At 64.6% G+C, this 56,996-nt stretch carries 52 protein-coding genes, 1 tRNA gene and 1 riboswitch; of the genes, 32 read left to right on the plus strand and 21 right to left on the minus strand.

All coding sequences use genetic code 11. The features are described 5' to 3' along the window. Window positions 1-82 precede the first annotated feature (82 nt). Window positions 83-406, minus strand: coding sequence for an AzlD domain-containing protein (locus F6X39_RS09265; RefSeq protein ID WP_018421704.1), 324 nt, complete (start codon window positions 404-406; stop codon window positions 83-85). Then, window positions 403-1,158: an AzlC family ABC transporter permease gene (locus tag F6X39_RS09270; protein ID WP_184066531.1), complete on the minus strand. Its 756-nt coding sequence runs from the start codon at window positions 1,156-1,158 to the stop codon at window positions 403-405. The genes F6X39_RS09265 and F6X39_RS09270 overlap by 4 nt, the downstream gene beginning before the upstream one ends. Before the next feature lie 226 nt (window positions 1,159-1,384). Here F6X39_RS09270 and F6X39_RS09275 point away from each other — a divergent pair, with 226 nt between their 5' ends. The 6 genes from F6X39_RS09275 to F6X39_RS09300 all read left to right on the plus strand — a co-directional run bounded on the left by F6X39_RS09275 (window position 1,385) and on the right by F6X39_RS09300 (window position 6,134). Beyond that, the gene (locus tag F6X39_RS09275) at window positions 1,385-2,308 is read left to right on the plus strand and encodes a branched-chain amino acid transaminase (protein WP_184066533.1); all 924 of its coding nucleotides are present in this window, start codon (window positions 1,385-1,387) and stop codon (window positions 2,306-2,308) included. 74 nt (window positions 2,309-2,382) lie between these two features. Beyond that, window positions 2,383-2,577: a zinc-finger domain-containing protein gene (locus F6X39_RS09280; protein ID WP_008920434.1), complete on the plus strand. Its 195-nt coding sequence runs from the start codon at window positions 2,383-2,385 to the stop codon at window positions 2,575-2,577. A 246-nt stretch (window positions 2,578-2,823) separates the two neighbouring features. Then, window positions 2,824-3,849 carry a lipopolysaccharide heptosyltransferase II gene (gene waaF / locus F6X39_RS09285; protein WP_187616406.1) on the plus strand — a complete coding sequence of 342 codons (1,026 nt, stop codon included), beginning with the start codon at window positions 2,824-2,826 and terminating at the stop codon, window positions 3,847-3,849. 165 nt (window positions 3,850-4,014) lie between these two features. Then, the gene (locus F6X39_RS09290; protein ID WP_184022998.1) at window positions 4,015-4,461 is read left to right on the plus strand and encodes a nuclear transport factor 2 family protein; all 447 of its coding nucleotides are present in this window, start codon (window positions 4,015-4,017) and stop codon (window positions 4,459-4,461) included. A gap of 52 nt (window positions 4,462-4,513) precedes the next feature. Beyond that, window positions 4,514-5,566 carry a hydrolase gene (locus F6X39_RS09295; RefSeq protein ID WP_187616407.1) on the plus strand — a complete coding sequence of 351 codons (1,053 nt, stop codon included), beginning with the start codon at window positions 4,514-4,516 and terminating at the stop codon, window positions 5,564-5,566. After that, window positions 5,559-6,134, plus strand: coding sequence for a DUF2946 family protein (locus F6X39_RS09300; protein ID WP_090801733.1), 576 nt, complete (start codon window positions 5,559-5,561; stop codon window positions 6,132-6,134). The genes F6X39_RS09295 and F6X39_RS09300 overlap by 8 nt, the downstream gene beginning before the upstream one ends. Window positions 6,135-6,164: 30 nt before the next feature. On the opposite strand, the gene F6X39_RS09305 is transcribed toward F6X39_RS09300, so the two are convergent. After that, window positions 6,165-7,898: a M48 family metalloprotease gene (locus F6X39_RS09305; RefSeq protein WP_187616408.1), complete on the minus strand. Its 1,734-nt coding sequence runs from the start codon at window positions 7,896-7,898 to the stop codon at window positions 6,165-6,167. Between the two features lie 187 nt (window positions 7,899-8,085). On the opposite strand from F6X39_RS09305, the gene moaC reads away from it, so the two are divergent. Beyond that, window positions 8,086-8,565: a cyclic pyranopterin monophosphate synthase MoaC gene (moaC, locus tag F6X39_RS09310; protein ID WP_187616409.1), complete on the plus strand. Its 480-nt coding sequence runs from the start codon at window positions 8,086-8,088 to the stop codon at window positions 8,563-8,565. 31 nt (window positions 8,566-8,596) lie between these two features. Beyond that, a complete protein-coding gene (locus tag F6X39_RS09315; RefSeq protein ID WP_090805453.1) occupies window positions 8,597-8,947 on the plus strand; it encodes a nucleotide pyrophosphohydrolase in 351 nt (116 codons plus the stop codon). Between the two features lie 53 nt (window positions 8,948-9,000). Here the strand turns inward: F6X39_RS09315 and F6X39_RS09320 are convergent, their stop codons facing one another. The 8 genes from F6X39_RS09320 to recA all read right to left on the minus strand — a co-directional run bounded on the left by F6X39_RS09320 (window position 9,001) and on the right by recA (window position 17,471). Continuing rightward, window positions 9,001-10,782, minus strand: a complete 1,782-nt coding sequence (locus tag F6X39_RS09320) for a PglL family O-oligosaccharyltransferase (RefSeq protein ID WP_187616410.1) — start codon at window positions 10,780-10,782, stop codon at window positions 9,001-9,003. Between the two features lie 162 nt (window positions 10,783-10,944). Beyond that, on the minus strand, window positions 10,945-11,568 hold the full coding sequence (locus F6X39_RS09325; RefSeq protein WP_187616411.1) for a pilin: 624 nt from the start codon (window positions 11,566-11,568) through the stop codon (window positions 10,945-10,947). 157 nt (window positions 11,569-11,725) lie between these two features. Next, complete coding sequence (locus F6X39_RS09330) at window positions 11,726-12,430, minus strand: TerC family protein (RefSeq protein ID WP_187616450.1); 705 nt, start codon at window positions 12,428-12,430, stop codon at window positions 11,726-11,728. A 165-nt stretch (window positions 12,431-12,595) separates the two neighbouring features. Further along, on the minus strand, window positions 12,596-13,477 hold the full coding sequence (sucD, locus tag F6X39_RS09335) for a succinate--CoA ligase subunit alpha (RefSeq protein ID WP_187616412.1): 882 nt from the start codon (window positions 13,475-13,477) through the stop codon (window positions 12,596-12,598). A gap of 130 nt (window positions 13,478-13,607) precedes the next feature. After that, window positions 13,608-14,777: an ADP-forming succinate--CoA ligase subunit beta gene (gene sucC, locus F6X39_RS09340; RefSeq protein ID WP_013090442.1), complete on the minus strand. Its 1,170-nt coding sequence runs from the start codon at window positions 14,775-14,777 to the stop codon at window positions 13,608-13,610. Between the two features lie 55 nt (window positions 14,778-14,832). Next, window positions 14,833-15,507, minus strand: a complete 675-nt coding sequence (locus tag F6X39_RS09345; protein WP_187616413.1) for a DUF2889 domain-containing protein — start codon at window positions 15,505-15,507, stop codon at window positions 14,833-14,835. A 130-nt stretch (window positions 15,508-15,637) separates the two neighbouring features. Then, window positions 15,638-16,387, minus strand: coding sequence for a recombination regulator RecX (recX, locus tag F6X39_RS09350; protein WP_187616414.1), 750 nt, complete (start codon window positions 16,385-16,387; stop codon window positions 15,638-15,640). Window positions 16,388-16,394: 7 nt separating this feature from the next. Then, entirely contained in the window at window positions 16,395-17,471 is a 1,077-nt protein-coding gene (gene recA, locus F6X39_RS09355) for a recombinase RecA (protein ID WP_018421721.1), read from the minus strand. 254 nt (window positions 17,472-17,725) lie between these two features. Here recA and F6X39_RS09360 point away from each other — a divergent pair, with 254 nt between their 5' ends. The 4 genes from F6X39_RS09360 to F6X39_RS09375 all read left to right on the plus strand — a co-directional run bounded on the left by F6X39_RS09360 (window position 17,726) and on the right by F6X39_RS09375 (window position 22,112). Next, entirely contained in the window at window positions 17,726-18,514 is a 789-nt protein-coding gene (locus F6X39_RS09360) for a response regulator transcription factor (protein ID WP_184022986.1), read from the plus strand. 9 nt (window positions 18,515-18,523) lie between these two features. Next, window positions 18,524-20,083 (plus strand): sensor histidine kinase, encoded by a 1,560-nt coding sequence (locus F6X39_RS09365; RefSeq protein WP_187616415.1) that lies wholly within the window; start codon window positions 18,524-18,526, stop codon window positions 20,081-20,083. A gap of 207 nt (window positions 20,084-20,290) precedes the next feature. Further along, the gene (locus tag F6X39_RS09370; RefSeq protein WP_187616416.1) at window positions 20,291-21,949 is read left to right on the plus strand and encodes an MFS transporter; all 1,659 of its coding nucleotides are present in this window, start codon (window positions 20,291-20,293) and stop codon (window positions 21,947-21,949) included. Between the two features lie 86 nt (window positions 21,950-22,035). After that, window positions 22,036-22,112, plus strand: a tRNA-Met gene (locus F6X39_RS09375). A gap of 182 nt (window positions 22,113-22,294) precedes the next feature. On the opposite strand, the gene F6X39_RS09380 is transcribed toward F6X39_RS09375, so the two are convergent. Further along, on the minus strand, window positions 22,295-23,506 hold the full coding sequence (locus tag F6X39_RS09380) for an MFS transporter (protein WP_187616417.1): 1,212 nt from the start codon (window positions 23,504-23,506) through the stop codon (window positions 22,295-22,297). A 299-nt stretch (window positions 23,507-23,805) separates the two neighbouring features. Next, window positions 23,806-23,905: riboswitch (guanidine-I (ykkC/yxkD leader) on the plus strand. A 57-nt stretch (window positions 23,906-23,962) separates the two neighbouring features. Between F6X39_RS09380 and F6X39_RS09385 the strand changes: the two genes are divergently transcribed. The 8 genes from F6X39_RS09385 (at window position 23,963) to F6X39_RS09420 (ending at window position 34,171) form a co-directional block, all read left to right on the plus strand. Further along, window positions 23,963-25,033 carry a putative urea ABC transporter substrate-binding protein gene (locus F6X39_RS09385; protein WP_187616418.1) on the plus strand — a complete coding sequence of 357 codons (1,071 nt, stop codon included), beginning with the start codon at window positions 23,963-23,965 and terminating at the stop codon, window positions 25,031-25,033. 75 nt (window positions 25,034-25,108) lie between these two features. Further along, the gene (locus F6X39_RS09390) at window positions 25,109-25,921 is read left to right on the plus strand and encodes an ABC transporter permease (protein ID WP_090801751.1); all 813 of its coding nucleotides are present in this window, start codon (window positions 25,109-25,111) and stop codon (window positions 25,919-25,921) included. Beyond that, window positions 25,918-26,709 carry an ABC transporter ATP-binding protein gene (locus F6X39_RS09395; protein WP_187616419.1) on the plus strand — a complete coding sequence of 264 codons (792 nt, stop codon included), beginning with the start codon at window positions 25,918-25,920 and terminating at the stop codon, window positions 26,707-26,709. Before F6X39_RS09390 ends, F6X39_RS09395 begins: the two co-directional genes overlap by 4 nt. A 13-nt stretch (window positions 26,710-26,722) precedes the next feature. Next, window positions 26,723-27,439 carry an urea amidolyase associated protein UAAP1 gene (locus F6X39_RS09400; RefSeq protein ID WP_187616420.1) on the plus strand — a complete coding sequence of 239 codons (717 nt, stop codon included), beginning with the start codon at window positions 26,723-26,725 and terminating at the stop codon, window positions 27,437-27,439. Window positions 27,440-27,454: 15 nt separating this feature from the next. Next, window positions 27,455-28,096, plus strand: coding sequence for an urea amidolyase associated protein UAAP2 (locus F6X39_RS09405; protein WP_187616421.1), 642 nt, complete (start codon window positions 27,455-27,457; stop codon window positions 28,094-28,096). Between the two features lie 172 nt (window positions 28,097-28,268). Beyond that, window positions 28,269-31,868 (plus strand): urea carboxylase, encoded by a 3,600-nt coding sequence (uca, locus tag F6X39_RS09410; RefSeq protein WP_187616422.1) that lies wholly within the window; start codon window positions 28,269-28,271, stop codon window positions 31,866-31,868. A 17-nt stretch (window positions 31,869-31,885) separates the two neighbouring features. Next, window positions 31,886-33,718 (plus strand): allophanate hydrolase, encoded by a 1,833-nt coding sequence (atzF, locus tag F6X39_RS09415; RefSeq protein ID WP_187616423.1) that lies wholly within the window; start codon window positions 31,886-31,888, stop codon window positions 33,716-33,718. Between the two features lie 114 nt (window positions 33,719-33,832). Continuing rightward, entirely contained in the window at window positions 33,833-34,171 is a 339-nt protein-coding gene (locus F6X39_RS09420) for a hypothetical protein (protein WP_187616424.1), read from the plus strand. 76 nt (window positions 34,172-34,247) lie between these two features. Here F6X39_RS09420 and F6X39_RS09425 read toward each other — a convergent pair whose 3' ends face one another. After that, on the minus strand, window positions 34,248-34,691 hold the full coding sequence (locus tag F6X39_RS09425) for a MarR family winged helix-turn-helix transcriptional regulator (RefSeq protein ID WP_184050828.1): 444 nt from the start codon (window positions 34,689-34,691) through the stop codon (window positions 34,248-34,250). Window positions 34,692-34,896: 205 nt separating this feature from the next. Between F6X39_RS09425 and F6X39_RS09430 the strand changes: the two genes are divergently transcribed. Beyond that, entirely contained in the window at window positions 34,897-36,366 is a 1,470-nt protein-coding gene (locus tag F6X39_RS09430; protein WP_260321050.1) for a DHA2 family efflux MFS transporter permease subunit, read from the plus strand. Between the two features lie 11 nt (window positions 36,367-36,377). On the opposite strand, the gene F6X39_RS09435 is transcribed toward F6X39_RS09430, so the two are convergent. Further along, entirely contained in the window at window positions 36,378-37,091 is a 714-nt protein-coding gene (locus tag F6X39_RS09435; protein WP_184022974.1) for a FadR/GntR family transcriptional regulator, read from the minus strand. Window positions 37,092-37,269: 178 nt separating this feature from the next. On the opposite strand from F6X39_RS09435, the gene dgoD reads away from it, so the two are divergent. Together dgoD and F6X39_RS09445 are read left to right on the plus strand one after the other, a co-directional pair. After that, entirely contained in the window at window positions 37,270-38,418 is a 1,149-nt protein-coding gene (gene dgoD, locus F6X39_RS09440) for a galactonate dehydratase (protein WP_090801766.1), read from the plus strand. 247 nt (window positions 38,419-38,665) lie between these two features. Further along, window positions 38,666-38,968: a hypothetical protein gene (locus F6X39_RS09445; protein WP_184006488.1), complete on the plus strand. Its 303-nt coding sequence runs from the start codon at window positions 38,666-38,668 to the stop codon at window positions 38,966-38,968. Between the two features lie 135 nt (window positions 38,969-39,103). On the opposite strand, the gene F6X39_RS09450 is transcribed toward F6X39_RS09445, so the two are convergent. Together F6X39_RS09450 and copC are read right to left on the minus strand one after the other, a co-directional pair. Beyond that, window positions 39,104-40,033, minus strand: a complete 930-nt coding sequence (locus F6X39_RS09450; protein WP_187616425.1) for a CopD family protein — start codon at window positions 40,031-40,033, stop codon at window positions 39,104-39,106. Continuing rightward, on the minus strand, window positions 40,030-40,407 hold the full coding sequence (copC, locus tag F6X39_RS09455; protein WP_187616426.1) for a copper homeostasis periplasmic binding protein CopC: 378 nt from the start codon (window positions 40,405-40,407) through the stop codon (window positions 40,030-40,032). The genes F6X39_RS09450 and copC overlap by 4 nt, the downstream gene beginning before the upstream one ends. 395 nt (window positions 40,408-40,802) lie before the next feature. Between copC and F6X39_RS09460 the strand changes: the two genes are divergently transcribed. From F6X39_RS09460 to F6X39_RS09475, 4 genes are all read left to right on the plus strand, one after another. Further along, window positions 40,803-41,534 (plus strand): c-type cytochrome, encoded by a 732-nt coding sequence (locus F6X39_RS09460; protein ID WP_187616427.1) that lies wholly within the window; start codon window positions 40,803-40,805, stop codon window positions 41,532-41,534. 21 nt (window positions 41,535-41,555) lie between these two features. Continuing rightward, entirely contained in the window at window positions 41,556-42,857 is a 1,302-nt protein-coding gene (locus tag F6X39_RS09465) for a c-type cytochrome (protein ID WP_187616428.1), read from the plus strand. Window positions 42,858-42,989: 132 nt separating this feature from the next. Next, window positions 42,990-43,610, plus strand: coding sequence for a PAQR family membrane homeostasis protein TrhA (gene trhA / locus F6X39_RS09470; protein ID WP_187616429.1), 621 nt, complete (start codon window positions 42,990-42,992; stop codon window positions 43,608-43,610). Window positions 43,611-43,835: 225 nt separating this feature from the next. After that, the gene (locus F6X39_RS09475) at window positions 43,836-45,416 is read left to right on the plus strand and encodes a DEAD/DEAH box helicase (protein WP_187616430.1); all 1,581 of its coding nucleotides are present in this window, start codon (window positions 43,836-43,838) and stop codon (window positions 45,414-45,416) included. Window positions 45,417-45,475: 59 nt separating this feature from the next. Here F6X39_RS09475 and F6X39_RS09480 read toward each other — a convergent pair whose 3' ends face one another. The 4 genes from F6X39_RS09480 to ggt all read right to left on the minus strand — a co-directional run bounded on the left by F6X39_RS09480 (window position 45,476) and on the right by ggt (window position 50,523). Then, window positions 45,476-46,009, minus strand: coding sequence for a hypothetical protein (locus tag F6X39_RS09480; protein ID WP_187616431.1), 534 nt, complete (start codon window positions 46,007-46,009; stop codon window positions 45,476-45,478). Window positions 46,010-46,147: 138 nt separating this feature from the next. Continuing rightward, window positions 46,148-46,975, minus strand: a complete 828-nt coding sequence (locus tag F6X39_RS09485; RefSeq protein WP_187616432.1) for a ferritin-like domain-containing protein — start codon at window positions 46,973-46,975, stop codon at window positions 46,148-46,150. Window positions 46,976-47,338: 363 nt separating this feature from the next. Then, the gene (locus F6X39_RS09490; RefSeq protein ID WP_187616433.1) at window positions 47,339-48,709 is read right to left on the minus strand and encodes an MFS transporter; all 1,371 of its coding nucleotides are present in this window, start codon (window positions 48,707-48,709) and stop codon (window positions 47,339-47,341) included. A gap of 173 nt (window positions 48,710-48,882) precedes the next feature. After that, window positions 48,883-50,523 (minus strand): gamma-glutamyltransferase, encoded by a 1,641-nt coding sequence (gene ggt / locus F6X39_RS09495; RefSeq protein ID WP_187616434.1) that lies wholly within the window; start codon window positions 50,521-50,523, stop codon window positions 48,883-48,885. A 338-nt stretch (window positions 50,524-50,861) separates the two neighbouring features. On the opposite strand from ggt, the gene F6X39_RS09500 reads away from it, so the two are divergent. From F6X39_RS09500 to F6X39_RS09510, 3 genes are all read left to right on the plus strand, one after another. Then, window positions 50,862-51,641, plus strand: a complete 780-nt coding sequence (locus F6X39_RS09500; protein WP_184022964.1) for a DeoR/GlpR family DNA-binding transcription regulator — start codon at window positions 50,862-50,864, stop codon at window positions 51,639-51,641. Window positions 51,642-51,947: 306 nt separating this feature from the next. Continuing rightward, window positions 51,948-52,145, plus strand: coding sequence for a hypothetical protein (locus tag F6X39_RS09505; RefSeq protein ID WP_167368606.1), 198 nt, complete (start codon window positions 51,948-51,950; stop codon window positions 52,143-52,145). A gap of 191 nt (window positions 52,146-52,336) precedes the next feature. Then, the gene (locus F6X39_RS09510; RefSeq protein ID WP_187616435.1) at window positions 52,337-52,990 is read left to right on the plus strand and encodes a TetR/AcrR family transcriptional regulator; all 654 of its coding nucleotides are present in this window, start codon (window positions 52,337-52,339) and stop codon (window positions 52,988-52,990) included. Between the two features lie 28 nt (window positions 52,991-53,018). Here F6X39_RS09510 and F6X39_RS09515 read toward each other — a convergent pair whose 3' ends face one another. Beyond that, complete coding sequence (locus F6X39_RS09515) at window positions 53,019-53,393, minus strand: hypothetical protein (protein ID WP_184050855.1); 375 nt, start codon at window positions 53,391-53,393, stop codon at window positions 53,019-53,021. A 199-nt stretch (window positions 53,394-53,592) separates the two neighbouring features. On the opposite strand from F6X39_RS09515, the gene glpD reads away from it, so the two are divergent. Further along, entirely contained in the window at window positions 53,593-55,122 is a 1,530-nt protein-coding gene (gene glpD / locus F6X39_RS09520; protein ID WP_187616436.1) for a glycerol-3-phosphate dehydrogenase, read from the plus strand. Window positions 55,123-55,379: 257 nt separating this feature from the next. After that, a complete protein-coding gene (gene glpK / locus F6X39_RS09525) occupies window positions 55,380-56,879 on the plus strand; it encodes a glycerol kinase GlpK (protein WP_187616437.1) in 1,500 nt (499 codons plus the stop codon). Window positions 56,880-56,996: the final 117 nt, after the last annotated feature.

Here is a 56,996-nt window from a genome sequence, read left to right on the forward strand (position 1 = left end):
GACACGGCGAATGTCGCGCATTTGATCGCAAGGCCGCAGATGCCGCGGCGTAGCATTCATCGCCGCACCCCGGGCCCGACCCTCACAGGAAGACGCGCATCAGCGTGAACACGACCATTCCGGTCACGATCGTGCCGAGCATGGTGCGCCGCCACAAAAACCAGCCCAGGCCGGCGAGCGTCGCGTAAAGCTCATGGTTGGAAGGCGCGAACGACAGCCCGTCGGGCGTCGTTAGCACGTCGGGCACCACCACCGCGGCGAGCGCGGCGGCCGGCGCGTAGCGCAGCATCTTCTGCACGCGCGCCGGCAGTACCGTGCGCTCGCCGCCGATCAGGAACATCGCGCGGGTGAGCGCGGTGACGAAGGTCATGCCGAAAATGGCGAGCCAGATTTGCGTGGAGGTCATCGGGAGTCTCCGGCGCGATCGTTCACGCCACGAATGCGGCGCAGGTCGGCGCGCTCGATCATCAGGTCGGCCGCACTGCCGGCCGCGATCGCCGCGATCACCGCGAGCGGCAACGCCAGCCGGTACGGCAGATCGAGCGCGAGCAGCGACACGATGCCGGCCACGCTGACCGCGACCAGCGTCGAGCGGGTGGCGATCGCCGACACCATCACCGGCAGCAGCGCGAGCGTGCCGGCCAGCGCGAGCCCCCAGTTGTCCGGAATCAGGCTCGCGAGCAGGATGCCGATGATCGACGACACCTGCCACGACAGCCAGCTCGATACCGCCATGCCCCAGAAGTACGCCTCCTTGCCCGGCACGTAGCCGGTCGGAAAGCTCTTCTTGACGAATAGCAGATAGATCACGTCGCCGTTGAAATAGCCCAGCACGATGCGCCGCCACATCGACAGATACGGGAAGTGCGGCGCGAGGCCGGCGCTGAAGATCACGAAGCGGGTGTTGACCATCGCCGCGGTCAGCAGCACCGTCCACACCGGCAGCTTCGCGGCGAGGAGCGGCAACACCGCCAGCTGCGACGATCCGGCGTAGCACAGCAGCGACATCGTGAGCGCCTGCGGCAGCGTCAGCACGGACTTGCTCATCGCGATGCCGGTCACGAGGCCCCAGGAAAAAATCGCCATCAGCGTGGGGGCATAGGCGCGCGCGCCTTCACGAAAAGCGCGGCGATCGGTGTCGGACAGTCGAGCGAGCATCGGGCGAAGGGTGCGGGCGCAGGAAACGCCGTCAAAAAGGCCAGGTCGGCGCCAGCTTGCGAGACCACCCGCTGGCGCATCCGGATTTGATTTATGCGTGCGCTGGATTATAGCGTCCGGGGTGCGCCCAAATGCCCGTGGTGTGTGCAAAAGACGCTAAAATAGCGCTCCCGGCCATGTCCTGCGCTCATGGCCGCACCTCATAACGCACCTGCTGGAGAACCGTATGTCAATGGCCGACCGCGACGGCAAGATCTGGATGGATGGCAAGCTCATCGAGTGGCGTGATGCCAAAATCCACGTGCTCACCCATACGCTGCACTACGGCATGGGCGTGTTCGAGGGCGTGCGCGCTTACAAGACGGCCGACGGCGCCACCGCGATTTTCCGCCTGCAGGAGCACACCAAGCGCCTTCTGAACTCGGCGAAGATCTTCCAGATGAACGTGCCGTTCGACCATGAAACGCTCGCCGCCGCGCAGCGCGAAGTGGTTCGCGAGAACAAGCTCGATTCGTGCTATCTGCGCCCGATCATCTGGGTCGGCTCGGAAAAGCTCGGCGTGTCGGCCAAGGGCAACACGATTCACGTCGCGATCGCCGCGTGGCCGTGGGGCGCATACCTTGGCGAAGACGGCATCACCAAGGGCATCCGCGTAAAGACGTCGTCGTTCACGCGCCATCACGTGAACGTGTCGATGGTGCGCGCGAAGGCGTCGGGCTGGTACGTGAACTCGATCCTCGCGAACCAGGAAGCGATCGCCGACGGCTACGACGAAGCGCTGTTGCTCGACGTCGACGGCTACGTGTCGGAAGGCTCGGGCGAGAACTTCTTCCTCGTCAACAACGGCAAGCTGTACACGCCTGATCTGTCGTCGTGCCTCGACGGCATCACGCGCGACACCGTCATCACGCTCGCGCGCGACATGGACCTGCAGGTGATCGAAAAGCGCATCACGCGCGACGAAGTCTATACCTGCGACGAAGCGTTCTTCACCGGCACGGCGGCCGAAGTCACGCCGATCCGCGAGCTCGACAACCGCACGATCGGCGCTGGCGCGCGCGGCCCGATCACCGAAAAGCTGCAGTCGGCTTTCTTCGACGTCGTGAACGGCAGGAGCGCGAAATACGCGCACTGGCTCACGAAGATCTGAGCGCCGTTTCGAGATGCCCCGCGCAGCCCAACGGCGGCGCACTGTAAGCACCCCGCATACAACGAGAAAGTCTCATGAGCGAAATCAAGGAAATGCCGCTGGTCGAACTGTCGGCAAAAGATCTGCCGGCGTATTGTCCGAACCCGGCCATGCCGCGCTGGAGCGCGCATCCGCGCGTTTTCATCGACGTGTCGCACGGCGAAGCGCGTTGCCCGTATTGCAGCACGCGTTACAAGCTGCGCGACGGCGAAGTGATCAAGGGCCATTGATCCAACGCATCGAGCGGTTCTGAACCAGCTTGCGCGGCACGAGGCGCGGGTTTTGAATCACGCGCTCGCCGCGCCGCAGGCTCGACCGCACGACCCGTGCGGCCGCACCGCCGCCGCGCCGCCATCGCGGCGCGTGTGGCCAAACGGCATCGCGCCGTGCGGCTTTCCGCTTTCCCCATTTACCTATCCGAGTGCCGCGCGCATCGCGCGCGCGGCGCTTGTTATCGACACCGGACACTCACTCTGATGCGTCGCGCGTTGGTTATCGCACCGAACTGGATCGGTGACGCATTGATGGCGCAGCCGCTGTTTGCGCGCCTCGTGAAATTGCATCCGCGCATCGTCATCGACGCGGTCGCGCCCAGCTGGGTCGCACCCGTGCTCGAACGCATGCCGGAAATCCGCGACGTCTACGCGACCGATCTCGCCCACGGCAAGCTGCAGATGCTGCGCCGCTGGCAGCTGTCGAGCGATCTGCGCGACGTCGGCTACGACGCGGCCTACGTGCTGCCGAATTCGTTCAAGTCGGGGCTGATTCCGTGGCTGGCGGGCATTCCGCTGCGCATCGGCTACACCGGCGAGAGTCGCTACGGCGTGCTGAACGTGCGTCACGCGAATCCGCGCAAGGGCGCCCGCCCGCCGATGGTCGGCCACTACGCCGCCCTCGCCTATGCGCCAGGCGCCAAGGTCCCCGAAGATCTGCCGATGCCGCGCCTCGACACGGACCTGAACGAGGCCTCGCGCGTGTCGGCGCGCTTCAATCTCGATACGCGCGTGCCGCTGCTGGTGTTCTGCCCCGGCGCCGAATACGGTCCCGCGAAGCGCTGGCCGCCCGAGCACTTCGCGTCGCTCGCGCAGATGGTCGGCCAGTCGTTCCCGTACACGCAAATCGTCGCGCTCGGCTCGCCGAAAGACGCGCCGCTCGCGCAGGCGATCGCCGAGAAAGCGCCGAACGTGCGCAACCTGTGCGGCCAGACCGCACTCGGCGAGGCTTGCGCGCTGATCTCGCGGGCCAACGCGGTCGTCACCAACGACTCCGGACTGATGCACGTCGCCGCCGCGCTGCGCCGCCCGCTCGTGGCCGTCTACGGTTCGACCGATCCGCGCCACACCCCGCCCTTGTCCGAGCTCGCGAAGGTACAATGGCTTCATCTCGAATGCAGCCCCTGTTTTGAGCGCGAGTGCCCACTCGGTCATCTGAACTGTCTGAAGCAGCTGAGCGCCGAGCAGGTTTTCGGCGATTTGCGCGGCATGCTGCTCGCGCAGCGCTGAGCCGACTGGTACTTGCACGCAACACCGCACGCCCCGAGCGCGTCGCGTCATGTTCGCGCCTTGCGGCACGGGCAAGCTGACGCCGGGGGCGATGGTCCGGCGCTCTGGACCGTCCCGCTACCGCTGACCCGCAACCGCGCGCCGCGCACAAGAGACTGACGAGCCATGCCACGTTTTGCCCATATCTTCGAAGCCGCCGCCGATACCCTGAACGCCTACTATCAGGCCGTCGCCGAGGTCAATATCGACAGCTTGATGGGCTTGTGGATCGATGAGGAGTTCGTCAGCTGCATCTGCGCGGACGGCTCGCATCTGCACGGCCTCGAGAGCATCCGCAATGGCTTGCAGGTCCAGCTCGAAGCGCTGCCGGTGTCGATCGAGCCGCTCGACATCCGCGTCTACGACAGCCTCGGCACCGTCGTCTATGCGATTGCCGAAGCACATCGTCCGGCCGACCCGACCGCCACGCCCGCGATGGTCTTTACCACCTACGTGCTGGTGCATGAACGCGGCGAATGGCGCATTGCGCATATTCACGCAAGCCCGATGCCGAACGAGACCGCCAGCCAGTTCGCGACGAAGATGCGGCATGGCCAGGGTCCGCTGCACTGACGCGCGGCACCACGACAGATTCAGAATCACGTTTTCTCGCTTTTCCGCCGGTATGAGTTCGACGCCACATAAACCCGCTTCCTCCGGTACGGCCCGCGTCAAGGTGGCGGCCGCCGTCGAGGCGACCGTCGAGCTGCTGTACCGCGCGCCGCTCTGGCTGCCGAACCGGCATGTGCAGACGATCGTCCCGTCGCTGTTCGCGCGCCGCCCCGCGGTATCGTTTCGCCGTGAGCGCTGGGACACCCCGGACGGCGATTTCATCGATCTCGACTGGGTCGCGCACGATACTCCGCCCACCGACACCGCGCCGCTCTTCGTGCTGTTTCACGGCCTGGAAGGCAGTTCGTCGTCGCACTACGCGGTCGCGCTGATGGCCGCCGCGCGCGAATACGGCTGGCACGGCGTGGTGCCGCACTTTCGCAGTTGCAGCGGCCCGCTGAACCGGCTGCCGCGCTTCTACCATCTCGCCGACAGCAACGAGGTCGACTGGATCCTGCGCCGCCTGCGCGCCGCGCATCGCGGGTCGGTGGTCGCGGCGGGCGTGTCGCTCGGCGGCAACGTGCTGCTGCGCTGGCTCGGTGAGCGGCAGGCCGATGCGGCGCGGGTGGTAGCCGCCGCTGCCGCGATTTCGACACCGATCGACGTCCATGCGGGCGGCCGTGCGCTGTCGCAGGGCTTCGGCCTCGTCTACACGCGCAGCTTCCTGAAGACGCTGAAACACAAGGCCAACCAGAAGCTCGAGCAGTTCCCGGGCCTGTTCGATCGCGACGCGATGCTCGCGAGCCGCACGATGTACGAGTTCGACAACGTCGTGACCGCGCCGCTGCACGGCTTTCGCGATACCGACGACTACTGGAGCACCGCAACCACCCGCCCGCTGCTGCCGCACATTCAGGTGCCGACGCTCGTGCTCAACGCGCGCAACGACCCGTTCCTGCCGGCCGAAGCGCTGCCGTCGCGGCACGAGGTGTCGGCGGCGGTCGAGCTTTATCAGCCTGAGCACGGCGGCCACGCGGGCTTCATGACCGGGCCGTTCCCGGGCCGCATCGACTGGCTGTCGCGGCGCGTGTTCGGCTATCTGGAGCGACACGTCGATCATGGATGACATCGTCAAACAGGCGCTCGCCAAATGGCCGAACGTGCCGAGTTGCACCGGCTGGCTGATGCTCGACCGGCGCGGCAACTGGCGCATGCGCGACGAAGCGGCCCAGGCGAGCGGCGCGCCCGGCGTGCCGATCCGGCATGAGGCGCTGCTTGGCTTCATCAACCGGAACTACGAGGCCGATGAGCGCGGGCAGTGGTTTTTTCAGAACGGACCACAGCGCGTGTATGTCGAGCTGGCTTATACGCCGTGGGTGGTCAGATTGTCCGCGCACGCGGATGGAACGCTCGCGCTGCACGACCAGGGCGGCGGCGCGTTCGAGCCGGCGGCGGTGTTCGCGGATGAAGACGGCGGCATTCTGTTTGCCGATCGCTCGCAGCCAGCACGTATCGCGGTGCTGCACGATCACGACCTCGAGATCTTCTCCGATCACGCGACGCTCGCCGACGATGGCTCATTGAGCGGTGCGTTCCACTGGAGTGTTCAGCGCACCTTGCCGCTGCAAAGCGTGCGACGCGATCAGGTGGCCGCGCGCTTTGGCTTCGTTGCGAGCCCGGCGGCTCAGGTCTGACGCGCGCAGCGGCGCGCGTTCACGTCCACCCTACCCTTTCTCGTCGAGCCGCTCCTCCTTGTAGCGGCTCTCCATCTCGTGCAGGCGCGCGTCGACGGTCGCGAGGTCGTAATAGCCGATCGTCTTCAGGTCGCGCGCGTCCTTCAGCTGCCGGATCGCCGATGGCCACGCGCCCTCCAGCGCGAACTTCTCCGCCATCGCGCGATGCTGCGTCAATGCATCGCCACTGCCCGCGCTCGCCTGCGCGAGATAGAGCCACCACGCGGGTTGATCGGGATGCGCCCTGGTCTCCTGCTTCGCGAGCGCCTGCGCGTCGGTGAAGCGATGCAGCGTCAACAGCGTGCGGATATGCATGTCGATCGCCGCGTTCGATTGCGGCCAGCGCTTCTGCGCGAGCTCGGCGAGACGCGCGGCTTCGTCGGCGTGACCGGCACTCCGTGCGATGTCGGTCGCGAGCACGTCGAGGCTCGGCGAATCGCGCTCGGGCTCGCCTTGCGCACGCGAGTCCGAGACGAACGTCGCGCGCGCGTTCGCGAGCGAGGCCGCCGCGTCGTCGTAGCGCTCGAGCAGCATCTGCCCGTAAGCGATGCCGTACCAGTTCGCCGCGACGTTCAGCGCGGTGCGGTCCTCGATTTCCGAGCGCAATCGCGAAATCTCGTCCGCGTATTCGCTGCGCGAACGGTCCTGCAACAGACGCGAGCGCGCCCGCACGAAGCCGTACTCGGGATCCTGATGCGGTTGCCGATACGGCGCGCCGCGCGCGCGGTCCTCCATGTCGGCGATCCGCTCGACGGTCAGCGGATGCGTGCGCGCATAGGCCGGAACGCCGTTTTCGTTCATCGCCGCGCGGTCGAGCCGGTGGAAGAACGTGGGCATCGCGTAGGGATCGTAACCGGCGCCGGCGAGCAGCAGAAAACCGACGCGGTCCGCCTCCTGCTCGGCCGATCGCGAGAAGCGCAGTTGGCTGTCGACCGCATACGCCTCGCTGCCGAGCGCGATCGCGCTGCCGAGGTCGCCGCTATGCGCGAGCACGCCTGCCAGCACGCCGAACAGCACACCGACGAGCGCCGCGTAGCCGCCGCGCTCGCCGTTCGAGATCATCCGCGAGATGTGCCGCTGCAGCACGTGCCCCATCTCGTGACCCAGCACCGACGCGAGCTCGGACTCCGTTTGCGTCGTCACGATCAGCCCCGTGTTCACGCCGATGAAACCGCCCGGCAGCGAAAACGCGTTGATCTGCGCGTCGCGCACCGCGAACAGCTCGAAATCCGGACGATAACCGCCGATGTACAGCGCGCTGGCCGCTGCCGCTAGCTTGGCGGCAACCGAATTAAGATAGTCGCGCACGAGCCAGTCGTCGAGATAGTCGGGGTCGCGGCGTATCTCACGCATCACGCGCTCGCCGAGCTTGCGTTCGGCCTGTGGAGTCAGCGAGCCGGCGCCGCCGCTGCCGAGATCGGGCAACTGCTGAGCGACGATCGGCGCGCGCCAGTCGTTGCTGCCGGTTTTGCCGCCAGTGCCACCGCTACCGCCGCCATTGGAAAAGCGACTCTGCGCGCCGCCGTAGGTGCCGAACACGCCGCGCGCGATGTCGGGCGGCAGGATCGGATCGGCATGCGCGTCGCTCGGGCCGCTCACGAGCGGCGCCTCGGACGATGACGTTCCCGGCACGATGGCCGCCCCGCCCGTCGATTGCGCGAGCGCGCCCGGCGGCATCGCGAGCGCGACGGATAGCAACGCAGCGAGGAATCGTTTTGGATGCATCGCGAAGCCGGCCTGACGAAGTCGAAAAACGCCGCCCGTGGCCCGGACTAAGATAACGGGCAAGGGCGTCGCAGGACGCGTACGAGGCAAAACTCAAAGCACGACACAGCGCAAATGTAATCAGTCGCCGCGACGATTCGAGGCCGCGCCGCACTGCTATGATAGGCGCCCTCTGAAGGAGTCAACCATGCCTGAACTCACTCATTTCGATGCGGCCGGTGACGCGCATATGGTGGACGTCGGCGGCAAGCAGGAGACCAGGCGCATCGCGATCGCGCGTGGCTCGATCCGCATGCTGCCCGACACGTTCGCGCTGATCCGCGACGGCAACGCCAAAAAGGGCGACGTGATCGGCATCGCGCGGATCGCGGCGATCCAGGCCTCGAAGCGCACCGCCGAACTGATTCCGCTGTGTCATCCGCTCGCGCTGACACGCGTGAAGGCCGATTTCGAACTCGACGAGCAGATGCCCGGCGTGCATTGCACGGTCCAGGTCGAGACGTTTGGACGCACGGGCGTCGAAATGGAGGCGCTTACCGCCGTGCAGATCGGGCTGCTGACCGTGTACGACATGTGCAAGGCGGTGGATCGCGGCATGACCATCACCGATGTGAAGGTGATGGAAAAGCATGGCGGGAAATCGGGGGATTGGATCGCACAAGCTTGACGTGCGGTTCGACAACTATCCGGATAGCAACATGACCATCGACGAACTGCTCGAGCAGCTACTGGCGTTTCGCGACGCGCGCGACTGGCGGCAGTTTCACACGCTGCGCAACCTGATCGTCTCCACCGGCATCGAAGCCGGTGAGCTGTTGGAGACGATTCAGTGGAAGACCGATGCGCAGATCGACGCGCTGCTCGGCGATCCCGCGCAATCGACGAACCTCAGGCACGAGTGCGCCGACGTGTTCATGTATCTGCTGCTGGTCGCCCATACCGCCGGCTTCGATCTCGTCGACGCGGCAGCGGAAAAACTGAAGCTGAACGAAGCGCGCTACCCCATCGACAAGGCGAAAGGCACGGCCGCGAAGTATTCCGAGCTTTGAACTTTGAAGGGAGGAAGCCGCGGCGCCAGCACGCCTAAGCTTCCACGGTCCGATCAATCGTCGTCGCTGTCGTCATCCGGCGTCGCATCGGCCGGTGTGCCGTAGCGCTTCACCAACTGCTGCTTGAAGCCCGCGAGCGACTTCTGCTCGTCGACGAGCTGGTAGAGATAACCGAGCTGCGCCGGCCAGTCTTTCAATTCCTCGGCGAAGATCCGCAAGCGTTCGACCGTATCGAGCGCCGCCGCGGTATCGCCGGTCAGCGCCTGCAGCACCGCGTAGCGACGCAGCACCGTCTCGCCCGGCAACAGGGCGATCGCCTGCTTGTGCATCGCGAGCTTGCGCTGCAGGTTCAGCGGATTCATCGGCTGCAGCGTCGCGAGACCGTATTCGCCCCACGCGCCGAACATGAACGACGGATCGGCGCTGTACTGCTCGGCCGGACGCGCGCCGTAGTAGAGCACCTCGGCACGCGCATAGTCGCGATACACCGGATACAGCGCGGCGAGTCCGCCGAACACCACCACCGCGAACGCGCCGAGCGACAGATTCGCCGGCACCGCGCGCAACGGCCGCGTTTCGAGCAGGCCGAACACGAACATCGCGGGCAACAGGAAGAACATGTACTGCTGCGGATACTCGACGAGCGCATGCATCGTCAGCACGCCGATCAGCGCGATGCCGAACACGCGCGCGGCGCTTTGCGGCGCACGCACGACGCGCACGAGCCACGCGACGAGACCCACGAGCACGATCGCGAGACCGATCAGACCGGTTTTCGCGAGCAGGTCGACGAAAATGTCGTGCGAGTTGTTGGCGATTTCGACGCCGCCCAGCTGCTTGACGAGCTCGAACTGATGGCTCGGAAATTCGCCCCAGCCGACGCCGAGCAGCGGATGCTGCTTGAACATCGTCCAGCCGTATTTCCACAGCGCGAGGCGCGGCGCGATCTGGCCGGCATCCTGGAAGCGTTCGGCCGCCGACTGCGCGAGTTCGAGATGAAAGCGCACGTTGGCCCAGCGGATCAGCGCATTGACCACGAAAAACAGCACCGCGAGCGCGATCGGCACCAGCCATTCACGGTTGCTACGGCGCAATTGCGGTTCGTTGCGAGTCTGCGCGAAGGCCATCCAGAAGCCGGCGACGACGATCACGCCCATCTGCAGCCATGGACCCCGCGACACGGTCAGCGCGAGGCCGACCGAGAAAATCGTCGACACGAGCAGCCAGATGGGCACCGCGATGCGGCGCGTCTGCACGAGGTACAGCGCGCCCGCCATCGCGAACGCGATATACGTCGCGAGGTGGTTCGCCTGCGCCATGTTGCCGAACGGCCGGCGCTCGACGGTTATGTTGTACGCGACGACGAGCGGAGCCACGCGCGCCTCGAGGTGAAACAGCTGGATCACCTGACTGAACACCGCGAACAGACCGCCGACGATCAACGCCCCCGCCGCCCAGCGCAACGCGGTCTCGTCGAGCTTCACGCGCGTGAAGCCGTAGCCCACATGCACGGCCATCCACGCAGCGAGCAGGAAGCCCGCGCCGAGCCAGTTCATCGATGGCTCCGCGACCGGCAGCACCAGCGTCTGCACGACCAGCACGAGGCCGAACAGCAAAGGTACGAGCGCGACCGTGGGCGACGCGAAGCTCACGCGCGGCCGGGTGGTCGCGACCAGCAGCACGACGGCCGCCCCGGTCAGCAGAAACAGCGCGAGCGTGGTGAATTCGGCGTAGAAGGTTGGGATCGGATACGTATGGTTGGCAACCGCGTAGGGCAGGATCAACGCAAGAGCCAGCAGTACGAGAGACAGGTAGCGCGCGAAAGGGGTGGGCATCGAATCAACGGTGGGCGTCAGCAACCGGCGCACTATACAAAAATTTCGTGGCACTGTGCGCCGGTCCGGCCGAAATAGGCTGAAAATCAGCCTTTTACGTTGTGGCTTCGACTCATCCAGTCAGCGCTCGGCTGCTGTCTCGTTCACTCACTCATTTGCCCCTTATGAACGGCATTCGGGCGGCGCCAGATTCGCGGCGAGCGTCGGCGCCTCGCCTGGCATCGGCCCCGAACCCGGCGCCGGCAACGACGACGCGCTCTTGCCGCTCGCAAAGCATTCCCACGCCAGCGCGCCGGTCTGCACCGCGTCCTTGCTCAACGCGACTCGCGCGCTCGGCGCATCGACGTTGTCCGGGACCGACGGCACCAGCGTCATGGTGTTTGCGCCGGCCTGCGCGACACGCGTCGAGTACGTAATCGTGATCTGACCAGTGTCGTCGTCGATCTGGATGGACTCGACGTTGCGCGTGGCGGGCGGCGACGCATAACCGCCGCTGAACGCGTTGCCGCTCGCGGCGTTTTCGGCCACCGCGAGCCGCGCCGACGCCGCGAGCGACAAGCCCTCGCCGACCCGGCTGCGCGCCAGATAGTCCTGATACGCGGGAATCGCGTAAGCCGCGATCACGCCGACGATCGCGAGCACGATCATCAACTCGATCAGCGTGAAGCCGACGCCGCAGCGGCGGCAGATGCGCGCGAACCAGCTCGCGCGCCAGCGTGCGCGGCGCGACCTACGCGAGGATTGCGTCGATTGAGAGTATGGGGAATATGGCAGGGTAACGATCATCGGCAGACTCCTGATACGAGAAACGCCTGGCCCGTGGATCGGGAACAGGCGTTTCAATCGTAGCGAGCGAAGCTCGCGCGTCACAGTCAGCCGGATGGCCAGGCTTGCATTCGGACGGCATCTCGAATCAGGCAGCGATGCACTGTCAGCACCATGCTCACACCGCCGCACGTTTCGCGTTACGGCGCTTCAACAGATAACCGACGATCACGACGAACAGCGCGCCCGCGATGCTCATCCCGTATTCGGCGACTGACGTGTCGAGGATCGGCCAGCGGTCGCCGGCCGGGTCGTTGACCATCAGACCACCCGCGATCCAGCCGAGCAGGCCCGCGCCGAACAGTACGATGCCCGGAAAGCGATCGAGCAGCTTCAGAATCAGCTGGCTGCCCCACACGATCAGCGGAATGCTCACGACGAGGCCAAAGATCACCAAAGCCAACCGGTGCTCGTGCTCCGCGGCTTCGGCCGCGCCCGCGATCGCGATCACGTTGTCGACGCTCATCACCGCATCCGCGATGATGATCGTCTTCACCGCCGAGATCAGCTTGTCGGCCGGCGTCACGTTGTCGTGAGCGTCGTGCGCCGGCGCGAGCAGGCGCACGCCGATCCACAGCAGCAGCAAGCCGCCCGCGAACTTCAGGAACGGCACGTCGAGCAGCACGACCGCGAACGCGATCAGCACGACGCGCAGCGCGATCGCGCCGGCGGTCCCCCACACGATGCCACGCACGCGCTGCGACTGCGGCAGGTTGCGGCAGGCGAGCGCAATGACGACCGCGTTATCGCCGCCAAGCAGAACGTCGATGACGATGATCTGAAAGACCGAGCCCCAATGGAGGGTCGTGAAGAATTCGAGCATGGAAAAAAGCATAAGAAAAAATCGACCGCGCGGACAGAACCGCGGCGCAAGCGCGGATAAAAAAAAGCGGGGGAGTCTGCACTCCGCCGCTTTTCGGGACCGCCCGCTCACGAAAGGAGTTCGTAAGCATATCAAAATCGCGCGCCAACGGCACACGAATTCGATTTACAGCATCGCCTTCAGAAGACGCGCCATTTCCGACGGGTTCTTCGTGACCTTGATACCGCACGCGTCCATGATTTCCAGCTTCGCTTCGGCGGTGTCCGCACCGCCCGAGATCAGCGCGCCGGCGTGGCCCATGCGCTTGCCCGGAGGCGCCGTGACGCCAGCGATGAAGCCAACCACCGGCTTCTTCATGTTGTCCTTGATCCAGTGCGCGGCGTTCGCCTCGTCCGGACCGCCGATTTCGCCGATCATGATGACGGCGTCCGTTTCCGGATCGTCGTTGAACATCTTCATCACGTCGATGTGCTTCAGACCATTGATGGGGTCGCCGCCGATGCCGACTGCCGACGACTGGCCGAGGCCGATCGAGGTCAGCTGGCCGACTGCTTCATACGTCAGCGTGCCCGAACGCGACACGACGCCGATGCGGCCCTTGCGATGGATGTGACCCGGCATGATGCCGATCTTCAGCTCGTCCGGCGTGATCGTGCCCGGGCAGTTCGGTCCGAGCAGCAGCGTCTTGCGGTTTTCGCGACGCATACGGTCCTTGATCTCGATCATGTCACGGACGGGAATGCCTTCCGTGATACAGATTGCGAGATCCAGGTCGGCTTCGACTGCTTCCCAGATTGCGGCGGCAGCGCCTGCCGGCGGAACGTAAATCACCGACACGCTCGCGCCCGTCTCAGCCTTGGCTTCAGCGACGCTCGCGTAGATGGGGATGCCTTCGAAATCTTCGCCGGCGCGTTTCGGGTTCACGCCCGCGACGTACGCTTCGCGGCCGTTTGCGTATTCACGGCAAGCACGCGTGTGGAACTGACCGGTCTTGCCGGTGATGCCCTGCGTGATGACCTTGGTGTCTTTGTTGATCAGAATCGACATGTATTGACCTCTGTTCGTTTGGCGTCGCGCGGTAGCGCCACTCGGCGCGATGCTTCACGCCTGTGTCGCTTGCGCGCCGCCACTCGTAAACCTGGCAAATGAGCTGGTAAATGCGCCGTGGACAGCTGGCTTACGCCTTGCCCGAAGCAGCCGCGACGACCTTCTGAGCCGCCTCTTCCATGCTGTCCGCCGAGATGATCGGCAGGCCGGATTCGGCGAGCATCTTCTTGCCCAGGTCTTCGTTCGTGCCCTTCATGCGGACCACGAGCGGCACCTTCAGCGACACGGCCTTCGAGGCCGCGATCACGCCTTCCGCGATCACGTCGCAGCGCATGATGCCACCGAAGATGTTGACCAGAATCGCGGTCAGGTTCGGGTTCTTCAGCATGATCTTGAACGCTTCGGTGACCTTCTCGGTCGTAGCTCCTCCGCCGACGTCGAGGAAGTTCGCCGGTTCGCCGCCGAACAGCTTGATGGTGTCCATCGTTGCCATTGCGAGGCCGGCGCCGTTCACCAGACAGCCGATGTTGCCGTCGAGCGAGATGTACGCGAGGTCGAACTTCGACGCTTCGATTTCAGCCGGATCTTCTTCGTCCAGATCGCGGTACGCGACGATTTCCGGGTGACGGAACAGCGCGTTCGAGTCGAAGTTGAACTTCGCGTCGAGTGCGATGACCTTGCCGTCGCCGGTCAGGATCAGCGGGTTGATTTCGGCGAGCGATGCGTCGGTTTCCCAGAATGCCTTGTACAGGCCTTGCAGGATCGCGCGAGCTTGCGGGATCGAAGCGTCGGGCACGCCGATCTTCTTCGCGAGGTCGTCTGCTTCCGAGTCCTTCAGGCCAGTCGACGGATCGACGGCAACCTTGTGGATCAGCTCAGGCGTCTTTTCCGCGACTTCTTCGACGTCCATGCCGCCTTCGCTCGACGCCATCACGACGATCTTCTGCGAAACGCGATCGATCACGAGACCGACATACAGTTCCTTCTTGATGTCGGCGCCTTCTTCGATCAGCAGACGGTTCACCTTCTGGCCTTCCGGACCGGTCTGGTGCGTGACGAGCTGCATGCCGAGGATCTGGTTCGAGTACTCGCGAACCTGTTCCAGCGACTTGGCGACCTTGACGCCGCCGCCCTTGCCACGGCCACCCGCGTGGATCTGAGCCTTCACGACCCACACCGGGCCGCCCAGCTCTTCCGCGGCCTTGACCGCATCATCCACCGAGAAGACCGGCTTGCCGCGCGGTACCGCGACGCCGAATTTCCGCAGGATTTCCTTACCCTGGTACTCGTGAATCTTCATGCGTGATTCCCTTCAGTCTGAGAGTTGGATAGAACTTCGATTCCGTTGCCGCCGTTCAGGCCGACGCGTCGCCGCTTCGTTCGCGAGCCGCCGCGCCGTCCGACGAGGCCGCGCGTTCCGCCGGACGCGGTGCATGACCATACCAGCGCGGATAAAACTGTTTCACCGCCTCGCCGTCGAAACGCAGCGCGTGGCAGCGTCCCAGCTGGAATGGCGGTTTGTCGTTGGAATACTCGCCTGTGCCGTCAGACGATTCGTCTCCCGAACCCGCGTCCGCACCCGGCGTGCCGTCATCGGTGTTCCATACGTCGCCGGCGAACGCCTGGATCGCGGCGGTCGGCAGGATCGCGCACAGCTCGGTGAGATGCGTGCAACCGGCCGTGCCGGCCAGCAAACGGGCAGCATCGCGACGGAAGTTGTGGAACAGATTGAGCCCGATGAGGGCACGATAGGCGGGATTGCTGGCCTGGCACAACCCTGGATAGGGCACCCAGTCGGACGACGCCTCGGCGTTGACGACATTGAGCTTGCGATCGATGGTGATGCGAAGCCAGAGTTCATGGATCGGCTGACCATTGGGCCGGACACCCGACGCAAGCGCGACATCGCGTGGCTTTTCGTCGGTCAGGCACGCTTCCACATCCCACAGGCCATCGGCTCGCTCGTAAGCTTCCGCTCTGATTGCGCGACGATGGCGCAACTGACGGGACACTGGCGGGGAGAGCGACATGCGGGAAGGAAAGGCCGGATTGGAAAACTTCTGGAGTTTAGCATAACGGGTATTTGGGACAGCCCCGATTGCGCACGGCCTGGCGCCAGGTTACGGCGCGGTAATTGCCCTACCCGTCGAGACTGGCGTGTTAGTCGCCGTCCCCGATGTCGTCGATACCCTTCAGGATCTTGCCGATCGTCGCGCCGGAGAAGCCGCGCGACGCGAGAAAGCGTGCCTGCTTCGCGCGCTCGGCCGGCGTTTGCGGCAACTGGCCGAACTTCTTGCGCCAGACCGCCTGGGCACGCGCGAGTTCGGTTTCGCGCAATTGCGCGCTCGCCTCTTCGACGAGCGCCGGGTTGAGCGCGTGTTGCTTCAGTTCGCCGAGAATGCGGTTCGCGCCGAGCCGCGATGCGCGCCGATGGATCAGGCTTTCCGCGAAGCGCGAGTCGGATAGCCAGTTTTCGGCCTGCAGCGCGTCGAGCACCGTGTCGAGCGAATCGGTTTCCTCGACGTAAGGCTTCAGCTTGCGGGCGAGATCGGCGCGGCTATATTCGCGGCGCGACAGATAGCCGAGCGCGCGCGCTTTCAGCGAACGGGCGGGGCGTTGGGATTTTCTGCTGTCGTCTTTGTCGGACTGGCCCGGCTTCTCTTCGCCGGGTTGGCGACGCGAGCGGGTGTAGGTGACCTCGGAGGGGATTGGGGAACCGAGTCCGGAGGAATCCCGGCTGGACGACGCTGCAGCGGGCGCAGACCGCGTACGCTGCGGGCCGCGGCCCGCGGCGCGGTCATGTGCGTCGAACGGTTCGCCGGACTCAGGCGATCCGTCCGCCGCGTCGCGCGGGCCGTCCGGATAGCGTCCGGAGTCGAAACCGGACAGCGGCCGGCCTTTGCGTATCACTTGATGCTTACTCTTCTTCGCCCGCGACTTCAGCGTCCGCGCCGGTCACGGCGTTCGCCATCGCGGTAACGCCCAGCGATTCGCGGATACGGTTCTCGATTTCGCGAGCGATATCCGGATTTTCGCGCAGGAATTCACGCGCGTTGTCCTTGCCCTGACCAATCCGCTCGCCGCTGTAGCTGTACCATGCGCCGGCCTTGTCGACGATCTTCGCCTGCACGCCGAGGTCGATGATTTCGCCCTGACGCGAGATGCCCTCGCCGTACAGGATGTCGAAAATCGCTTCACGGAACGGCGGCGCCACCTTGTTCTTGACGACCTTCACGCGCGTTTCGTTGCCGATCACTTCGTCGTTCTTCTTGATCGAGCCGATGCGGCGAATGTCGAGACGCACCGACGCGTAGAACTTCAGCGCATTACCGCCCGTGGTGGTTTCCGGGTTGCCGAACATCACGCCGATCTTCATGCGGATCTGATTGATGAAGATCACGAGGCAGTTCGTGCGCTTGATCGTGCCGGTCAGCTTGCGCAGCGCCTGCGACATCAGACGCGCCTGCAGACCCGGCAGCGAGTCGCCCATTTCGCCTTCGATTTCCGCCTTCGGCACCAGCGCCGCGACCGAGTCGATCACGATCATGTCGATCGAGCCCGAGCGCACCAGCGCGTCGGCGATTTCGAGCGCCTGTTCGCCGGTGTCCGGCTGCGAGACCAGCAGGTCGGCGACGTTCACGCCGAGCTTGCCCGCGTATTGAATGTCCAGCGCGTGTTCCGCGTCGATGAACGCCGCGGTGCCGCCGAGCTTCTGCATTTCGGCGACGACCTGCAGCGTCAGCGTGGTTTTACCGGACGATTCCGGACCGTAGATTTCGACCACGCGGCCGCGCGGCAAACCGCCGACGCCCAGTGCGATGTCGAGGCCGAGCGATCCGGTGGAGACCACCTGGATGTCTTCGACTGCCTCACCTGCGCCGAGCCGCATGACCGACCCTTTGCCGAACTGCTTTTCGATCTGCGCGAGCGCGGCGGCGAGAGCCTTGCTCTTTTCAGCAGTCAGTCCAGCCGAGCCTTTCTTGCTTTCTTCCATGAATCGTCCTTTGCTATGATGAACGGCGTCTGAGACAGATGTGCACCCGTGGTTCCACTCGAATCGAGCGGAGTCTCCAGGACATCACACGAAACGCAGACACTGTATAAAAAAACAGTAGTTTTGGCAAGCGCGATTGTGATGCGAACGCGCATCTTTTACTGTCGCATCGCCCCAACTACCCACAATAATGTTCGGAGACCGCTGCGCGCCGGGGCAACCCCACGGTGCCGGCAAAGCCAGGCTGGCGCATCATGCGAATTCTGATTGCCGAAGACGACAGCATACTCGCGGATGGTCTGGTTCGATCACTCCGCCAATCGGCCTATGCGGTCGATCACGTGAAAAGCGGCGTAGAAGCCGATACCGCGTTGTCAATGCAGACGTTCGACCTATTGATCCTCGATCTGGGCCTGCCGCGCATGTCCGGGCTCGAGGTGCTGCGCCGCCTGCGCGCGCGCAATTCGAACCTGCCCGTGCTGATCCTGACCGCCGCCGATAGCGTCGACGAACGCGTCAAAGGCCTCGACCTCGGCGCCGACGATTACATGGCCAAGCCCTTCGCGCTGAACGAACTCGAAGCGCGCGTGCGCGCGCTGACACGGCGCGGCGCGGGCGGCGGCCCGACCGTCGTGCGGCATGGCTCGCTGTCGTTCGATCAGGTGGGCCGCATCGCCTACGTCAACGACCAGGCGATCGATCTGTCCGCGCGCGAACTCGGGCTGCTCGAAGTGCTGCTGCAACGGATCGGCCGGCTGGTCTCGAAAGAGCAGCTCGTCGACCATCTATGCGAATGGGGCGAGGAAGTCAGCAACAACGCGATCGAAGTCTACGTGCACCGGCTGCGCAAGAAGATCGAACCGAGCGGCGTGCGCATCATCACCGTGCGCGGGCTCGGCTACTGTCTCGAAAAAGCGGCGCCGCCGGCAAATGCGAGCGCGCCCGCCACCCCGGCCGGCTCCGAGCCGCAGACGGCACAAGCGGCACAATCGTCCACCGCGCCGTCGTCCACCGCGATGCCGGCGAGCCACCACTACAAATAGAGGCCAGCGATGTCCGCACGCGCTGATCGCGCCACGGCGCACGCGGCGGACCTCGACGAGGCGCGCGACGCGCGCTACGCCAATCCGTTCGCCGCGCCCGACGAAACCGAAGCCGCCGCCGAAGCGCGTCCGCGCTCGCTGTTCGGCGAAATTCTCGACTGGATGCTCGCGCCGCTGCTGCTGCTGTGGCCGATGAGCCTCGCGGTCACCTACCTGGTCGCGAAGTCGATCGCGAACGGGCCGTTCGACCGCGCGCTCGAAACCGACGCCTACGTGCTCGCGCGCCAGATCCATCCGGTCAACGGCGTCGCGGAGCTGTCGCTGCCCGAGTCGACGCGCGATTTCCTGCGCGCCGACAACGTCGACAGCGTGTTCTTTCAGGTGCTCGGCACGCGCGGCGAGCTCGTGGCCGGCGAGCGTGACATGCCGCTGCCGCGCGAGGAGGACCGCCCGCCACCGGGCCTCGTCGAATTCCGCGACGACGTGCTGCGCGGCAACGACATCCGCGTCGCCTACACGACCGTCGAGTTTCCGCAGACGCCGGGCGCGCAGGCCGTGCTCGTACAGGTCGCCGAAACGCTCGACAAGCGCAGCCAGCTCGCCAACGACATCATCAAGGGCGTGATCCTGCCGCAGTTCGTGATCCTGCCGCTCGCGATCCTGCTCGTGTGGTTCGGACTGTCGCGCGGGCTCGAGCCGCTGCATGCGCTGCAGGCGCATATCCGCGCGCGCCGGCCGGACGATCTGTCGCCGCTCGAAGCGCGCCGCGCGCCGCCGGAAATCGAGCCGCTCGTCACGTCGTTCAACGATCTGCTCACGCGCCTCGAACAGAACATGGAGCTGCAGAAGCGCTTCATCGCCGACGCCGCGCATCAGATGAAAACGCCGCTGGCCGGCCTGCGCACCCAGGCCGAGCTCGCGCTGCGCCAGAACGCGTCGGCCGAGGTTCGTCGCTCGCTCGAACAGATCGCAACGAGCTCCGAGCAGGCCGCGCGGCTCGTCACGCAATTGCTCGCGCTGGCGCGCGCGGAAAACCGTCGGTCGGGACAGATCTTCACGCCGGTCGAACTCGGCGAACTCGCGCGCAGCGCGGTGCGCGAATGGGTGCAGGCCGCGCTCGCGAAGCAGATGGACATCGGCTACGAAGCGCCCGGCGCGCCGGTCGAAGTCGCCGGCAATCCGGTGATGCTGCGTGAAATGCTGTCGAACCTGATCGACAACGCGATCCGCTATACGCCGGCGGGCGGCCGCATCACCGTGCGCGTGCGGCACGACGCCCCCGCGCGGCTCGTGCAACTGGAAGTCGAGGACACCGGGCTCGGCATTCCGGCCAGCGAGCGCTCGCGTGTGGTCGAGCGCTTTTACCGGATTCTGGGCCGCGAGGGCGACGGCAGCGGCCTCGGCCTCGCGATCGTGCGCGAGATTGCGGCAATGCACGGCGGCGAGCTCACCGTCGACGACAACGTCTACCAGGAGTCACCGCGGCTCGCCGGCACACTGGTGCGCGTCAGCTTGCACGTGCTCGAACGGGGCGGGACTTACCCTAACGCGCCTCTATCGTCAGCTTGACGGTCAGCGTTTTTTGAGATATTTCAGCGCGGGTTGCGCGGACATACAAGCACGTTAACGGAAATTGAACGCCTATTCGTCGGCTTACCGGACTACCCCAGGTTCAGGCGCCGAGTCAGAACGCCGTAAGTTTCCACTCCAATAATCGGTTGCACGGGAACGGCTGTGCCGGCGATCCGTGGATATATCAATATTGGAGACGACAATATGGCTACCGTTGGCGGGAAAATCTCGCACGTGCCGATGACGCGCGATGAGAAGCGGGTGATCTTCGCATCGTCGCTGGGTACGGTTTTCGAGTGGTACGACTTCTATCTGGCCGGCTCGCTTGCGGCCTTCATCAGCAAGAGCTTCTTCTCCGGCGTCAATCCGACCGCGGCGTTCATCTTCACGCTGCTCAGCTTCGCGGCGGGCTTCGCGGTGCGGCCGTTCGGCGCGATCGTATTCGGGCGGCTCGGCGACATGGTCGGGCGCAAGTACACGTTCCTGATCACGATCGTCATCATGGGCCTGTCGACGTTCCTCATCGGCTTCCTGCCGGGCTACGCGGCGATCGGCATCGCTTCGCCGGTGCTCTTCATCGCGATGCGCCTGCTGCAGGGTCTCGCGCTCGGCGGCGAGTATGGCGGCGCCGCGACCTACGTGGCCGAACACGCGCCGGCGAACCGCCGCGGCTTCTACACCGCATGGATCCAGACCACCGCCACGCTCGGTCTGTTCCTGTCGCTGCTCGTGATTCTCGGCATTCGCACGTTCATGGGCGAAGACGCCTTCGGCGCCTGGGGCTGGCGGATTCCGTTCCTCGTGTCGATCCTGCTGCTCGCGGTGTCGGTGTGGATTCGCCTGCAACTGCATGAGTCGCCGGTGTTCGCACGCATCAAGGCCGAGGGCAAGACCTCGAAGGCGCCGCTTTCCGAAGCGTTCGGCCAATGGAAGAACCTGAAGGTCGTGATTATCGCGCTGCTCGGCCTGACGGCCGGCCAGGCTGTCGTCTGGTACACGGGCCAGTTCTACACGCTGTTCTTCCTCACGCAGACGCTGAGGGTCGACGGTTCGAGCGCCAACATCATGATCGCGCTCGCGCTGCTGATCGGCACGCCGTTCTTCCTGTTCTTCGGCTCGCTGTCGGATCGCATCGGCCGCAAGCCGATCATCATGGCCGGCCTGCTGATCGCCGCACTCACCTACTTCCCGCTGTTCAAGGCGCTCACGCACTACACGAACCCGGCGCTCGAAGCGGCAACCGCGAAGTCGCCGATCGTCGTGATCGCCGATCCGGCCGAGTGCTCGTTCCAGTTCAACCCGGTGGGCACGGCGAAGTTCACGAGCTCATGCGACATCGCGAAGGGCGCGCTGTCGCGAGCCGGCCTGAACTACGACAACGTCGCGGCGCCTGCCGGCACGATCGCGCAGATCCGCGTGGGCGATACGGTCGTCAACACGTTCGACGGCCGCGCCGCCGACGCGAAGGAGCAAGCCAAGACGTTCGAGAAGACGCTCGCCGCGACGCTGAAGGCCGCCGGCTATCCGCCGAAGGCTGATCCGGCTCAGATCAACTGGCCGATGAGCATCGTGATCCTGACGATCCTCGTGATCTACGTGACGATGGTCTACGGGCCGATCGCGGCGATGCTGGTCGAGATGTTCCCGACGCGCATCCGTTATACGTCGATGTCGCTGCCGTATCACGTCGGCAATGGCTGGTTCGGCGGCTTCCTGCCGGCCACCGCGTTCGCGATCGTCGCGGCGAAGGGCAACATCTACTCGGGGCTCTGGTATCCGATCATCATCGCGGTGGCCACCTTCGTGATCGGCATGCTGTTCGTGCGCGAAACCAAGGACTCGGATATCTACGCGAAGGATTGAGTGGACCGACAGCCGGAGCTATCTGAAAAAGTTGTGAGCCGGGGGTTGACAGCCCCCGGTGGCCCCAGCATAATCTCGCTTCTTTCGGCGAATTAGCTCAGTCGGTTAGAGCGACGGAATCATAATCCGCAGGTCCGGGGTTCGAGTCCCTGATTCGCCACCAGCTTCAAGAAAAAGCCGCTGTCCCACAAGGACAGCGGCTTTTTTGTTTTGAAACGCTGCCACGAAGCCTGACGACCGATGGGCATCCGAGTTCAGGCAGACGCAGCGACACACCACTCGACGTTGGGGAAATAGCGGCAACAATGCGCGCATTTTCCAGACGGATACCCCGGCAATGCCACGTTAGCTCAGGTCGTGAAGAGATTGAGCCGGTGTCGGGTGAAAGAGCAGCAGCACCACGGTCATCAGACCGAAGGCTGCGCCCGCATAAAAGGTCGTGGCTGCGCCCAGACGTTCCCACAACTGGCCTGCGATAACGCTCGAAACCAGCATCACGATGCCGCTCAGCAGATTGAAGAAACCGAACGCGGTCCCGCGCAGATGCGCAGGTGCCGTGTGCGCGACCATCGTAGCGAGCAGGCCTTGCGTCATCCCCATGTGCAGCCCCCACAGCGCTACGCCTACGACGACTATGCTCCAGTGGGTGCCGTGTGCAAGCACGAGGTCGGCGCCAATCAACACGATCAGACCACCTATCAGCAGCCGTGTATGGCGCATCGTGTCCGCGAGCTTCCCGAACGGATAAGCGGACAGCGCGTAGACGATATTCATTGCCACCATGACGAGCGGAACGAGCGCAATCGGTACGCCGCTGCCCATCGCACGAAGCACCAGAAAAGCCTCGCTGAATCGCGCCAACGCAAAAACGGCGCCTATCCCTACGACCCACCAGTAGTCCAAACCAAGCTCCCTGAGACTCTGCCACCGCACCGGATTGCTTCTTTTGGCGCGAGGCTCGTGCTCAGGCTCCGTGATACCAAACGTCAACAGCGCGACCGCGAGCACGCCGGGAATGACGGCAAGCCAGAAGGCAAGCCGAAAATTATCTGCCCATATCAGCATGATGAGAACGGCCAGCAGCGGTCCGAGGAACGCACCGACCGTATCGAGCGACTGGCGCAGGCCGAAGGCCGCGCCTCGCAGGTGCTGCGGCGTGACATCCGCGATGAGTGCATCGCGAGGCGCACCGCGAATGCCCTTGCCGACACGGTCAATGACGCGCGCCGTCACCACGACTCCAACCGACGACGCAATGGCAAAAAGCGGCTTGCTCATTGCGCCGAGCGAATACCCTGCTACGGCGAGCCACTTTCGGTTGCCGAGGTAGTCACTCAGCGTTCCCGAAAACACCTTGACCATCTGGGCCGTGGCCTCCGCGATGCCCTCGATGAGCCCAATCGTGCCGGCGCCGGCGCCAAGGCTTGCCAGCAGAAACATCGGCAGCAGGCTGTGGATGATTTCGGATGAGATGTCCATGAAAAGACTCACACATCCTAGAACCCACACGCTGCGCGGAATCTGCCGGACGACATTGACTTGCGGTTCGTTTCGCATTCGATAGGGATGGCATCAAATAACAGGTTCGAACGGCGCAGACGCATGCGAGCAGCAAGGCAGCCCGCTACGACCGTTGCATCTTATCTGGCATCGCTGAGTCGGATACCCGTCCTCTCACGCCCGAAACGAGTGCGCTCCCTGACACACATCAGTGCACACCTTCCCCGCCCCAGGGCAAAAACTTGCCCTTCGCCGCACAAAGCTAGCGACCAACCCGCGGTATGGCCCCTGGCACACTTCCCGCTTTAAAGAGCGCGCAAGGAGCCGGCGCAACCTCCGGTTCGACAAACAATCTGGAAATGGACGGCTAGGGTTCCGGCCTGCTTCACGCAGGTGCTGGTCCGAGAGCTGTCGACCTCAGGCGAGGTTACACGGCGGGACAAAAGCCCGGGAGAGAACGCGATGTTTGCGCTGCTCCCTGCCGTCGCTAACCGTCCCCTCCGAGGTCAACCCATGTTCAAGCTCGTTCGCTGTCTTGGCATTGCCGCCGTCTCCCTCGCCACCTTCGCCTCGAGCCCCACGTTCGCCGCGGGCCGCAACGACTTCAAGGTCTGCTGGACCATCTACGCCGGCTGGATGCCGTGGGGTGAGGCGAAAACCCAGGGCATCGTGTCCAAATGGGCCAGGAAATACGGCATCAATGTCGACGTCGTGCAGCTGAACGACTACGTCGAGTCCATCAATCAGTACACGGCCGGCAAGTTCGACGGCTGCGCGATGACCAACATGGACGCGCTCACGATTCCCGCCTCCGGCGGCGTGGATTCGACGGCCCTGATCGTCAGCGACTACTCGAACGGCAACGACGGCGTGCTGATGAAGGGCAAAGGCAAGCAGATCGCCGACCTGAAGGGCCAACAGGTCAACCTCGTGCAGTTTTCCGTCTCCCACTACCTGCTCGCACGCGCGCTCGAAAGCGCTCACATGAGCGAGCGCGACCTCAAGGTCGTGAACACCTCGGATGCCGACATCTCGGGCGCATTCGCGACCCCCACGGTTCACAACGCGGTCACCTGGAATCCGATGCTCGCCGATCTGAAGTCGCAGCCGAACGTCAGCGAAGTCTTCGACTCCAGCAAGATCCCCGGCGAAATCATGGACATGATGGTCGTCAACACGAAGACGTTGCAGCAGAACCCCGCCCTCGGCAAAGCGCTGACCGGTGCATGGTTCGAAATGGTCGCGCTGATGCACACCGACTCCGCGGCCAGCACGTCCGCGCTGACCGCGATGGCGAAGGCCTCGGGCACCGATCTCGCCAACTTCAAGGGCCAACTGGCGACGACCGCCCTCTTCTATTCGCCGCAAGCCGCGCTCGACTTCGTCACCAGCGCCGACATGCCGAAGATCATGACGCGCGTCGCGAAGTTCTCTTTCGATCACGGCCTGCTCGGACAGGACGCGAAGAGCGCGGACGCGGTCGGCATGGCGTTCGACAAGGGCGTCGTCGTCGGCAACAAGAACAACGTCAAGCTGCGTTTCGATCCGACCTACGTCGCGATGGCGGCCGCGGGCAAGCTCTGACACGGACCGTCCAGGCACTCGCCGGGGGCTCGCTATCGCGGGCTCGCATCCCAGCTTTCCAACCAGGCGCTCACCATGCGACTCATCAATCGACATCCGAGCCGGATCGGCGGCTTGATGCTGCTCCTGCTGCCGTTCGTCGTGCTGTTCGCGGTCTACTTCACCGGGTCCTCGATGCGACTCTCGCTCAATCCCGATGACAAGCTGCTGCCGAGCGCGGCGCAAATGAGCGACGCGGTGAAGTCGGCCGCCTTCACCGAGGACAAGCGCACCGGCGAGTATCTGTTGTGGACCGACACGCTGTCGAGCTTGCGGCGGCTCGGCATCGGCCTTGTCGTCAGTGCCGTGATCGCACTGGTGGCCGCGATCGCGACCGGTTCGTTGCCGCTCGTCAGCGCGACGCTGTCGCCGTTCATCACCGTGATCTCAATGGTGCCGCCGCTGGCGGTGCTGCCGGTCCTGTTCATCGTGTTCGGGCTCGACGAGTTGTCGAAGGTCGTGCTGATCGTCGTCGGCATCACGCCGGTGATCATTCGCGATCTGCATGCTCGCGCCCGCGAGATTCCGGTCGAGCTGTGGGTCAAGGCGCAGACGCTCGGCGCCACCAGCTGGACGCTGATTCTGCGTCTGGTGCTGCCGCAACTGCTGCCGCGTCTGCTGGCGGCGACGCGTCTTTCTCTCGGCGCGGCGTGGCTCTTTCTGATCGCCGCCGAAGCGATCGCATCGACCGATGGCCTCGGCTACCGCATCTTTCTCGTGCGCCGCTATCTGTCGATGGATCTGATCCTGCCGTACGTCGCGTGGATCACGCTGCTCGCATGGCTCACCGACGAGCTGCTGCGCCGGATCACGCAATGGTGCTTCCCGTGGTACGGAGGCGCGCGATGATCGAAGTCCGCAACGTCTGGAAAGAGTACGGCGACCAGGTCGTGCTCGAGCGTTTGAATCTGACCGTCAAGGAAGGCGAGTTCTGTTCGATGGTCGGCGCCTCCGGCTGCGGCAAGTCGACGTTTCTGCGCCTGCTGCTGGGTCAGGAGCGCGCGACGCGCGGCGAGATCCTGCTGGACGGCAAGCCGCTGCCCGGCGAACCGGACCGGCATCGCGGCGTCGTGTTTCAACGCTACTCGGTGTTCGACCATCTGAGCGTGTTGCGCAACGTGATGCTGGGGCTGGAGCTTCCACAGGCGAAGTTCACCGGCCGGCTATTCGGTGCCCGTCGGCGCGTGGCGCGAGACGAGGCAGCGGCCATGCTCGAGCGCGTCGGGCTGGGCGCTGCGTTGAACAAGTTTCCGCAGCAGCTGTCGGGCGGCATGCAGCAACGCCTCGCGATCGCGCAAGCGCTGATGATGAAGCCTCGCGTGCTGCTGCTCGACGAACCGTTCGGCGCGCTCGACCCCGGCATCCGCAAGGACATGCATGAGCTGCTCTCCGACCTGTGGCGCGAAGCGAAGCTCACGATCTTCATGGTCACGCATGACCTGAAAGAAGGCTTCACGTTGGGAAGCCGCGTGCTGGTTTTCGACAAGGTGCGCGTCGATCCGCAGGCGCCGGGCGCCTATGGCGCGCGCATCACCTACAACATTGCGCTCGACCGTAGCCGCGATTCCATGTCCGCCGTGCATATCGCCGAGGCTGCCGTGCGAGGCGCATCGCATATCGAACTGGTCTCCGACTGAAGGGAACTCAGGTATGAACTCAGATACGACCTTACTGCTTGAAGAAACCGTCCCAGGCGGCGGCCATACGTCGCTGATCGTCAAGCGTGGTCGATCACTGCGCATTACCGACCTGCGCGGCGGCGCGAACGTCAGCGTGATGATGGTCAACGCGACGGAAAAGAGCGAACGGCTCAATCTGCCGGATTCGTTGAAGTGCCAGCACACGGCCAGGCTCACGGTCGGGCACTGCCTGTACTCCGACATGGGCCGCGTGCTTGCCGCGATCGTCGCGGATACCTGTGGCTGGCACGACAGCATCGGCGGTGTGTCGAATGCCGGCGAGGTTCGCGAACGATACGGCGCAGGCCGCTACCAGGAGCTGCGCAACGCGTTCTATCGCAACGGCACGGACAACCTGCTCGTCGAAATGGGCAAGTGGGGGCTCGGCATCACTGACCTGCTGATGACGCTCAATCTGTTCAGCCGTGTCGATGTCAGCGACGACGGCGTTCTCAGTTTCGTGCCAGGAAACTCAAAAGCCGGCAACTACGTCGAGCTCTACGCACCGATGAACACGCTCGTCGTGCTCACCGCGATCCAGCACCCGCTCGACCCGAACCCCGAGTACGCGCCGAGGCCCGTCAAGCTCGAGTTGAGCGACGCGCGGCCCGAGGTCGCCGAAGTTTGCCGCACCGCATGCGAAGAGAACGCACGCGGTTTCATCAACACAGAACGCTTCTTTCTTTGAGCGAAGGCCACGCTTATGACCAGCACGCTTATCGTCAGCGACAAACGTCCGGAAACCGCGGTCTATCGCGAGACACTCGCCGCCGGCGAGCCGTGGCTTCACGAGGTGAAGGCCGGGCAAACGCTGCGCATCGTCGATCTCGAAGGCAACCAGGCGGTCGACACGCTGTTCTACAGCCTCGCCGATCCGCGCGAGCGCTTCGACCCGCAACGCACGTTGCGCCGGCAAAAAAGCCTCTACCTGACGACGGGCTCAGTGCTGTACTCGAACCTCGGCAAGCCGATGCTGACGATCGTCGCCGACACGTGCGGCCGCCACGATACGCTCGGCGGCGCCTGCGCGCAGGAAAGCAACACGGTGCGCTACGCACTGGAGAAGCGCTACATGCACAGCTGCCGCGACAACTTCCTGCGTGCCTGCGCACATGACGGCCGCCTGTCGAAGCAGGACATCGGCGCGAACGTCAACTTCTTCATGAACGTGCCGGTCACGACCACGGGCGGGCTCAGCTTCGAAGACGGCATTTCCGCGCCGGGCAAATACGTCGAATTGCGCGCGGAAATGGACGTGATCGTACTGATCTCCAACTGCCCGCAGCTGAACAATCCATGCAACGCCTATAACCCGACGCCCGCGGAGCTGCTGATATGGAATTGAAGCGCATCCGCCACTGGCTTTTTCTCCTCATGCTGGTTCGCTCGGGCCGGTACTTCAGCCGTACGCGCGAAGAACTGACCCAGACGCATCGCTGACGCGACTTCGGCCGTGGACGACCACGGCCGGCCATTCCCACGGCGGGACGGCCCGCCTTCGAATCAACACACCTTCCATGTTCGAGAAGATTCTGATCGCCAATCGCGGCGCTATCGCGTGCCGCATTCTCAGGACGTTGCGCGAACTCGACGTCACCGGCGTCGCCATCTATGCGGAAGCCGACCGAGCGAGCCGCCACGTCAGCGAGGCGCCTGTCGCGCATGCGCTCGGCGAGGGTCCGGCCGCGCTGACTTATCTCGACGTGGCCAAGATCCTCGCGATTGCGCGTCGCGAAGGCGTGCAGGCGATCCATCCCGGCTACGGCTTCTTATCGGAGAACGCGGCGTTCGGCGAAGCCTGCGAAGCGGCCGGCATCGCGTTCATCGGACCGACCCCCGCGCAGCTTCGCGCGTTCGGCCTCAAGCACACGGCCCGCGAAATCGCGGCCTACGAGGGGGTGCCGATGCTCGAAGGCACCGGGCTGCTCGCGGACTTGCCGGCGGCGCTCGCGGCGGCACAGGCCATCGGCTATCCGGTGATGCTGAAGAGCACCGCGGGCGGCGGCGGCATCGGCATGCGGGTGTGCTGGAACGCCGACGAACTCGGCGCCCATTTCGATGCCGTGAAGCGCCTCGGCGAAAACAATTTCAGCGATGCCGGCGTGTTTCTGGAGAAGTACATCGAACGGGCCCGGCATCTGGAAGTGCAGGTGTTCGGCGATGGCAAAGGCGACGCGCTCGCGCTTGGCGTGCGTGACTGCTCGGTGCAGCGGCGCAATCAGAAGGTGCTCGAGGAAACGCCCGCCCCCTGCCTGCCGGACGGCATTCAGGCCGCGCTCTGCGAGGCAGCGGTCAAGCTCGCGAAAGCCGTCGACTATCGCTCCGCCGGCACCGTCGAATTCGTGTACGACAGCGCCGCCGAACGGTTCTACTTTCTCGAAGTCAATACGCGTCTGCAGGTCGAGCACGGCGTCACCGAACAGGTGTGGGGCGTCGACCTCGTGCGTTGGATGATCGAACTGGCGGCCGGCACGCTCGCGCCGCTGAAGGAGCTGGCGGCGAGTCTGACGCCGCGAGGGCACGCGATCCAGGCGCGACTCTACGCGGAAGATCCGGGGCGTGATTTCAAACCGAGTCCGGGCCTCTTGACCGAGGTCGCGTTCCCGAATGCCGACGCGCGCGCATTGCGCATCGATACATGGATCGAGGCCGGTTGCGAAGTGCCGCCTTACTTCGACCCGATGCTCGCGAAAGTGATCGCGTGGTCGCCGACTCGCGATGAAGCGCGCGATGCGCTCGACGATGCGCTGTGCAACACCCGACTCTACGGCGTCGAGACCAATCGCGACTATCTGCGCCAGATTCTGCGCGACCGGCCGTTTGCGTCGGGCGAACCGTGGACTCGATGTCTCGAAGGGCTCAGGTATCGGGCCAGCACGGTCGAAGTCGTCAGCGGCGGCACGCAGACGACGGTGCAGGACTATCCCGGCCGCCTGGGCTACTGGGCAGTCGGCATCCCGCCGTCGGGGCCGATGGATGACCGGGCGATGCGGCTCGGCAATCGCCTGCTCGGCAATGCGGCCGACGCCGCCGCTCTCGAAGTCACGATGAGCGGGCCGACGCTGCGCTTCAACACGGATGCCGTGGTCGCCATCACCGGCGCGCAGATTCCGGTGCTGCTCGACGATGTCGCTCAGCCGCTGAACACGAGCCTCCATGTGCCGGCGGGTTCGACGCTCGCGCTCGGCACGATACGCGGCGCGGGCGCGCGCGCTTATCTGTGCGTGCGCGGCGGCTTCGACGTCGCACTGTATCTCGGCAGCCGCAGCACCTTTACGCTCGGCCAGTTCGGCGGACATGGCGGCCGCGCGATCCGCGCGGGCGACGTGCTGCATCTTTATCCGCTCGGCGATGCGCAGGCCGGCGCGGCGCTCGTCGACGCGCCGACGCTCGACGGCGTGCGCACCGTTCGTGTGATCTATGGCCCGCACGGCGCACCCGAATACTTCAGCGCCCGCTATATCGCGCAGCTGCTCGACACCGAATGGGAGGTTCACTTCAACTCCAGCCGTACCGGCGTGCGCCTGATCGGACCGAAACCCGAGTGGGCGCGCGAGGACGGCGGCGAGGCTGGACTGCATCCGTCGAACATTCACGATAATCCCTACGCGGTCGGCGCCGTCGACTTCACCGGCGACATGCCCGTAATTCTCGGACCCGACGGCCCGAGTCTCGGCGGCTTCGTCTGTCCGGTGACGATCATCGAGGCGGACCTCTGGCAGATCGGCCAGTTGAAAGCAGGCGACAGGATCCGCTTCGCGCCCGTCGAAGTCGAAGAAGCGCGTGAGGCTGCGCGTGAGCGTCGTCGGGAACTGGAGAGCCTCGAGATTGCACCGGGTGCGCCGAGCGAAAGAAGAGCATCGCTGACGTCGCCGATCGTGCTCGATACCGGCGCGGACCGCGACAGACTCGTCGCGCGTGTATCCGGCGACACGCATCTGCTGCTCGAAATCGGTCCAGCGGAACTCGACCTCGTGGCACGGTTTCGCGGACATGCGCTGATGCAGTCCCTCGAAGCGCAGCATCTGACTGGCGTCATCGATCTCACGCCGGGCATCCGTTCGCTGCAGATCCACTACCGGCCCGAGGATCTGCCGCTCGCCAGGTTGCTCGACATCGTCGCGCGGGCGTGGGACGAGGTCTTGTTGCAGAAGGATCTGCGCGTGCCGTCGCGGGTCGTTCATCTGCCGCTGTCATGGGACGACCCCGCGTGCCAGCTCGCGATCGAAAAATATATGACCACCGTGCGCAAGAACGCGCCGTGGTGCCCGAGCAACCTCGAATTCATTCGCCGCATCAACGACCTCGACTCCATCGACGCGGTCAGGCAAATCGTCTTCGATGCGAGCTATCTGGTGATGGGCCTCGGCGACGTGTACCTCGGCGCACCCGTCGCGACACCGCTCGACCCTCGTCACCGGCTGGTCACGACGAAATACAACCCGGCCCGTACGTGGACCGCGGAGAACTCGGTCGGCATCGGCGGCGCGTATCTGTGCGTGTATGGCATGGAAGGGCCGGGCGGCTATCAATTCGTCGGCCGCACGTTGCAGATGTGGAATCGCTACCGCGAAGTCGCGGATTTCGCCGGACAGCACTATTTGCTGCGCTTCTTCGACCAGATTCGTTTCTACGAAGTATCGGCCGACGAACTGTTGCGCATCCGCGCGGACTTTCCGCTTGGGCGTTTTCCGTTGCGGATTGAAGAGTCCGAGCTTTCGTTGCCGGACTATCAGGCGTTTCTCGCTAGCGAATCCGCCAGCATCGAGCAGTTCCGTTCAAGGCAGCAGGCGGCCTTCCAGGCCGAGCGCGAGCGGTGGCGTGAAGCGGGTACCTCGGAAGTCACGTTCGAGACGCCGGTCACCGAAGACACTCAGTTAGCTCCGCTTCACGACGGCGAAGTCGCCGTGGACAGCGAGATCGCCGGCAGCCTCTGGCAAGTCAAGGTGAAAACCGGCGACGCGGTCGACGCGGGCGACGTGCTGCTCATCATCGAGTCGATGAAGATGGAAATCGCGGTGTGTGCGCCGTGCGCCGGAACGGTCGGCGAGATCTACGTGGCGCCGGGTTCGCCCGTGCGCGCGGGGCAACGCGTCGCCGTCGTCGAACGTCACTAATTATCTGGACGCAAACCATGTCTTCATTCTCGTCATTCGATCTTCGCCTCCCGACACTTCGCTGCGCATACCGTGATGGAACGCTCACACCGCGCAGGCTCGTCGCTGAACTGCTCGAAAAAGCTGCGGCGCTCAATCCATCGTTCAATCTGTTCATCCATCTTCTGACCGAAGATGAAGTCGCGCCCTACCTCGACTGGCTCGACACGCAGGACGTCGAAAGCCTGCCGCTCTATGGCGTTCCGTTCGTGATCAAGGACAACATCGATCTCGCCGGCATTCAGACAACCGCCGCGTGCCCCGCGTACGCGTACACGCCGTCGCGATCGGCGAGCGTCGTTGCGCAATTGATCGCGCTCGGCGCGGTGCCGCTCGGCAAAGCCAATCTCGACCAGTTTGCGACCGGTCTGAACGGCACCCGGTCGCCGTATGGCAAGTGTCGCAATAGCGTGCATCCCGACTATCCGTCGGGCGGCTCGAGCGCGGGGTCGTCACTCGCGGTCGCGCTCGGCGTCGCCAGTTTCGCGCTCGGAACCGACACGGCCGGTTCCGGTCGCGTGCCTGCCGCGCTGAACAATCTCGTCGGTCTCAAGCCGACTAAAGGCCTGCTGTCCACCGCGGGTGTGGTGCCCGCGTGCCGCACGCTCGATTGCGTCACGTTCTTCACGGCGACGGCGAAAGAAGCGAGCGAGTTGCTTGCGTTGAGCGCGCACCCCGATCCTCGCGATGCATACAGCCGCGCGAATCCGCAATGGAATACGGCACGCGCGTTTGGCGAGCCCACGGCGTTCAAGTTCGGCGTGCCGGCGCAACTGGAATTCGCCGGCTGTTCCGAGAGCCCCGGGCTGTTCGCGAAGGTGCGCGCGTTGCTCGAAGAAGCAGGTGGTGAAGCTGTCGAAATCGACTTCACGCCGTTTGTCGAAACCGCCAATCTGCTCTATCAGGGGCCGTGGGTGGCCGAGCGTTACAGCGTGGCGGGCGAGTTAATGACGGAGAAACCCGCTGCGGTTTTGCCCGTCATTCGCGATGTGTTGGCGAAGGCACCCGGCGCGAGCGCGGTCGAACTGTTTCGCGCGCAGTACCGCTTGCAGGAATTGAAGGCCCTCTGCGATGCGTCGATCGATTCACTCGATTTCGTTCTGACGCCGACGTATCCGCGTGCCGTGACGCTCGACGAGTTGGAGCGCGACCCCATTGGTCCGAACTCCCTGCTCGGCTATTACACGAACTTCATGAATCTGCTGGACTATGCCGCCGTCGCTACGCCGACCGGTTTCATGAAGAATGGTCTGCCCTGGGGCGTGACCGTCTTTGGCCGCGCGTTCACCGACCAGTATCTGTTGGGTGTGGCCGACCTGCTGCAACGAAAGAGCGGCGTGCACTGCGTCGGAGGTCTAACCGTCGAGCCGGAGCCGCGCGGCGAACGATGCGCGGCGAGCCACGATCGCCTGCGGATCGCGGTCTGCGGCGCACACATGCAAGGTTTGCCCCTCAACCGCGATCTGCTTGCCCGACGCGCGCGGCTCTTGCAGGCCACTCAGACTGCCGCGCAATACCGGTTGTCGGCGCTGCCTGCGTCGGCGGACGGCACGAGGCGTCCAGGCCTGTGGCGCGTCACCGATGGCGGCGCAAAAATTGCTGTCGAAGTGTGGGAAATGCCCAGCGCGGAGTTCGGCTCGTTTATTTCGACCGTTCCGTCTCCGCTGGTTCTGGGGAAGGTCGAACTCGTCGACGGTTCGTGGGTTACCGGTTTCCTCTGCGAGCCGTATGGCGTGCAGTCGGGAACCGATATCTCGGAGTTTGGCGGATGGCGAGCATGGCTTGCCAGCGAGCGTTGCGCGAGTTTCTGATGGAACGAACGATGAGCAGCGGCGTCGCAGGGTATGGGCAGTGAAGCGCCGCGGGTTTTGTTGGCACCTCCGGCTTCCTTCCGCAATTCCGTCGCAACTTCGAGAGGTTCCTTAATGACGCTCCGCACCGTCGCGCTCGCCGCAACCACCGCTGCGCTCACGCTCGCCGGCACGACCGCCGCCCTCATCGCACAAGCTCAAACGCCGGGCACCGCCGACAGTCAATGGCGCGCCAGTTCCACCCTGCTCGCGACGCTGCTGCAGGACGGCTACAAGATCGTCGCCGTGGTCAACAACGGTCCCGCCGACACGATCTTCGTGCAGCGCGATCAGAGCGCGTTCAAATGCATCGATCCGCAGCAACCGGATGCAAAAGCAAAAACGTCGGTGGCGCCGGGCTGTTACGAGCTGGTACCGCCGAGCGGCGCCACGCCGGCGTCGGAACCCAGATAACGTGATTTGATGCGCGAGCTCAACGTAACCCCGGCTCGCGCGAAAGACTTCGGCGTCGCGCCAACACCGCGACGCTTCAGCGATCCACGAGCCGGCTCAGATTACCGCGCACCCGCTGCAGCAGCGCGATCAACTGCGCCGCTTCTTCATCGCTGAAACCATTGAGCGCTTCGAGCGCGACCTCGTCGCCGACCTTGCGCGCCTTGCCGAGCGTGCGCTCGGCCTTCGGCGTCATGCGCACCTGGCGCTCGCGGCGATCCTGCGGATTCGCGGTCCGCTCGATCCAGCCGCCCTCCTCCATCCGGTCGAGCAGCCGGCCCGCCGAGATCGGCGCGACCTCGAGCAGATCCGCCAGCCGGGCCTGATTGATGTCGCCGTAGTGGCCGAGATAGGCCAGCACGCGACACTGCGCGCGCGTCAGATCGACCGACGACCTCGCGAGATCGTCGAACCGCTTGCCCGCCAGCCGGCCGACGTCGTAGATCAGAAAGCCGAAGCGTTCTTCGAATTGGGTTTTCATGCGCCGATTATACGGAAGCACTTCGGCGTACAGCGCGACTGCGTATGCGTTCTATCCTCAGCACAACTCCGGATAGCGCCAACCCGTATTGACGATATACTAAGCATGCTTACTATATCGACCCTCCCCACCATTCATGTCTTCCGCCTCCACGTCGGCGAGCGCCACTGAGCTGCTCAACCGGCCGATGATCACGATCTCGATCATGCTCGCGACGCTGATCCAGACGCTCGACAGCACGATCGCCAACGTGGCGCTGCCGCATATGCAAGGCACGCTGTCCGCGTCGCAGGACGAGATCACGTGGGTGCTGACCTCCTATATCGTCGCCGCCGCGATCGCCACGCCGCTCACCGGCTGGCTGGCGGATCGCCTCAGCGTGAAGCGGCTGCTGCTGATCGCGATCGGCGGCTTCACCGTGTCTTCCGCGTTGTGCGGACTCTCCGAGACGCTGTCGCAGATCGTCGTGTCGCGTCTGTTGCAAGGGATCTTCGGCGCGTCGCTGGTGCCGCTGTCGCAGTCGATCCTGCTCGACATCAACCCGCGTGAAAAGCAGGGCCAGGCGATGGCCGTGTGGGGCATGGGCGTGATGGTCGGGCCGATCCTCGGTCCGACGCTCGGCGGCTGGCTCACCGATAGCTACAACTGGCGCTGGGTGTTCTTCATCAACGTGCCGATCGGCGCGATCGCGCTGTTCGGCGTCGCGAGCTTCCTGCCGACGCGCGAGCCGAAACACGACGTGAAGTTCGACGCGTTCGGCTTCATCACGCTCGGCCTCGCGATCGGCGCGTTGCAGGCGATGCTCGATCGCGGCGAGCAGCTTGACTGGTTTTCGTCGACCGAGATCGTGATCGAGGCGCTCGTCGCGGCAATCAGCTTCGCGTTCTTTCTCGTGCACACGGCGACGATCGGCGAGCGCTCGTTTTTCAAGTACAAGTTATTGAAGGACCCGAACTTCGCGACCGGTACGTTGTTCATCTTCGTGATCGGCGCGGTGATGTACGCGACGCGTGCGCTGCTGCCGCCGATGCTGCAAAACCTGATGGGCTATCCGGTCGCGACCACGGGCCTCGTCACCGCACCGAGCGGCGCCGGCACGATGGTCGCGATGCTGATCGCCGGCCGGCTGCTCAAGCGCGTCGACGCGCGGCTGCTGCTGCTCTGCGGCTTCCTGATTTCGGCGTTCGCACTGTGGCAGATGATGCAGTACACGATCGTGCTATCGGCATCGGACATCGTGTGGCCCGGCGTGATCCAGGGCTTCGGACTCGGCCTCGTGTTCGTGCCGCTGTCCACGCTGACGTTCTCGACGCTGTCGCCGGAGCTGCGCGCGGACGGCACCGCGACTTATAGCCTGATGCGCAACATCGGCAGCAGTATCGGCATTTCGATCGTGCAGACGCTGATGACGCGCAACACGCAGATCTCGCACGCGGACCTCGCTGCGAACGTCACCGCGTTCAATCCAGCGCTCCAGTCGATGCTCAACAGCGGCTCGAACTATGACATCGCGGCGCTGAACGCGTCGATTACGCAGCAGGCGGCGATGGTCGCGTATCTGAACGACTTCAAGCTGATGTTCGTGGCGACGCTGCTGGTCATCCCGCTGTTGCTGCTGATCCGGCCGTCGCACAAGGCACCGGATGCGTCGATCGCGCATGCGGCGATGGATTGACGCCGTCCGCCTCAGCCTTCGATTCGCCCGCGCGTCACGCCGAGCAATGACGCCATCGCCGCATACGCCGCGGCGGCATCGCGCGCGCGGATCGCGTCGAACACCGCCGTGTGCTCGGCGAGCGACGCGTTGAACACATCGGCGCGTTTCGCATTGAGCCGCAATTGTGCCTCGAGCGTGCGCTCGATCAGCGCGCCAAGCGGGATCAGCAGCTCGTTGCTGCACGCGGTGAGCACGCACAGGTGGAACTGCAGATCCGCGCGCACCCATTCGTCGACGTTGCGCGCCGCCACCATCGCGGTATGCGCGGCCGCAAGCGCACCCAACGTGTCGTCGGTGTGCGCGGCGGCCGCCAGGCCGGCGGCATAAGGCTCGATCATCTCGCGCATTTCCTGCAGCTTGAGCGCGAACGCCATCGGCTCGGCGACGCGCGAATACCAGTCGAGCAGATCGGCATCGAGCAGATTCCACGCGGACTTGACCCGCACGCGCGTACCCACGCGCGGCCGCGATTCGATCAGCCCTTTCGACGTCAACGTGCGCAGCGCCTCGCGCAGCACCGTGCGGCTCACGCCGAACATCTCCATTAACTCGGCTTCACGAGGCAGGATCGACTCCGGCGCATAGTCGCCGCGCAGAATCGCGGTCGCCAGCAGTTGGGCGACTCGCCCGTGCAGATCGTGCGTAATGGTTTTCTCCTCGCGGTTGATGATCCCGTCGCGCAACGTGGCGGTAAGTCGGCAGATCTCACCACTATGTGACAAATAGTACTATTAATAGTATTTAAATGCAGTTTTGTTGTAGCATGGAATTCCCCGAAATTTTGCATGCTCGCAGGCCTGCTTTGCATGGGTTCGGAGTAAGCGCCAAAGCGCCAACTCCGATCGACACCGGAGACACACCATGAAAATCACCAAGCTCGAAACCTTCATCGTGCCGCCGCGCTGGTGCTTCCTCAAGATCGAGACCGACGAGGGCATCGTCGGTTGGGGCGAGCCGGTGGTGGAAGGCCGCGCGCATACGGTCGCCGCGGCCGTCGAGGAACTATCCGATTATCTGATCGGCAAGGACCCGCTGTTGATCGAGGATCACTGGCAGGTGATGTACCGCGCGGGCTTCTATCGCGGCGGCCCGATCACGATGAGCGCGATCGCCGGCGTCGATCAGGCGCTGTGGGACATCAAGGGCAAGCATCACGGCGTACCGGTGCATGCGCTGCTCGGCGGCCAGGTGCGCGACAAAATCAAGGTGTACTCGTGGATCGGCGGCGACCGTCCGAGCGATGTCGCGAACAACGCACGCGCGGTGGTCGAGCGCGGCTTCAAGGCCGTCAAGATGAACGGCTCGGAAGAGCTGCAGATCATCGACACCTTCGACAAGGTGCAAGGCGTGATCAACAACGTCGCGGCGGTGCGCGAGGCGGTCGGGCCGAACATCGGAATCGGCGTGGACTTCCACGGCCGCGTGCATAAGCCGATGGCGAAGGTGCTCGCCAAGGAACTCGACCCGTACAAGCTGCTGTTCATCGAAGAGCCGGTGCTGTCGGAAAACGCCGAGGCGCTGCGCGACATCGTCAATCAGACCAACACGCCGATCGCGCTCGGCGAGCGTCTCTATTCGCGCTGGGACTTCAAGCACATCCTGTCGGGCGGCTACGTCGACATCATCCAGCCGGACGCGTCGCACGCGGGCGGCATCACCGAGTGCCGCAAGATCGCCGCGATGGCGGAAGCCTACGACGTCGCGCTCGCGCTGCATTGCCCGCTCGGCCCGATCGCGCTCGCAACCTGTCTGCAGATCGACGCGGTCAGCTACAACGCGTTCATCCAGGAACAGAGCCTCGGCATCCACTACAACCAGGGCAATGACCTGCTCGACTACATCAAGAATCCGCAAGTCTTCAAGTACGAAGACGGCTTCGTGTCGATTCCTCAGGGCCCCGGACTCGGCATCGAGGTCAACGAAGAGAAGGTGCGCGAGATGGCGAAGGTCGGTCACCGCTGGCGCAATCCGGTGTGGCGTCACGCGGACGGCAGCGTCGCCGAATGGTGATCTGAACACCTGAGCGAAGCAGGCGGAACGCCGCCGGCGGGCCACGTGACGCGCGGGCCGTCGCAGTAACGTAACATCCCGGACCAGCCGGCTCGAACCGGCGTTCGAGCGCTGCCGTCCCGACCTGCATCACTCCCCGCCGAGCCTTATCCCGCCTGGCTTTCGCGACGTTTGTTCGGTATCGGACAGACGTATGGCCTGCTCCTTGCTGAAATGCATGCCAACAACGCATGCAGCGAGGAGCACCATGGGCGAATTCCTTCCTGACTATCTGATCCGCGAACAGGCGGCGGTCGGCGCGCTGGTTGCGTTCGGCGTGCTGCGCATCATCGGCGCGATGCTCGCGTACGAGCGCGGATGGAACATCTCGGTAGTCGGGAAATGCTTTATCGCCGCGGCGGTGCTGTACTGCCTGCCGCAGGTCTTCGATCTGCTCACGCAGATGGTCGGCTCGCACGCGGCCGGCGCCGAACTCGAAGGCAAGGCCGCGGGCTGCGCGATCGCGTTGTTCTGCGCGCCGATTCTCGGTCATCGCCTCGGCTTCGAGTAAGTGGGCTTCGCAGTGCGGCGCTTTTTTACGCGGCGCGCATCCGCGGGTGCTGTCGTAGAACTGACGCACGATGGACGCGCGCGGCCGTCGCGCATCCATTGCCGATTGGTCAATCGCCTATGCCGCGCCGCGCGTTCAACCGAGCGCAGCGAACGCCGGCACGGTGTGTGACAACGCGGCCGCGACGACGAACACGCCGATCATCAGGAGCGCTTCCAGATACATCACGTTGACGAAGGTGTGCGCATCCATCGTCGATGCGGTGCGACGCAGGCGTGGCAGCGCCGATGTGCGGTTCAGCGCGCCGAGCACCAGCGCGAGCGCGACCAGCACGAGCTTCAACGTCAGCACATGACCCCACGTGCTCGCCTGAATCGCTTCGAACGAACTGTCCGAGTCGTGCACCGCATTGAAGACGCCCGACAGCAACACCAACGCGACCGCGACGATCGACACGTTCGACACCTGGGTCGCCGTGCGGATCAGCATGCCCCGCGCGGTGGATGCCCCGAGCGCCGGCAGCACCGCCAGGCCGGCGGCCATCGCGAGTCCGCCCCATACGCTCGTTGCGAGCACGTGCAGCGTCTGCATGCCGATCGCGGCCGACACGACGCCGGCATCGGCCGCATGACCGAGCGACGCCTTACCCGCCGCGATCGCGAGCACCGCGAGCCACAGCAGCGTATTGCGCAGCATGCCCGTGCCATGGCTCAGCGCGGTGCCGAGCAGCACCAGCGCGCCGCCGAACGCGACGCTCCAGCCATAGCCGACATGCGTTTGCGTCAGCACCGTCGGCACCACGCCGAACGCCGCGGACAACGCGACACCGCTCATCGACGCCGCCTGATACAGGAGCCAGCCGAAATCCGCGAGCACCAGCACGATGGTGGCCGCGAGCATCGAGCGTTGCGCGCGCATCCAGCCGGGACGCGCCGGTGAAGTGCCCTGGAGCCCGTCCCTCGCGAGCCATGCGCCGAGTAGCGCCGAGCCGACGGCGAAGCCGAACGAGACGTTCATGAGCGCGGCCATTGCGACCTGCCCGATCCACAGTCCGTCGAAGTTCATTTGACGTTGAACGCGAAGTCGCCATGGGTACGATGGCCGTCGGTGGCCACCGCGATCCAGTGCACCGCATAGCGGCCGCTCGTCAACTGAGGCAGCGCGAGGTGCATTACGCGGGCGTCCGCGCTATCGACCGTCGACGCGCCCGGCGTCGCGGGCTTGCCGCTTGCATCGGCGAGTGTGATCTTGCTGAATGCGGGCTCGAGCGGCTCGGTGAAATGGATCGTCAGGTCGGTAGGCGCGACGGCGTCGGCGTTCGCGGCCGGCACGCTCGAGATCAGATGCGCATGCGCTAACGCGGTGGACGACATGGCCAGCGCCACCGCGCCGGACATCAACGCTCGCAGCGTCGACGAGGAGAAATCGAATAGCTTCATGTAAGGCCGATAGCGGATGAGAACGAACGGAACATAGTCGGGCCGGCGAGGCGCATCGTCTGCACGACGGCCGGCGAGCCCGGAAGTGTACGCTTCGATGGCGCGCGCGGGGATCGGTTCAACCTGGCTTGATCGAATGCGTCACACGGCATCACGCTTGCGGCGGCGACGCCGTGATTATTTTTTGAGACAAAGACGTCGACCACGATCCGTGACGCAACCAAAGTCCGAAACCGGCATAACGCGACACACTGTCGCATGGCGGTCACACCTGGAACCGTCTCTAATGCGGCAAATAGTCACCATTACCCTTCGATGATAGAATGCTGCGTCGCCGCAGCGACGGCTGTCCTTCACACCGAGCCGCCCGAAGTTCGGTCAGGTCCCCGATTCTGATGGAGTTACGCGTGTCTTCAAGACGCCTCTTCCGCCCGTTGCTTGCCCTTCTGTTGATCGGCATCGCGGGTGTCTATAGCGCTGCGAAAGCGCAGACTCAACCGAAGGCCCCCGACACGATGGAAGCGCGCGTGCAAGGCTGCACGGCCTGCCATGGCTCGCATGGGCAAGGTACCGACAACGACTACTTCCCGCGCCTCGCCGGCAAGCCGGCGGAATATCTGTTCAATCAGTTGCAGAACTTCCGTGAAGGGCGCCGCAGGTACCCGCCGATGAACTACCTCGTCACGTATCTCTCCGACGACTACCTGCATCAGATCGCCACCTTCTTCTCGCAGCAGCGCCCGCCGTATCCGACGCCGGCCAAGCCGACGGTCTCGGCCGCCACGCTCGCGCGCGGTGAGCAGATCGTGCTGCACGGTGATGCATCGAAGCAGGTGCCCGCTTGCGCGGCCTGCCACGGCAAGGCGCTGACCGGTATGGAACCGGCAATCCCGGGTCTCGTCGGCCTGCACGCCGACTACATCAGCGCGCAGCTGGGCTCATGGCGCTCGGGCACGCGTCGCGCGATCGCGCCGGACTGCATGCACACCATCGCCACGCGCCTCAGCGACGAAGACGTGAACGCCGTCGCGGCCTGGCTTTCCACGCAGCAGGCTCCGCCAAACCCCGTGCCGGCTCCGGCCCGCTCCTTGAAGACTCCGCTTGCCTGCGGCAGCGAACCGCAATAAGGCGCCGGGAGAGACATTCAAATGAAACACAAGTCTTTGTTCGCCCTCTCGGCAGTCGTCGTGGTCGCGGCCGCCGCACTCGTTCCCGTCCTGTGGTCGGGCGGCGACAATCTGCATAGCAGCGGCGCAGCCGTGGCGGCAACGCCCGCGGACCAGGCCGACCTGATCAAGAAGGGCGAGTACCTCGCCCGCGCCGGCGACTGTATTGCCTGCCACACGGTGCGCGGCGGGCTGCCGTTCGCGGGCGGCCTGCCGATGGCCACGCCGTTCGGCACGATGTTCACGCCGAACATCACGCCGGACGACCAGTACGGCATCGGCAAGTGGACCCAGGACGACTTCTATCGCGCGATGCACACCGGCCGCTCGAAGGACGGCAGCCTGCTCTATCCGGGCTTCCCGTTCACGAGCTACACGAAGGTCACGCGCGCCGACTCGGACGCGATCTACGCGTACCTGCGCTCGGTCGCGCCGGTCAACGTACCGAGCCGTCCGCACGAACTGAAATTCCCGTTCAACCAGCGCAACATGCTGATCGGCTGGCGCACGCTGTTCTTCCGTGAAGGCGAGTTCAAGCCGGATCCGACCAAGTCGGTCGAATGGAACCGCGGTGCGTATCTGGTCGAAGGCCTTGGTCACTGCGGCATGTGCCACACGTCGATCAATGCGATGGGCGCCCCGGTCAACTCGGCCGCGTTCGCGGGCGGCCTGATTCCGCTGCAGAACTGGTATGCGCCGTCGCTGACGTCGAACCGCGAAGCCGGCCTCGGCGACTGGGATCTCAAGGACATCGCCGACCTGCTCAAGACCGGCGTGTCGAGCCGCGGTGCGGTGTTCGGTCCGATGGCCGAAGTGGTTCACAACAGCCTGCAGTATCTGTCGACCGAAGACATCAACGCGATGGCGACGTACCTGAAGACGATTCCGCAGAAGAGCGAAGCACCGGAACCGCTGCAGCTCGAAACCTCGGAAAAATTCGGCGGCGAACTGCTGAAGCAAGGACAGAAGATCTACGCTGACAACTGCGCGAAGTGCCACGAGGATAACGGTCTCGGCCGGCCGCCGGCATTCCCGCCGCTCGCGAACAACCAGTCGATCCAGATGCCGTCCGCGGTCAACCCGATCCGCATGGTGCTGAACGGTGGTTATCCGCCGAGCACGGAAGGGAACCCGCGTCCGTATGGCATGCCGCCGTTCGCGCAGGCTCTGTCGAATCAGGAAGTCGCAGCGGTCGTGACGTACATCCGTATGTCCTGGGGCAACCACGGCACGCCCGTGTCGCCGCAGCAAGTGGCCGACCTGCGTTCGGCGCCGCTCGACTAAGCAGCGTTCGACGCACCCCGGGCGCGGCCTGCGAAATTCGCGGCCGCGCCCTTCGTTTTTTCAGGACCGGTATCATGTAGGGCTATTTGTGTTGGAGGTTGCCCTCGTGGGACCGTGCAGGAGGAAAGAGTTGTGCCCTTCGGTGAGCGTTTGAACAGCATCACCCATCTCGTCGGCGCCGTGCTGTCGGTGGTGGGGCTGGCGGCGCTCGTCACGATGGGCGCGCTCGCCGGCGACGCGTACAAGGTCGTCAGCTTCGCCGTATATGGTGCGATGCTGTTCGTGCTGTATGCGATCTCGACGCTGTATCACAGCGTCAGCCATCCGCGTCTGAAGGCGGTTCTGCAGAAATGCGATCATTCGGCGATCTACCTGCTGATCGCCGGCAGCTACACGCCGTTCACGCTCGTCACGTTGCGTGGACCGTGGGGCTGGTCGTTATTCGGCGTGAGCTGGGGGCTCGCTGCCCTCGGCATCGTGCAGGAACTCACGCTCGGGCGACGCACCCGCAGCGTGTCGATGGTGCTGTATGTGTTGATGGGATGGCTCGCGCTCGTAGCCGTCCACCCGCTGGTGCAGGCGTTGCCGGCCGCGGGGACCGCGTGGCTCGTGGCCGGCGGCGTCATCTATAGCGCCGGCATCTATTTCTTCATCAACGACGAGCGCATCCGCCACGGACATGGTATCTGGCACCTGTTCGTACTGGCGGGCAGTCTGTGTCAATTCGTCAGTGTCGCGCGCTATGTCGCGTGACATTCCACGGCGACGAATTGCAACTTAAGGCCAGTCGACGTGTCTGCATAGCGCGTTGAAACATTCGGCACATCTGTGAGCGTGCCGCCGATTTCTCCGTGAACGGAACCGGGCCTCGGCCTCGAACACGCCATGCGGGCGTGTCGATGCCGCGCTGGTTTTTCCGCGTTGGGGTCCTTTGGGCCCAGCGGGGCCGTTCGCGACACTGCATTGCAAAGAGCTTTTATGTCTTTTGATTCCCTCGGCTTGTCCGAACCGCTGGTCCGCGCTGTCAATGAACTCGGCTACACCAGCCCGACTCCGATCCAGACTCAGGCGATCCCGGCCGTGCTCAACGGCGGCGATCTGCTCGCTGGCGCGCAAACCGGCACCGGCAAGACCGCCGGCTTCACGCTGCCGATCCTGCAGCGCCTGAATTCGATGCCGCCGGCCGCCGGCGGCAAGCGCGTGGTGCGCGCGCTGATCCTCACGCCGACGCGCGAACTTGCCGCGCAGGTCGAAGAAAGTGTGCGCGCCTACGGCAAGTATCTGAAGCTGAAGTCGACCGTGATGTTCGGCGGCGTCGGCATCAATCCGCAGATCGATGCGCTCAGGCGCGGCATCGATATCGTCGTCGCGACGCCGGGCCGTCTGCTCGATCACATGCAGCAGAAGACCATCGACCTGTCGCATCTCGAGATCCTCGTGCTCGACGAAGCCGACCGCATGCTCGACATGGGCTTCATCCACGACATCAAGCGCGTGCTCGCGAAGCTGCCGCCGAAGCGCCAGAACCTGCTGTTCTCGGCGACCTTCTCCGACGAGATCAAGACACTCGCCGATGGCCTGCTCGACTCGCCGGCGCTGATCGAAGTCGCGCGCCGCAACACGACGGCCGAAACGGTCGCGCAGAAGATTCACCCGGTCGATCGCGACCGCAAGCGCGAGTTGCTCACGCATCTGATCCGTCAGCACAGCTGGTTCCAGGTGCTCGTGTTCACGCGCACCAAGCACGGCGCGAATCGCCTCGCCGAGCAGCTGGCGAAGGACGGCATCAGCGCGCTCGCGATTCACGGCAACAAGAGCCAGTCGGCACGCACGCGCGCGCTCGCCGAGTTCAAGGACGGTACGCTGCAGGTGCTGGTGGCGACCGACATCGCCGCACGCGGCATCGATATCGATCAGTTGCCGCACGTGGTCAACTTCGATCTGCCGAACGTGCCGGAAGACTACGTGCACCGCATCGGCCGCACGGGTCGCGCGGGTGCGACCGGCGAGGCGGTGTCGCTCGTGTGCGTCGATGAACTGCAGTTGCTGAAGGACATCGAGAAGCTGATCAAGCGTCCGGTCCCGCAGGAAGTGATCGCCGGTTTCGAGCCGGACCCGACCGCGAAGCCGGAGCCGATCCTGCGACGCGGGCAGGGCGGCGGCGGGCGCTCGCCGCGCCAGGGACAAGGTGCGGTGCGTCGTGACGGCGGTGCTGGTGGTGGCGCACCGGCCAAGCCGGCTCAAGGCTCCGGTCAGCGTTCGGGACAAGGCACGGGTCAGCGTTCGGGCCAGCGTGCGTCGAACGCTCAGCCCACGCCGCGGCCACAAGGTGCGAAGCCGGCCGGCAATGGCAATCAGCCGCGTCGCGATACGCAGCGTCCCGACGATCGGCCGCGTGCCGCCGCGCATGATGGCGCTCCCGCGCACCATGCGCCGCGCAAGCCGCAGGGCAATCGTTCGCACAACGGCAATCCGGGCGCGTTGCTCGGCGGCGGCGCGAAGCGCAACGATGCGCCGCGTGGTGCGCAACCGTCGCGCAACGGCGACCGTGGCCGTTAAGCGTCGCGCGGCCTGAAGGCTGCCCGCGCATCAGCCGTTAGCGCTTCCCTGCTCGAAGACTAACGGCTGCTCGCGGCGGCAGCCTGCTTCAAATGCTCGACCTGCCGTTCCCATCGCTCGAGCACCACACTCCCCTCTCCTTGCAATTCGAACGTGATGCCGCCCGTCAGGCGCGCATAACGGACGCTTTGCGCTTCCGCTGTGTCGATCGAGCCGAGCAGATAGACGAGGCCGCTGTCGTCGCCAGCAACACCGGGCAGCGGCGCGACACGCAACTGCACCTGATAGAACGCCGCATCGCAGACGAAGCTCAGCGCCGCGCGCCCGCTTTGCGCGATCGCGCGCGTCGCGCGCGCCTGCGGCCATAGCGCGATGCACAGCGTGCGCGAGTCGGGCGCATAGAGTTCGCCGACGCTCAGCAGAGATGTGCGCACGTGGCCGTTCGCATCGACGGTCAGTAGCGACGCGGTGAAGCCCTGCTTGTCCGCAAGCGACGAACCGTCGAACAATGCGCGCACGTTGGCCGGCCATTCGTCGAACACGATCTGTTCGAGCGGACGCGCGGACGTAGATGCGGAGGAGGAAGCGCTCATGCCATCGATCCAGTCGAAGTAGTCGGTAAAGCTCCATCATGCCTCGAAAAAACCAAAGCCCGCATAAGCGGGCTCCGGTTCGTTTCGTCAGGTCGTTGCAACTGCATTCAGCCGATGCCTCGCGCGACGATCGATAGCTCAGCGAAAGAATACGTGCTGCGTGATCTTCGCGAGCGGATAATGCACACTTGGCTGAATGCGCGCCGGCAGATCGAGCGGCTTGAGCAGCATCTTCACGCACATGTCGGCGGACAGATTGCGGCGCACCAGCTTGTTGATGCGCGCCGCCCGCTCGCGGTTATACGCGGAGTCGTGCACGCGCTCCGGATAGCGAATCGCGAACACGTGCCGCAACGCGATCTCCGAATCTTCGTTCTTGATTTCCATCACGCGACGCATCAACGCGCCCAGCACCGCGAGCCTACCGTTGCCCTCGATCCGGTTGTACTTCTTGAAGTACCTGAAAAAGTGCTTGTAGTGACGGACTTCGTCGGTGCGGATGTTGTCGGTGATCTGCTTGAGGACCGCTTCGTCCGAGCACTCGTTGATCGCGCGATACAGCGTCGCGGTACCCGTTTCGACTACGCAACGTGCGACCATCTCCAGCGCGCGGGTCTTTTCGAAATCCTCGACCGAGCACGTGAGCGAATACTCGCGCATGAAATTGCGGAACGCGGTGTCCCAGTCGAACTCGGGCCATACATACGCGATATAGGTCTTCAGCGCCCGGCCGTGCTGCATTTCCTCGGGCTCCCACTCGTGGTTGAGCCAGGCCGAGACCTCGGGATCGTCGTTGAAAAACGTACTCAGATTGCTGGTGTAGAGATCGGTGCCGCTTTCGATGAACGAAGCCGCGCACAACAACAGCAGCAGGTCCTCGTTGGCCGCGGCCTTCTGACGGTCAATGCGCGTCAGATCGATGTCTTCGATCCGCCAGGGCATGACATGGTTCAGCTCTGTGTGCATCGTGTCTTGCTCCCATGCTGTACCGACCCGTGGAGTTCTTCGCAACTGCCACCGCGCTCGCCGTGATGTTTCTGCGTGTCGGATACAACGCCGTGAATTAGAGTTGGGCCCTTGTACTCTGCATCTTAGCCGGAGATATCCGACCATGCAGATCACACAGCACAGACCATGCCGCATCGACGCAGTTCCGATTTCAAGATAGTCGAAATCTTCCAACGTGTTAAAACGATGTGCGCAAGGCAAAAAAAGCCAGCCCAAAAGGCTGGCTTTTCGGACAGACATCAGACCCGGCGGGGTTGGGGACACGGGCGGGCGCCCTACGCGGGCCCCCTTGGGCGGCCCCTTTGGGCGGGCCCCTCTTCCTCAGGCAGGTTGGACGTCGCCCGGGATGGGACGCACGCGACGCATGCGCAGCGCGACGATGATCAGCGATACGCCCGAAAGTACCGCCGCAAGCAGGACGTAATAACTTGGCGCGAGTTTGTCGCCGGTCAAATGAATGAAGGTTTCGACGATGGTCGGCGCGAAGCCGCCGAAGATCGTCACACCGATGCTGTAACCGATTGAAAGGCCAGTCGAGCGCACCTCGGTCGGGAAGATCTCCGACATCAGCGCGGGCATCGGCCCCGAGTACGAGGCCTTGAAAATACCGGCGACGCCTTGCAGCACGAGCAGCCAGCCAATCGTCGGATGTGTCTGCAGCCATGCGAACATCGGATAGATCAGCAGGCCCATCAGGATCGACGTGCTCAGCATGATGCGAATTCGGCCGATGCGATCGGACAGCGCGCCCATGATCGGCGAGAAGATGAACTGCATGCCGCCGTTCAGCACGACCACGCCGAACGACGCGGCCGCCGCCATATGCAGCTGCTTGACCGCGTAAAGCGGCATGTAGAGCTGCAGCACGTACACGCCGACCGTCGACTGCGCAACCATGCCGATCGCGAGCAGCAGGTTGACCCACTGATTCGAGAACGACGCGTCCTTCGTTCCGCTGACGACCTTGTGCTCGCCAGCCGCCTCGCGAGCCGCGCGTTCTTCTCGCAATGCGAGGAATTCGGGCGTCTCGTCGAGATGCGAGCGGATGTAGTAGCCGACCGGCCCGACCAGCAGACCGAACACGAACGGCACACGCCAGCCCCAGCTGTTCAGATGCTCGGCCGGCAGCCACGCGGTCAGCAGCGAACCGAAGGCCGCCGCGGTGATCGCCGCGAGACCCTGGCTCGCGAACTGCCAGCTCGCGTAGTAGCCGCGCCGGGTCGCGCTGTGCTCGACCATGAACGCGGTCGCGCTGCCGAACTCGCCGCCGACCGCGAAGCCCTGCACGAGCCGCGCCAGCAGCACCAGCAGCGGCGCCGCGAGACCGATCGTCGAAAACGGCGGCATCACGGCCATCGTGAAAGTACCGACCATCATCAGCGCGATCGCGAGCGTGAGCGCCGCCTTGCGGCCCTTGCGGTCGCCGTACACGCCGAGCACGATCGCGCCGAGCGGGCGCATCAGGAACGAGAGGCCGAAAGTGGCGATCGCGAGCAGCGTCGACAGCCACTCGTCCTGCATCGGGAAGAACTGTTTCGCGATGATCGTCGCGAAGTAGCCGTAGACCAGGAAGTCGAACCACTCGAGCGCGTTACCGATCGACGACGAGAAAACGATCCGCCGCACCATCGCTTTCGAAAGCGGCGCGGCGTGGGGGGAAGCGGTCGTCGAGTGCGACGCGGGGGTGTTCATGATGGTCTGCTGCACGATAGCTGTGGTAGGTGCGCCACCGCCTGGGTCAGCGAGGCGGCTGGCGGGCGCGCAATAGCGCGGCATACGCCATGCCGCGCGTTCGTTACGTGTTACCGGGTGTCGGACCTGAGTCCCGGTGCGAACCTCGGCCCCGGGCGTTGCCTCGTCGTGGCCTAGAAGCCGGCGGCGAGACCGTCGCGGCGGCTGTCGCTGGCCGCCACGTAGCCGCGCTCCGGCTCGTTGCGATCGAGTTGCCAGATGAACTGGCCGGAGCCGAAGTCCATGTACGGATCGTCGACCGACTTGATCGTGTGGCCGAGCTTCTGCAGGCCCTCGGTGGTCTTCGGATCGAGCGTCGACTCGATATCGACCGTGAAGTCGCGGTTGACCTTCCACCGCGGCGCGTCGCACGCGGCCTGCGGCTGCTGAGCGTAATCGAGCATGCGCACCACCGTTTGCAGATGGCCTTGCGGCTGCATGTCGCCGCCCATCACGCCGAAGCTCATCACCGCTTCCTGCTGACCGTTCACCTGCTGCGTGAGGAACGCCGGGATGATCGTGTGGAACGGCCGCTTGCCGCCCTCGACGACGTTCGGCGACTTCGGATCCATCGAGAAGCCGCAGCCGCGGTTCTGCAGCGCGATGCCGCTGTCCGGCACGACCACACCCGAGCCGAAGCCCATGTAGTTCGACTGGATGAAGCTGACCATCATGCCGCTCTCGTCCGCGGCCGACATGTAGATCGTGCCGCCCGCCTTCGGCATGCCGAAGTCGAAGTGCGTCGCCCGCTTCGGATCGATCAGCTTCGCGCGCGAGCTCAGGTACGCGTCGTCGAGCATCTGCTCGGGCGTGACTTCCATCGACCGCGGATCGGCCACATAGCGATACAGGTCGGCAAACGCGAGCTTCATCGCTTCGATCTGCAGATGCTGCGACTCGACGCTGTCGACCTTCAGCGACTTCACGTCGAACTTCTCGAGGATGCCGAGCGCGACCAGCGCCGCGATGCCCTGGCCGTTCGGCGGAATCTCATGCACGGTGTAGCCGCGATAGTCCTTGCCGATCGGCTCGACCCAGTCCGCGCGGTAGTTGCGCAGATCGTCGGCGCTTAGCGCGGCGCCGCCTTCGCGTGCGAACGCGGCGATCCGCTCGGCGATCTCGCCTTCGTAGTACGCGCGCGGGCCCTGCTCGGCGATCAGGCGCAGCGTCTTCGCGTGACCGGGCAAGCGCACCAGCTCGCTGACCTCAGGCGCGCGGCCGCGCGGCATGAAGGTCTGCGCGAAGCCCGGCTGATCCTTCAGTTCCGGCACTGCGGCCGCCCATTTGTACGCGACGATGCTCGCCACCGCGTGACCGCGCTCGGCGATCTCGATGGCCGGCTCCATCAGGTCGGCGAACGGCAGCTTGCCGAACTTCTGGTGCAGCGCTTCCCAACCGGCGATCACGCCCGGCACCGTGACGGCGTCCCAGCCACGCTTCGGCTGTTTCGCGAAGCCGTTTTCCTCGCCGTATTTGCGCTTGAAGTAATCGACGTTCCACGCAGCCGGCGACACGCCCGACGCGTTCAGACCATGCAGCTTCTTGCCGTCCCACACGAGCGCGAACGCGTCGCCGCCCAGGCCGCACGACACCGGCTCGACCACTGTGATCGCTGCGGCGGCCGCGATGGCCGCGTCGACGGCGTTGCCGCCCTTCCACAACATGCGCAGCCCAGCCTGCGCCGCGAGCGGATGCGAGGTCGAAACGATATTGCGTGCGAATACGGGCAGACGTTGGGTCGGATAAGGGTTTTGCCAGTTGCTGAAGCCAGTCATGTCGAACACTCTCGAAAGCGCGGGCCGGCACGAAAAAGTCGCCGGACATCATGGGAAAGGTTGTAAGGCAGGTAAATCGCAGAACCCAAGATTGCATCGCGAAGCGCACCAAAAAACAAATTCATTTATCAAATGAATAAATGCGTCTTGCACCTGAATGAAGGTTCGAGCAGGTCCGGAGCGTTCGCGGCGGGTGCCAGCGGATTGCGCCAGTTGGCGGACAAGGGGCGCGATGGTTTTACAATAGCCGCAATCGCGTTCGTCGACGGCGGGCTTCCTGCCAGCCGCTCGATGATCGCGACGGACCACGCCGACACGACAGCCACCACCCGAGACACATGACACGAGACCCCCGCCTGACTCTCAATGCCCGGCAACAGGAATTGCTGGAGTGGGTGCAACGCGACGGCTTCGTGACCGTGGACGACCTCGCGAGCCACTTCGACGTCACCCCGCAGACGATCCGCCGCGACGTCAACTGGCTCGCCGATATGAATCTGCTGCGCCGCTATCACGGCGGCGCCAGTCTGCCGACCAGTTCCGAGAACGTCTCCTACACCGCGCGCCAGCGCATGTTTCATGAAGAAAAACGACGTATCGCGGCGCTAGTCGCCACTCACATTCCCGATCAGGCATCGCTCTTCATCAACCTCGGCACGACCACCGAGGAAGTGGCACGCGCGCTGAACCGCCACCGTGGACTGCGCGTGATCACGAACAATCTGAACGTCGCGAGCATGATGAGCGGCTACCCGGATTGCGAAGTGCTGGTGACGGGGGGCATCGTGCGGCCGTGGGATAAGGGCATCGTCGGTGAACTGGCGATCGACTTCATCCGGCAGTTCAAAGTCGATTTCGCGATCATCGGCACGTCGAGCATCGAAACGGACGGTACGCTGCGCGATTTCGACACGCGCGAAGTGCGTGTCGCCGAGGCGATCATCGAGCACGCACGCACCGTGTTCCTCGCCGCCGATCACTCCAAGTTTGGCCGCCCGGCGCTAGTTCGCCAGGGACATCTGGAGCAGATCGACGCATTGTTCACCGACGCCGCGCCGGCCGCCGACATGGCCGAGGCGCTGAACGCCGCGAATTGTCAAATCTATATCGCCGGATAATTCCAGGCGATCTCCGCCATGCTGCGGTGCACGCAAAACCTCGCGTGAAATCAAGAATCTGGCTGCGGGGCCGGACCGCCTATCGCGCGACCAATTGTCAAATGGAAAATTTACGGGGACCAGGTTGGCGTTTCATCGGTGCTCGCCTACACTCCAGTTCCCCAACGTGCGTTGCGAGTTTCGCACGGCGTCGGTTTGTGAATCTGTCGTGTAAGCCGTACCTCCCGCCCTGATCCTTAGCGGACCCCGCCCCGGCCTGCCGGTCGACTGCAAGGCTGTCCGCAATTTGCTGACATGGAGAGAACGATGCTGAGTCCGCATGAATTCGCCACGTTGTTACTCGTCAAGGACGCCCCCAACCAGGTCGAAATGGACCGAGAAGAACTCGATGCGTTGCTCGAACGCCAACTGGTGCAACTCGAACGCCTCGCATCGGGCAACGAAGAATGGCGCGTGACCGAAACCGGCGACACCGCATTGCGGGCCATCAAACGTTTTTCCTGAGATTCCCTGTCGTTCAATCCGAGAGCCGTTGGCGGCGTATCCGCGCCGCCCTGGCGGATTCCCCGCTCGCTTCGCTCGCGACTGCCGGGCTCGTATCGTTCAATTCCCTGACAGCGGGCCGCCTTCGCGGCCCTTTGTGCGCATCTCATTTACACAGTAAATTCACGCGACGGACTTCCCCGCCCTCGCGCATGCCCAAGACGCTCTCCGCCGACGACATCCAGCAGTTTCGCGAAGCCATGCGACGCGTCGCCGAAAACGCCTTTGCGACCCGCGGCGCGCAAGGCGTGACGATGCGCGAGCTGGCGAAGGAGCTCGGCTGCAGTGCGATGACACCGTATCGCTATTTCCGCGACAAGGAAGAAATTCTGGCGATGGTCCGCGCCGCCGCGTTCAACCGCTTCGCCGCGCGCCTCGAAGCGGCCGCGCGCGGCATCCCCGCGAACGCCCCCGCCATCGATCACAGCGCCGTCGGCCGGGCCTACGTCGACTTCGCGCTCGATGAACCGCACGCCTACCGTTTGATGTTCGATCAGACGCCGCAACAGCAAGGCGCTTACCCTGAACTGGCCGCGGCGTCGCAGCGCGCGTGGCGTCTGCTGGAAGCGCACTTCGAGCGGCTCGTCGAGGCGGGTATTCTCGAAGGCGATCCGCGCCTGATCGGCTATGCGTACTGGACGAGCCTGCACGGCTTCACGATGCTTGCGCTCGCGAACCAGCTACCGCCGTCGGCGGCGCAACAGGCCGACTCCGCTGGCGACGGAGCTCCGCAGCCATCACGTGAAGCCGTGTTCGCGCAGCTTTTGCGCATGCTGTGGCGCGGAGCGTTGGCGCCGCACAAGTGAACCGGCTCGCCGGTCAACCTGCTGCTGCTTACCCGTTACGCAAGGTCGGATCGGCACTCGCACGCCAGCTGATCGCCCTTGCCCGCTGCTCGTTGAAGAACTCGACCCACTGGTTGCGCACCTTCGGATCGCTGCTCGTCGCCTCGCTCGCATGGCGCTGCGCGATCGATGCCTGGAACGCGCAGAAGTCGTCGTTCGACAGCCGGCCGCGCCGGTTCGCCACATAGGCATCGAAGAACGTCTCATAGACGTTCTGCGCGTCGCTGCCGTAGTCGACGGTTTGCGGCGAGCACATCTTCTGTAACGCCTCGAACGACGTTGCGCCCCTCGTCCCTTCCAGACTCGGCGTACTCACGCATCCCGCCAGCAGCGCCGCCGCGCCGATCATCAAAAGTCCACGCATACATCACCTCGAAATGGCTACTACCGGGAGTATCGTCCGCGGTCGCGCGTTGTGCCACTCCCGTGCCATTCGACCCAGGCTCGCCCGGGTCGAAGCGAACTTTACTTTTTCGAATACGTTCATTAAAGTTCGAAAACGAACATGATTCGTTCAATTGGCTTTCCAACTTACTCCCAGATTCGATGCAGAGGCTCACCAGGTGACGCAAGGCACGAAATACGATTTGCTCGTCGTCGGTGGCGGGATCAACGGCGCCGGCATCGCCCGCGACGCGGCCGGCCGCGGCCTGGCGGTGCTGCTGTGCGAGCAGGACGATCTGGCCGCGCACACCTCGTCGGCAAGTACCAAGCTGATCCACGGCGGCCTGCGCTACCTCGAGTACCGCGAGTTCGGGCTCGTGCGCAAGGCGCTGCAGGAGCGCGAGACGCTGCTGCGCGCGGCGCCGCACATCATCTGGCCGCTGCGCTTCGTGATGCCGCATATGCCGGATCTGCGCCCCGCCTGGCTGATCCGCGCGGGTCTGTTCCTGTACGACCATCTGGCCAAACGTGAGCTGCTGCCGGGCTCGCGCGGCATCGTGATGAGCCGGCATCCGGCCGGCGCGCCGCTCGTCGAAACGATCAAGCGCGGCTTCGTTTATTCGGACGGCTGGGTCAACGACGCGCGCCTCGTCGTCCTGAACGCGCTCGACGCCCACGAGCGCGGCGCGACGATCCTCACCCGTACGAAACTGGTCAACGCAGAGCGCGCCGGCGGCGAGTGGCGCGCGCAACTGCAACGCGCGGACGGCACGACGCTCGACGTGCGCGCCGCCGCGATCGCGAACGCGGCGGGCCCGTGGGTCGGCGAGCTGCTGAAGGGCGCGCTCGGCCGACCATCGGCGCATAGCGTGCGGCTCGTCAAGGGCAGCCACATCGTCACGCGGCGCCTGTTCGAGCACGACCACGCGTACATCTTCCAGAACGCCGATAAGCGGATCATCTTCGCGATTCCCTACGAGCACGACTACACGCTGATCGGCACCACCGACCTCGAATATCGCGGCGACCCGTCGCAAGTCGCGATCGACGCCAACGAAACGCAGTATCTGTGCGATTCGATCAACCGCTACTTCAGGCAGAAGATCTCGCCGGCCGACGTGCGCTGGAGCTATTCGGGCGTACGCCCGCTGCTGGAGGACGAGAACGCGGACAATCCGTCGGCGGTCACGCGCGACTACTCGCTCGAACTCGACGCGCCCGCGGACCAGGCGCCGCTGCTGTCGGTGTTCGGCGGCAAGATCACGACGTTTCGCAAGCTCGCCGAGCAGGCCGTCGATACGCTCACCGACGCGCTGCGCCACGGCGGGTCCGCGTGGACCGTCGACGCGCCGCTGCCGGGCGGCGACATCGCACAGGCGAACTTCAATCGCTTCCTCGGTGAGTTCTCGCGCGAGCATGCGTGGCTGCCGGCGTCGCTCGCGCTTCGGCTCGCGCGCGCGTATGGCACGCGCGCGAATCGCGTGATCGGCCTCGCGCGCTCGCGCGCCGAGCTCGGTCGCGAGTTCGCGCCGGGACTGCACGAAGCCGAGCTGGTTTATCTGCGCGATACCGAATGGGCGCGCACCGCGCAGGACGTGCTGTGGCGGCGCTCGAAGCTCGGCCTGCACGTCGAGCCGGGCACGCTCGATGAGGTTACGCGCGATATCGACGCGTGGTTCGCGCGCGAACCGGCCCGGCAGAACGCGTAGGCGGCCCGGCCGGGCAAACTGGCATGCCCCGACAAAAGCGGCGGCAAACACAACGCGGCGCCAATGCCGGGGGAAGCAAACGGCGCTAGCCCGTAGAAACGGCGCACACCATCCGCGTCCCGGGCCGGCCCCACCGCAGCTTCGGCTGGACGACACCGGCACGCGCCCTCACACTATGGCGGCCCGCTCACGACAACACGCCGCTCGCATCGCCGGCCAGCAATCCGGCGATCCGTAACATGCATGGAGAAGAGACAATGCTGGATCAGTACGTTCTCGCGCTTGACCAAGGCACCACCAGCTCGCGCGCGATGCTGTTCGACCGGCGCGGCAACGTCGTGTCGACCGCACAAAAGGAATTCCAGCAGATCTACCCGCAACCGGGCTGGGTCGAGCACGATCCGCAGGAAATCTGGTCGACGCAGGCCGGCGTCGCCGCCGAGGCGGTCACGCGAGCCGGCATGAACGGCACGTCGATCGCCGCGATCGGCATCACGAACCAGCGCGAAACCACGATCGTGTGGGATCGCGAAACCGGCCACCCGATCTACAACGCGATTGTCTGGCAGGACCGCCGCACCGCCGACTTCTGCGACGACCTGAAAGCGCAGGGTTTCGAAGCGAGCGTGCGCGCGAAGACCGGCTTGCCGATCGACTCGTATTTCTCGGCGACCAAAATCCGCTGGATTCTCGACAACGTCGAAGGCGCGCGCGAAAAAGCGCGTCAGGGCCGGCTCGCGTTCGGCACCGTCGACAGCTGGCTGATGTGGAATTTCACGAAGGGCGCGCTGCACGTCACCGACGTGACCAACGCGTCGCGCACGATGCTGTTCAACATCCACACCCTGAAGTGGGACGACGAACTGCTCGCCGCGCTCGACATTCCGCGCAGCATGCTGCCGGAAGTACGGCCGTCGTCGGAGGTGTATGGACCGACGGTGACCACCGTGTTCGCGTCGAAGATTCCACTCGCGGGCATCGCCGGCGATCAGCACGCCGCGCTGTTCGGCCAGATGTGCACCGAGTCCGGCATGGTCAAGAACACCTACGGCACCGGCTGCTTCCTCGTGATGAACACGGGCGCCAAACCGATCGAATCGAACAACAATCTCGTCACGACGATCGCCTGGCAGATCGGCGAGCGTATCGACTACGCGCTCGAAGGCAGCATCTTCATCGGCGGCGCGGTGGTGCAGTGGCTGCGCGACGGCCTCGGCATCATCAGGAACGCGGCGGAAATCGAAACGCTCGCGCGCGGCGTGCCGCATTGCGACGGCGTGTATCTCGTGCCCGCGTTCGCCGGCCTCGGCGCGCCGCACTGGAACGCGCATGCGCGCGGCACGCTGTTCGGCGTCACGCGCGGCACGACCTCCGCGCATATCGCGCGCGCGGCGCTCGATTCGATCGCCTATCAATCGCTCGACGTGCTGAAGGCGATGGAAGCCGACTCGGGCATTCGCATCGGCGAGTTGCGCGTGGATGGCGGCGCCTGCGCGAACAATCTGCTGATGCAGTTCCAGGCCGACATCCTCGGCGTCGACACGGTGCGCCCCCAGGTGTCCGAGACCACCGCACTCGGCGCCGCCTATCTGGCCGGTCTTGCGGTGGGCTACTGGAAGGACATCGACGAGTTGAAAAGCCAGTGGAAGCTCGAGCACCGCTTCACGCCGGCGCTACCGCCTGCGGAGGTCAGGACCTGCCTCGATGGCTGGCAGCGCGCCATCCGCGCGGCGAAGGCCTGGGCCGATACGCCGTAAGGCCGCGGGCGCGCAGAACGCCAAAAGGACCTGGTCCGAAAGTACGTATGATGACGCTTTTCATCCCGGCGCGCGGGCCCGCAACCCGCCGCCCGCGCGCCTTGCGCTTACCGTTTT

The organism is Paraburkholderia sp. UCT2, from assembly GCF_014397665.1.
GTDB lineage: Bacteria > Pseudomonadota > Gammaproteobacteria > Burkholderiales > Burkholderiaceae > Paraburkholderia > Paraburkholderia tuberum.

Coding starts and splice junctions, on each gene's coding strand:
- F6X39_RS09360 (WP_184022986.1), top strand. CDS start 17,726: ATGCGAATTCTGATTGCCGAAGACGACAGCATACTCGCGGATGGTCTG.
- F6X39_RS09405 (WP_187616421.1), top strand. CDS start 27,455: ATGACCAGCACGCTTATCGTCAGCGACAAACGTCCGGAAACCGCGGTC.
- atzF (WP_187616423.1), top strand. CDS start 31,886: ATGTCTTCATTCTCGTCATTCGATCTTCGCCTCCCGACACTTCGCTGC.
- F6X39_RS09515 (WP_184050855.1), bottom strand. CDS start 53,393: ATGCGTGGACTTTTGATGATCGGCGCGGCGGCGCTGCTGGCGGGATGC.
- F6X39_RS09275 (WP_184066533.1), top strand. CDS start 1,385: ATGTCAATGGCCGACCGCGACGGCAAGATCTGGATGGATGGCAAGCTC.
- F6X39_RS09365 (WP_187616415.1), top strand. CDS start 18,524: ATGTCCGCACGCGCTGATCGCGCCACGGCGCACGCGGCGGACCTCGAC.
- F6X39_RS09390 (WP_090801751.1), top strand. CDS start 25,109: ATGCGACTCATCAATCGACATCCGAGCCGGATCGGCGGCTTGATGCTG.
- F6X39_RS09295 (WP_187616407.1), top strand. CDS start 4,514: ATGAGTTCGACGCCACATAAACCCGCTTCCTCCGGTACGGCCCGCGTC.
- F6X39_RS09300 (WP_090801733.1), top strand. CDS start 5,559: ATGGATGACATCGTCAAACAGGCGCTCGCCAAATGGCCGAACGTGCCG.
- F6X39_RS09460 (WP_187616427.1), top strand. CDS start 40,803: ATGGAGTTACGCGTGTCTTCAAGACGCCTCTTCCGCCCGTTGCTTGCC.
- glpK (WP_187616437.1), top strand. CDS start 55,380: ATGCTGGATCAGTACGTTCTCGCGCTTGACCAAGGCACCACCAGCTCG.
- waaF (WP_187616406.1), top strand. CDS start 2,824: ATGCGTCGCGCGTTGGTTATCGCACCGAACTGGATCGGTGACGCATTG.
- F6X39_RS09320 (WP_187616410.1), bottom strand. CDS start 10,782: ATGCCCACCCCTTTCGCGCGCTACCTGTCTCTCGTACTGCTGGCTCTT.
- F6X39_RS09290 (WP_184022998.1), top strand. CDS start 4,015: ATGCCACGTTTTGCCCATATCTTCGAAGCCGCCGCCGATACCCTGAAC.
- ggt (WP_187616434.1), bottom strand. CDS start 50,523: ATGACTGGCTTCAGCAACTGGCAAAACCCTTATCCGACCCAACGTCTG.
- uca (WP_187616422.1), top strand. CDS start 28,269: ATGTTCGAGAAGATTCTGATCGCCAATCGCGGCGCTATCGCGTGCCGC.
- F6X39_RS09265 (WP_018421704.1), bottom strand. CDS start 406: ATGACCTCCACGCAAATCTGGCTCGCCATTTTCGGCATGACCTTCGTC.
- recA (WP_018421721.1), bottom strand. CDS start 17,471: ATGGAAGAAAGCAAGAAAGGCTCGGCTGGACTGACTGCTGAAAAGAGC.
- moaC (WP_187616409.1), top strand. CDS start 8,086: ATGCCTGAACTCACTCATTTCGATGCGGCCGGTGACGCGCATATGGTG.
- F6X39_RS09475 (WP_187616430.1), top strand. CDS start 43,836: ATGTCTTTTGATTCCCTCGGCTTGTCCGAACCGCTGGTCCGCGCTGTC.
- F6X39_RS09315 (WP_090805453.1), top strand. CDS start 8,597: ATGACCATCGACGAACTGCTCGAGCAGCTACTGGCGTTTCGCGACGCG.
- F6X39_RS09430 (WP_260321050.1), top strand. CDS start 34,897: ATGCTCGCGACGCTGATCCAGACGCTCGACAGCACGATCGCCAACGTG.
- F6X39_RS09505 (WP_167368606.1), top strand. CDS start 51,948: ATGCTGAGTCCGCATGAATTCGCCACGTTGTTACTCGTCAAGGACGCC.
- F6X39_RS09510 (WP_187616435.1), top strand. CDS start 52,337: ATGCCCAAGACGCTCTCCGCCGACGACATCCAGCAGTTTCGCGAAGCC.
- F6X39_RS09395 (WP_187616419.1), top strand. CDS start 25,918: ATGATCGAAGTCCGCAACGTCTGGAAAGAGTACGGCGACCAGGTCGTG.
- F6X39_RS09485 (WP_187616432.1), bottom strand. CDS start 46,975: ATGCACACAGAGCTGAACCATGTCATGCCCTGGCGGATCGAAGACATC.
- F6X39_RS09465 (WP_187616428.1), top strand. CDS start 41,556: ATGAAACACAAGTCTTTGTTCGCCCTCTCGGCAGTCGTCGTGGTCGCG.
- sucD (WP_187616412.1), bottom strand. CDS start 13,477: ATGTCGATTCTGATCAACAAAGACACCAAGGTCATCACGCAGGGCATC.
- F6X39_RS09280 (WP_008920434.1), top strand. CDS start 2,383: ATGAGCGAAATCAAGGAAATGCCGCTGGTCGAACTGTCGGCAAAAGAT.
- F6X39_RS09445 (WP_184006488.1), top strand. CDS start 38,666: ATGGGCGAATTCCTTCCTGACTATCTGATCCGCGAACAGGCGGCGGTC.
- F6X39_RS09420 (WP_187616424.1), top strand. CDS start 33,833: ATGACGCTCCGCACCGTCGCGCTCGCCGCAACCACCGCTGCGCTCACG.
- F6X39_RS09345 (WP_187616413.1), bottom strand. CDS start 15,507: ATGTCGCTCTCCCCGCCAGTGTCCCGTCAGTTGCGCCATCGTCGCGCA.
- F6X39_RS09500 (WP_184022964.1), top strand. CDS start 50,862: ATGACACGAGACCCCCGCCTGACTCTCAATGCCCGGCAACAGGAATTG.
- F6X39_RS09385 (WP_187616418.1), top strand. CDS start 23,963: ATGTTCAAGCTCGTTCGCTGTCTTGGCATTGCCGCCGTCTCCCTCGCC.
- sucC (WP_013090442.1), bottom strand. CDS start 14,777: ATGAAGATTCACGAGTACCAGGGTAAGGAAATCCTGCGGAAATTCGGC.
- F6X39_RS09325 (WP_187616411.1), bottom strand. CDS start 11,568: ATGATCGTTACCCTGCCATATTCCCCATACTCTCAATCGACGCAATCC.
- F6X39_RS09400 (WP_187616420.1), top strand. CDS start 26,723: ATGAACTCAGATACGACCTTACTGCTTGAAGAAACCGTCCCAGGCGGC.
- F6X39_RS09270 (WP_184066531.1), bottom strand. CDS start 1,158: ATGCTCGCTCGACTGTCCGACACCGATCGCCGCGCTTTTCGTGAAGGC.
- F6X39_RS09380 (WP_187616417.1), bottom strand. CDS start 23,506: ATGCGAAACGAACCGCAAGTCAATGTCGTCCGGCAGATTCCGCGCAGC.
- F6X39_RS09330 (WP_187616450.1), bottom strand. CDS start 12,430: ATGCTCGAATTCTTCACGACCCTCCATTGGGGCTCGGTCTTTCAGATC.
- dgoD (WP_090801766.1), top strand. CDS start 37,270: ATGAAAATCACCAAGCTCGAAACCTTCATCGTGCCGCCGCGCTGGTGC.
- F6X39_RS09450 (WP_187616425.1), bottom strand. CDS start 40,033: ATGAACTTCGACGGACTGTGGATCGGGCAGGTCGCAATGGCCGCGCTC.
- F6X39_RS09480 (WP_187616431.1), bottom strand. CDS start 46,009: ATGAGCGCTTCCTCCTCCGCATCTACGTCCGCGCGTCCGCTCGAACAG.
- F6X39_RS09425 (WP_184050828.1), bottom strand. CDS start 34,691: ATGAAAACCCAATTCGAAGAACGCTTCGGCTTTCTGATCTACGACGTC.
- F6X39_RS09490 (WP_187616433.1), bottom strand. CDS start 48,709: ATGAACACCCCCGCGTCGCACTCGACGACCGCTTCCCCCCACGCCGCG.
- F6X39_RS09305 (WP_187616408.1), bottom strand. CDS start 7,898: ATGCATCCAAAACGATTCCTCGCTGCGTTGCTATCCGTCGCGCTCGCG.
- copC (WP_187616426.1), bottom strand. CDS start 40,407: ATGAAGCTATTCGATTTCTCCTCGTCGACGCTGCGAGCGTTGATGTCC.
- F6X39_RS09370 (WP_187616416.1), top strand. CDS start 20,291: ATGGCTACCGTTGGCGGGAAAATCTCGCACGTGCCGATGACGCGCGAT.